Genomic DNA, 57,671 nt, shown 5'->3' on the forward strand with positions numbered 1-57,671 from the left:
ACTGTTACTTTTTATGGTAAATACTCCATATTAATTAACTGTCTCCGAGGTGGCTGAACGAAAAAATTCAACTCTTTTCATAACTTTTAAAATTTATTTTTATACGGATAATCAAACACTTACTCCGCATTTGCTGTAAATCCATACACACTGCGGGCCTATAAGCCAGGCGAGATATGATCTATATCAATTTCTCTTCTATAATGCTTTGTTAGTATCTCGTCGCCGACTTAATAAAGAGAGAGTTAGTGTGAAAGCTGACAACCCTTTTGATCTTTTACTCCCTGCTGCGATGGCCAAAGTTGCCGAAGAAGCGGGTGTCTATAAAGCAACGAAACACCCGATGAAGACGTTCTATCTGGCGATCACGGCTGGTGTGTTCATCTCTATCGCTTTCGTCTTCTACATCACCGCCACCACCGGTACTGCCGGAATGCCTTTCGGTATGGCCAAACTGATTGGCGGCATTTGTTTCTCACTGGGTCTGATTCTCTGCGTCATCTGCGGCGCCGACCTCTTCACCTCAACGGTGCTGATTGTCGTGGCAAAGGCCAGCGGAAGAATTACCTGGGGTCAGCTGGCACGTAACTGGCTTAATGTTTACGTGGGTAACCTGGTTGGCTGTCTGCTCTTTGTTTTGTTGATGTGGCTTTCTGGCGAGTACATGACCGCCAACGGTGGCTGGGGCCTTAACGTCCTGCAAACCGCCGACCACAAAATGCACCACACATTTATCGAAGCCGTTGCTCTCGGCATCCTCGCTAACCTGATGGTCTGCCTGGCTGTATGGATGAGCTACTCGGGTCGTAGCCTGATGGACAAAGCCTTAATTATGGTTCTGCCGGTTGCGATGTTTGTTGCCAGCGGCTTTGAGCACAGTATCGCGAATATGTTCATGATCCCAATGGGCATTGTCATCCGCGACTTTGCGAGCCCGGAGTTCTGGACCGCAGTTGGTTCATCCCCGGAAAGTTTCTCACACCTGACTATTATGAATTTCATTACTGATAACCTGATCCCTGTCACTATCGGGAACATTATCGGTGGGGGTCTGTTAGTTGGGTTGACATACTGGGTCATTTACCTGCGTGGCGACGATCATCATTGATGGTTTTCTCAGGCAGTAAATAAAAAATCCACTTAAGAAGGTAGGTGTTACATGTCCGAGCTTAATGAAAAGTTAGCCACAGCCTGGGAAGGTTTTGCGAAAGGTGACTGGCAGAATGAAGTAAACGTACGTGACTTCATTCAGAAAAACTATACCCCGTATGAAGGTGACGAATCCTTCCTGGCTGGCGCAACTGACGCGACAACCAAGCTGTGGGACAGCGTAATGGAAGGCGTTAAACTGGAAAACCGCACTCACGCGCCAGTTGATTTTGACACCTCCGTTGCTTCCACCATCACTTCTCACGATGCTGGCTATATCAACAAAGCCCTTGAGAAAATCGTTGGTCTGCAGACTGAAGCACCACTGAAACGCGCAATCATCCCGTTTGGTGGTATTAAAATGGTTGAAGGTTCCTGCAAAGCGTATAACCGCGAGCTGGACCCAATGCTGAAAAAAATCTTCACCGAATACCGCAAAACCCACAACCAGGGCGTATTCGATGTTTACACCAAAGACATTCTGAACTGCCGTAAATCTGGCGTTCTGACTGGTCTGCCAGATGCGTATGGCCGTGGCCGTATCATCGGTGACTACCGTCGCGTTGCGCTGTACGGTATCGACTTCCTGATGAAAGACAAGTACGCGCAGTTTGTTTCCCTGCAGTCCGATCTGGAAAACGGCGTAAACCTGGAAGCGACTATCCGTCTGCGTGAAGAGATCGCTGAACAGCACCGCGCGCTGGGTCAGATCAAAGAGATGGCTGCTAAATACGGCTGCGATATCTCTGGTCCTGCTACCAACGCTCAGGAAGCTATCCAGTGGACCTACTTCGGCTACCTGGCCGCAGTTAAGTCTCAGAACGGCGCAGCAATGTCCTTCGGTCGCGTATCCACCTTCCTGGATGCTTACATCGAACGTGACCTGAAAGCAGGCAAAATCACCGAGCAAGACGCTCAGGAAATGATTGACCACCTGGTCATGAAACTGCGTATGGTTCGCTTCCTGCGTACTCCTGAATATGATGAACTGTTCTCTGGTGACCCAATCTGGGCAACAGAATCTATCGGCGGTATGGGCGTTGACGGCCGTACTCTGGTGACTAAAAACAGCTTCCGCTTCCTGAACACCCTGTACACCATGGGTCCTTCTCCGGAGCCGAACATCACCGTTCTGTGGTCTGAAAAACTGCCTCTGAACTTCAAGAAATTCGCCGCTAAAGTGTCCATCGATACCTCTTCTCTGCAGTACGAGAACGATGACCTGATGCGTCCGGACTTCAACAACGACGATTACGCTATCGCTTGCTGCGTAAGCCCAATGGTTGTTGGTAAACAAATGCAGTTCTTCGGTGCGCGTGCAAACCTGGCGAAAACCATGCTGTACGCTATCAACGGCGGCGTTGATGAAAAACTGAAAATGCAGGTTGGTCCTAAATCTGAGCCGATCAAAGGCGACGTTCTGAACTTCGACGAAGTCATGGACCGCATGGATCACTTCATGGACTGGCTGGCTAAGCAGTACGTCACTGCACTGAACGTTATCCACTACATGCACGACAAGTACAGCTACGAAGCCTCTCTGATGGCGCTGCACGACCGTGACGTTATCCGCACCATGGCGTGTGGTATCGCTGGTCTGTCCGTTGCTGCTGACTCCCTGTCTGCAATCAAATATGCGAAAGTTAAACCAATTCGTGACGAAGACGGTCTGGCTATCGACTTCGAAATCGAAGGCGAATATCCTCAGTTTGGTAACAACGACTCTCGCGTTGATGACATGGCGGTTGACCTGGTAGAACGTTTCATGAAGAAAATTCAGAAACTGACTACCTACCGTAACGCTATCCCGACTCAGTCTGTTCTGACCATCACCTCTAACGTTGTGTATGGTAAGAAAACCGGTAACACCCCAGACGGTCGTCGTGCTGGCGCGCCGTTCGGCCCAGGTGCTAACCCAATGCACGGTCGTGACCAGAAAGGTGCTGTTGCCTCTCTGACTTCCGTAGCTAAACTGCCGTTTGCCTACGCGAAAGATGGTATCTCTTACACCTTCTCTATCGTGCCAAACGCGCTGGGTAAAGACGACGAAGTGCGTAAAACCAACCTCGCGGGTCTGATGGATGGTTACTTCCACCACGAAGCGTCCATCGAAGGTGGTCAGCACCTGAACGTGAACGTAATGAACCGTGAAATGCTGCTCGACGCGATGGAACACCCTGAGAAATATCCTCAGCTGACCATCCGCGTATCTGGCTACGCAGTACGTTTTAACTCCCTGACTAAAGAACAGCAGCAGGACGTTATCACCCGTACTTTCACTCAGTCCATGTAAGTGGAATTGACTGAAATCACGCGTTAACAAGCGTACAATAAAGGCTCCACGTCAGTGGGGCCTTTTTAGCACCCTCTCCACCTCAGTCTCTTTTGCCCGCTATCTATACTTAATGGATAACAGCCAAAACAGACTTAACACAGCCGGCTTTGAGCTGTGCATACACAGGCCCGGGACGGGCCGATGATGGAGATATCACCGCAATGTCAACTATTGGTCGTATTCACTCCTTTGAATCCTGTGGCACCGTTGATGGCCCGGGCATCCGCTTTATCACCTTTTTCCAGGGCTGCCTGATGCGCTGCCTGTACTGCCATAACCGCGATACCTGGGACACGCACGGCGGCAAAGAAGTGACCGTTGAAGACTTGATGAAAGAGGTGGTGACCTACCGCCACTTTATGAACGCGTCCGGTGGCGGCGTCACCGCATCCGGCGGTGAAGCCATTCTTCAGGCTGAATTTGTCCGTGACTGGTTCCGCGCCTGCCACAAAGAAGGCATACATACCTGCCTGGATACCAATGGCTTTGTACGTCGCTACGATCCGGTGATTGATGAACTGCTTGAAGTGACCGATCTGGTGATGCTCGATCTCAAACAGATGAACGATGAGATCCACCAGAACCTCGTTGGTGTCTCAAACCACCGCACGCTGGAGTTTGCCAAATACATAGCCGACAAAGGCATCAAAACCTGGATCCGCTACGTGGTTGTTCCTGGCTGGTCAGACGACGACGACTCCGCGCACCGCCTGGGGGAATTCACCCGTGACATGGGCAACGTCGAGAAAATCGAGCTTCTGCCCTATCACGAGCTGGGTAAACATAAATGGGTGGCCATGGGCGAAGAGTACAAACTCGATGGCGTGAAGCCGCCGAAAAAAGAGACGATGGAACGCGTGAAAGGTATTCTCGAGCAGTATGGCCACAAGGTCATGTATTAAAGAAAAGGCCCGGTAAACCGGGCCTTTTTTATATTCTATTTAAATACACCGTTAATAACGGACGTCACAATGGCTGTGCTCAACGCAATTAAGACCAGGTCGTCCCCGACCACGCGCCATTCATAGCCTGGGTAGGAAGGAAGCTGGTCCAGCATAGAGGCTGGCACGGTTTTCTTCGCAATGCCCGGAGGAAGCGGCTTACCGCGCGCCAGGTTTTTCGCGATGCCCGGAGGCAGAGAGTCATAACCCGTTAAGCCATAATTCAGCGCCAGGTGACGCGCATGATCGAAGCTCACGCGAGCATCAACATCATTACCGACATCTTTGCTATTTTTGAAGCTCTTATTCGATTTTCCAGGGTTATCCTGTCCGCTATTTTGCTTATTTCCATGGTTGCCGGAGTTACCAGAATTCCCGTTACCATGATTACCGCCATTACCTTGTCCGCCACCGTTTCCGTGACCACCGCCGTTCCCGTTTCCAGGATTAGCCATGACCGGAGCAGTTGCAAACGTTAAAGACAACACTACGGCAAGTGCGGTAGTGGAAAAACGACGAATAGACATGATTGCTGCCTTATAGTGTTAGGACTCACATGAATTATCGCCTGGCGCAATAAACAAACAATAAGTAAAACTCTTAGTTGTGATGGGGACAAAAAAGCCTGTCATCGACAGGCTTTAATTTAATCAGGCATGTGCCACAGGCGTTGGATGCTCACCTGCTTTACGCAGCAGCATTAAGAGATATATAAACGACACGCTGGCAATCATGATAAACAGTAAATTGTCGGAGTAATTCTGCATCAGCATCGCGGTAAACGTCGGCCCTAATAAGCTGCCGATGGTATAGCTCAGTAACAGCGCCTGGTTCATTGCCACCAGCTGGTGATGCTCAACTTTTTCGCAGGCCCAGGCCATTGCCACCGGATAGAGCGTAAAGCCGGCGGCCCCGAGAATGAACAGCGCAGGCGCCATCGCGGCATTGCTGAGCATGGCAAGACATCCCATGATGACCACGAAGACCTGAACGCGCAGCACCAGCAAACGACCAAAGCGGTCCGCCAGACGGCCAATCGGCCACTGCCCGACGATCCCCGCACTCACCATGACCGCCATCCAGAATCCAATTCCGGAATCGCTGACGCCCTGATGATTCAGATAGAGCGGCATCAGACCATAGAGCGAGCCCAGTACAATCCCCGATATAATGCAGCCGTTAACGCCCAGACGCGCATGACGCAGTCTGAGCATTGGCCAGACGTGGGTTGCTTCCTGGTGTTCGCTGTTCTGGTTCACGATGCGCGTGAAGAGCAAAGGCAAGATCGCGGCCAGCACCATACCCGTTACCCACGGCAGAACGCTCATGAGGTCGGTTGGCAGCTTGCTGACCATCAGTTGCCCCAGTACGGTGCCGACGTAATAAACCATCATATAGGCTGCCAGCAGGCGTCCACGATTACGGGAGGTGCCGCTGCACATCAGCGCACTTTCAACGACTACCCAAATCATCGCGCAGCCTACACCGGCGATAAAGCGCCATGCCATCCAGCTCCAAAAGCCGACCATCAGGCCCAGCCCCGCACACCCGGCAGCGAAAATCAGCGAAGCCAGATAATAGCTGCGGTTAAAGCCAAAGCGCTTAATCAGGCTCCCGGTCACCAGGGTTCCAAGAAGGTTGCCGGTAAAAAAGGACGAGCTAACCATACCCACCTGCCAGGTCGGTAAGTTTTCATGGGCAAGCCACAGCGGGACGAGCGTATTTAACACTGCGATCGCCAGGGTCAACAGAAGCAAGCCACAGAGCAACAGCAGCACTGGCCGGGTATAGGTGGTCATGGATTAAAAAGCCGTGAGGAAGTTCAGATTTCGTGCGCATCATGCCACTGGCAAAAACAAAGTCAATCCACTGATTTAGCCGCCTCGCACAATATGTTCCCTGTCGATTTAAAAAACTTATCCTGCTAATGCCACGCCTGCTATAGATATTAATTATGTCTCTGTTTTCATTTATTAATGGGCAAAATTAAAACAAAACGACAGTCGAAAAATTTCATGATCGAAAAAAGAAAAAGCCGGGCACTCAGGCCCGGCTTGATATAACCAAATACAACGTTAACTGGCGATAGCCATACCTACAGTCATATGCAACCCGTAGAACACGCCGCGACCAATCAGTTCACCCGCCAGTACCAGCACAAAAGCCAGTGACAGCAGCGGCAGCGCGGGCTGATAACCTTTGAGCTGAGGAGCAATCCAGAATACCAACGCGGCGACCAGCAGAACGATGCGCCAGGCCATCAGAGCACCGTAGTCCGGTACCAGGGCAGAAGCCTGCTGGATAGAGCTGTGAATGGTTGCCAGTTCTGCACCCTGCATCAGGGCGACTATCGAACTCACTACCAGCGCCAGCAGAGAAACTGCGGGCAGCAAACGCATTGCCCACCCGTCTACGCCCGCCACGCGCAGCAGCAGGTAGCCCAGCAGCGGTCCGCCGATCAACATCGTCAGGAAGAAGCTCATTGGCGTCCAGACGCTGTACCATGTTGGAACGGTATCGATGGTGTTATAGACGCGCACCATCATCCACACGAACACCACGCCTAACACCATGGTCACGATTAGCCACAGGCTGCGCAGACCCGCAGGCAATTTTTTCATGGCGGCCAGCAGCCAGCCCAGCCCACCGACGGCAAAGAAAATTGCTCCGCTGGCAATCTCATTACTGAGGGATGAGGCACCCACGCGGTTCAGGGAGTTAAACGCGCGCATAGGCGACCCCAGGTGAAGCGTAGAGGCGATAAACCCAATCCCCATCAGCACCCACAGGCCAAACATGCTCAACACTAAACGCTGCTGCTGTTCAGCATTAAGGCGACCTTTCAACAGCGCCAGCGCGAGCACAATGAAACCACCCGCCACGCACTGACCAAAGACCGTGAAGATCATCAGCGGCCATTCATGCCATCCACTTCCCATCTCACACCTCCTTCGGATTTGCCAGGTAGCCGGTGGTGTCCCCTGTAGGACGGCTGTTGGCGTTAGGTTTAATTACAATGCTCGGCTTCGTGAAGTGCGCAGACGGCAGCGGCGCCACGGCAGCGAGCTGCCCGTGTTTTTGACGCAGCTCTTCAATCGGACCGAAGTCCAGCGCGCGCAGCGGGCAGGACTCGACGCAAATCGGCTTTTTGCCGTCCGCTACGCGGGTGTGGCAGCCATCGCATTTGGTCATATGACCTTTGGCGGCATTGTACTGCGGCGCGCCGTACGGGCACGCCATATGGCAGTACCGACAGCCGATGCAGACATCTTCGTCCACCACCACAAAACCGTCTTCACGCTTGTGCATCGCCCCGCTCGGGCAGACCTTAGTACAGGCCGGATCTTCACAGTGGTTACAGGCAATTGACAGGTAATAGGCAAAAACGTTCTGATGCCAGACGCCGTTATCTTCCTGCCAGTCCCCCCCGGCGTATTCATAAATACGGCGGAAGCTGACGTCAGGGGTCAGGTCTTTGTAATCTTTACAGGCCAGCTCGCAGGTTTTGCACCCGGTGCAACGGCTGGAATCAATAAAAAATCCATACTGGGTTGTCATCGGTTACTCCTTAAACCTTTTCAACCTGGACAAGGTTTGTGTGGGATGGGTTGCCTTTCGCCAGCGGCGACGGACGCTGCGTGGTCAGTACGTTAATACTGCCAGCCTGGTCGATGCGGTTTGCATCAGGGCTATACCAGGCACCTTCACCCAGCGCCACTACGCCTGGCATCATGCGCGGCGTCACTTTGGCTTCAATGTGAACCTCGCCGCGACCGTTGAAGATCCGCACGCGATCGCCATTGCTGATGCCTCGCGCTTTGGCATCCATCGGGTTGATCCACATCTCCTGTCGGCAGGCGGCTTTCAGCACGTCGACGTTACCGTAGGTAGAGTGAACACGCGCTTTGTAGTGGAAGCCGGTCAGCTGCAGCGGGAATTTCGCCGTCAGCGGATCGTTGTAGTTTTCAAAGCCCGGCGTGTAGATCGGCAGCGGATCGATAACGTCCCCTTCCGGCAGTTCCCAGGTTGACGCAATTTTTGCCAACTCTTCGGAATAGATTTCGATTTTGCCCGACGGCGTGGTCAGCGGGTTCGCCTGCGGATCTTCACGGAACGCTTTGTACGCCACGTGGTGCCCTTCCGGATCGCGCTGTTTGTACATCCCCTGCTTGCGGAAGGTGTCAAAGTCCGGCAGGTCAGGAATGGCCTTACGGGAGAGTTCATGCAGATGGCGCATCCACCCTTCCTGAGTCCGCCCCTCAGTAAACTGCTGCTCAACGCCAAGACGTTTCGCCAGCTCGGAGGTCATCTCATAAATGGTTTTGCACTCAAAGCGCGGTTTAATCGCCTGGTCGGTAAAAATCACGTAGGACATGTTGCCGCAGGATGCATCCAGCGCGAAATCCATCTGCTCAGAGGCGGTGCAGTCCGGCAGCAGGATATCGGCATATTTCGCCGAAGAGGTCATGTGGCAGTCGATCACCACAATCATCTCGCACTTCTTGTCGTCCTGCAGGATTTCATGGGTACGGTTGATTTCTGAATGCTGGTTGATGAGGCAGTTACCGGCATAGTTCCAGATCATCTTGATCGGCACGTCCAGCTTGTCCTTGCCGCGCACGCCGTCGCGCAGGGCGGTCATTTCCGGGCCGCGTTCAATCGCATCGGTCCACATAAACATGGAGATGCTGGTCTGAACCGGGTTATCCAGCGTCGGCATACGTTCGAACGGCACTTCATATGAACCTTCACGCGCGCCGGTGTTACCGCCGTGAATGCCGACGTTGCCGGTCAGAATGGAGAGCATGGAGATGGCACGGGTCGCGATTTCGCCGTTCGCATGACGCTGCGGACCCCAGCCCTGGCTGATATAGGCCGGTTTGGCTGAACCAATTTCACGCGCCAGCTGAACGATACGATCAGCCGGGATGCCGGTGATGGTGGACGCCCACTCCGGCGTTTTCGCCACGCCGTCGCTGCCCTGTCCGAGAATATACGCCTTGTAGTGACCGTTTGCCGGCGCGCTGGCTGGCAGAGTTTTCTCGTCATAGCCGACGCAGTATTTATCCAGGAAAGGCTGATCGACAAGATTCTCAGTGATCATCACCCACGCCAGGGCGGAGACCAGCGCCGCGTCGGTCCCCGGACGAATGGGGATCCACTCGTCTTCACGTCCGGCGCCGGTGTCGGTGTAGCGTGGGTCGATGATGATCATGCGGGCATTGGATTTGGCGCGGGCCTGTTCGAGGTAGTAGGTTACCCCACCGCCGCTCATGCGGGTTTCACCCGGGTTATTGCCGAACAGCACCACCAGCTTACTATTTTCGATATCAGACGGGCTGTTTCCGTCCGCCCAGCCGCCATAGGTGTAGTTCAGGCCAGCAGCAATCTGCGCCGATGAGTAGTCACCATAGTGATTGAGATAACCGCCGCAGCAGTTCATCAGGCGCGCCACCAGCGTTTTACCCGGTGGCCAGGAACGGGTCAGCGTGCCGCCAAGCGTCCCGGTACCGTAGTTCAGGTAGATGGATTCGTTGCCGTACTCTTTAATCAAACGCTGCATGTTAGTGGCAATGATATCGTAGGCTTCATCCCAGCTAATCCGCTCGAACTTCCCTTCCCCACGCTTACCGACGCGCTTCATCGGGTATTTCAGGCGGTCAGGATTATAGACACGACGACGCATGGAGCGACCGCGCAGGCAGGCACGGACCTGATGTAACCCTTCGTAGTTATCGTCCCCGGTATTGTCGGTTTCGATATATTTAATTTCACCATCCACCACATGCATACGCAGCGGACAACGGCTACCGCAGTTGACGGTACAGGCACTCCACACCACTTTTTCCGGGGAAGTGGCCGGAGACAGAGCATCAGCCGCCGACGCCAGTCGGGTAAAGGGGAGCGTGAAGGCACTGCTGGCTACGGCCAGGCCGCCTATAGCCGTGGTTTTCATCAAACCACGGCGAGTGACCTCGGCAGCCATTAATGCTTCAGGCGCGTTGATTTTCATAGAGACTCACTTTGGTTGCTCACAAAGAAAAGAGAGGCGGCGCAAACCGCTATGTAGTTTTATATATAACGAATATTTTCGTTATCAGCGTTTTATGCTGACTTTCATTCGGAGGAGTATTACTACTTTAGAGGGAGGGGGTATTGCGTCGTATCAATTCATAAGCATAAAAAAAGCGCCCTGAGGCGCTTTTTTGTTTTAAGACAAATATTAACCGATGTACTGCTGGCCTTTCATGTATGGACGCAGCACTTCAGGGATCTCGATACGACCGTCTGCCTGCTGATAGTTTTCCAGCACGGCAACCAGGGTACGACCCACAGCCAGACCAGAACCGTTCAGGGTATGTACCAGACGGGTTTTCTTGTCAGATTTGCTGCGGCAGCGTGCCTGCATGCGGCGCGCCTGGAAATCCCAGACGTTAGAGCAGGAGGAGATTTCACGGTAGGTGTTCTGCGCAGGCACCCACACTTCCAGATCGAAGGTTTTGCAGGCGCCAAAGCCCATATCACCGGTACACAGAGCCATACGACGGTACGGCAGACCCAGCAGCTCCAGAACCTTCTCCGCGTGGCCGGTCATCTCTTCCAGCGCGTCCATAGATTCTTCTGGACGAACGATCTGCACCATCTCAACTTTGTCGAACTGGTGCATACGGATCAGACCGCGCGTGTCGCGACCGTAAGAACCGGCTTCAGAACGGAAGCACGGTGAATGTGCCGTCAGTTTGATCGGCAGATCGTCTTCGTCGATGATCTCATCACGCACGAGGTTAGTCAGCGGCACTTCCGCGGTTGGGATCAGCGCGTAGTTGCTACTGTCTGCTTCTTCGTCCAGCGGGCGGGTATGGAACAGGTCGCCGGCAAATTTCGGCAACTGGCCCGTACCGTACAGCGTATCGTGGTTGACCAGATACGGCACGTAGGTTTCGCTGTAGCCATGCTGCTCGGTGTGCAGATCCAGCATGAACTGCGCCAGCGCGCGGTGCAGATGGGCAATCTGGCCTTTCATCACCACGAAGCGAGAACCTGTCAGCTTAACCGCTGCCGCAAAGTCCAGGCCCGCGTGCATTTCGCCCAGCGTCACGTGATCGCGTACTTCGAAGTCAAACTCACGAGGCGTACCCCAGCGCTTCACTTCAACGTTGTCGTTTTCATCTTTGCCGACAGGCACGCTGTCGTCAGGAATATTCGGGATAGCCAGGGCAATATCACGAATCTCGGCCTGAAGAACGTCCAGCTCAGCTTTCGCCTGATCCAGTTCTTCACCCAGCTTGTTCACTTCCAGGCGTAATGGCTCAATATCTTCCCCGCGCGCTTTCGCCTGGCCGATGGATTTCGATCGAGAGTTACGCTCTGCCTGCAGATTTTCAGTTTGTACCTGCAGTACTTTACGACGCTCTTCAAGAGCGCGTAGCTTATCTACATCCAGCTTAAAGCCCCGGCGTGCCAGTTTTTCAGCGACTGCGTCTGGCTCATTACGCAGCAGATTGGGATCGAGCATGCTTATCCTGTGCTTATCGAATTAAAATAGGGAAATGTGACCACAGCCTGCGGCCACAAGGATACTACGCCAACATTACCGCAACGATTGAACTAACGGTAGCGTTTTATAGGGCTATTTTGATCCTGTCCGGCGAGCCAGGTGAGCTTTTCACCAATCTTGCCTTCAAGACCTCTGTTTGTGGGGCGATAATAGCGCGTTTGTGCCATCTCCTGCGGGAAATATTCCTCCCCTGCGGCGTAGGCATTGGGTTCATCATGAGCGTAGCGGTACTCCTGCCCATACCCCATCTCTTTCATCAGTTTGGTCGGTGCATTACGCAGATGAACCGGCACATCGTAGTCCGGGCGTTCACGCGCATCCGACATTGCCGCTTTAAACGCGGTATAAACCGCATTGCTTTTCGGCGCGCAGGCCAAATAAACAATCGCCTGCGCAATGGCACGTTCGCCCTCCGCGGGTCCAACGCGGGTGAAGCAGTCCCAGGCCGACAGCGCGACCTGCATAGCGCGTGGATCGGCATTGCCAACATCTTCAGACGCAATCGCCAGACAGCGGCGCGCGACATACAACGGATCGCCGCCCGCAGTGATAATGCGCGCGTACCAGTAAAGCGCCGCATCCGGCGCGCTGCCGCGTACCGACTTATGCAGCGCCGAGATCAGGTCGTAAAAACGGTCGCCTTTATTGTCGAAACGGGCGCTGCGTTCACCAGCAATTTCGGTGAGCAATTCCGGTTTAAGCACCCGCTTCCCGGCATCGTCGACTTCGGCCATATCGGCCATCATTTCCAGCGTATTCAGCGCCCGACGCGCATCGCCGTTGACCAGCTCCGCAATCGCACGACGCGTGTCGTCGGGCAGAACGATATCCTGCCCGCCGTAGCCGCGCGCTTTGTCGTCCATCGCCTGGGTGAGAACCTTTTCAATATCCTCGGTGGTCAGCGATTTGAGCAGATAAACGCGCGCGCGGGAGAGTAGCGCCGAGTTCAATTCAAACGACGGATTCTCGGTGGTCGCGCCGATGAAGAAGATCGTGCCGTCTTCAATATGCGGCAGGAAGGCATCCTGCTGGCTCTTGTTGAAGCGGTGGACTTCGTCCACGAAGAGGATGGTGCGCCGCCCGGCATTGCGGTTCTGCCGCGCACGCTCGATCGCCTCACGGATCTCCTTCACGCCGGAGGTCACCGCCGAGATGCGTTCAACGTCCGCGTTGGCATAGCGGGCGATCACTTCTGCAAGCGTGGTCTTGCCGGTGCCAGGGGGCCCCCAGAGGATCATGGAGTGAAGATGCCCGGCCTCAATGGCGCGTGGCAATGGCTTACCGGCAGCCAGCAGGTGCTGCTGGCCGATGTACTGCGCTAAATTTTCTGGCCGCATACGGGCGGCCAGAGGTTGAAACGCGTTATCTGAAAAATCGAGCGACAGATTGCCCACTCACGCCTCTTACTTATTGCGTTGGTCGTCCACCGTCACGCCCTTCGGCGGGGTAAAGGTGAATTTCGATGCATCAACGGCGCCGTTCTGCTGAGATTTAAGCTGGTAGCTGCTGCGCTGATCGTCCTGCTCAACCGCGCCGAACTGATTAATGGTACCGTTGGTGCTCACGTTAATGGTGAACTGCTTCAGGTTGCCGTTGCTGCCTTTCGGCGTCAGGACGAACTCGTCACCCGTCTGTTTAATATTGTACTGCTGCCAGTCGCTGGCCTGGTTTCGGGCAATCAGCATAAACGGCGTATTGCTGGTGGCATCTTTCAGCCAGGTCGCAGTAGCCTGCTCAACGAACGGGTTGTAGAACCATAAGGTTTTACCGTCAGACACCAGGATGCTCTCATCCGGCTGGGTCATGTGCCAGTTGAACAGATTTGGGCGTTTTACCCACAAATCTCCCTGGCCTTCCTGCACCGCGTTGCCGCTGCCGTCCGTCACTTTTTGCGTGAAGCTGGCGTGGAAGCTGCTTACTTTATCCAGTCGGCTTTTAAGGTCGCTGGCTGCATCAGCCCAGACGCTGCTGGCAACAAAACTGGTGAGTAATGCACAGGCGATGGCGATTTTTTTCATTGTTATTCCTTAAAATACGTCTTCCCGATATGGGATTTCCGTCTTCTATTCTGGACCTGCCCGAAGGCAGGCGACAGAAGAAAATGCTTAATTTTGGCTGATTTACCCTTCTTTGCAAACGCTGAAGGTTAATCAAACGGCGGCGGCGCCAGCACCTCGCGGTTACCGTTATGCCCCTGCTCGCTCACAATGCCCTGCGCTTCCATCTGCTCGATGATACGCGCTGCGCGGTTATAGCCGATGCGGAATTGACGCTGCACGCCTGAGATGGACGCTTTGCGTTTTTCGGTAACGAAGTTAACCGCCTGATCGAATAACGGATCCAGCTCTTCACCACCGTCGAAGCCACCGCCGCCGCCTTCGCTTTCCGTATCGCTGGTAATGCCGTCAATATATTGTGGACGACCGCGCGCTTTCCAGTCCTGCACGACAGCGTGAACTTCCTCGTCGCGGACAAACGCACCGTGAACACGCACCGGAGAAGTGGAGTTCGGGCCGGAATAGAGCATGTCCCCCATTCCCAGCAGCGACTCTGCGCCGCCCTGATCAAGAATGGTACGGGAGTCAATTTTGCTTGATACGGTAAAGGCGATACGCGTCGGAATGTTCGCTTTGATAAGACCAGTGATAACGTCCACGGAAGGACGCTGGGTCGCCAGCACAAGGTGAATACCAGCCGCACGCGCTTTCTGCGCCAGACGGGCAATCAACTCTTCCACTTTCTTACCAACGGTCATCATCAGGTCAGCGAATTCATCGACCAGCACGACGATATAAGGCAGTTTTTCCAGCACCGGATGCTGGGCATCCATGCTGTCACCTGGCTTCCAGTAAGGATCCGGGATCGGACGTCCCATACGCATAGCCTGGGCGATTTTCTCGTTATAACCGGCCAGATTACGTACGCCCAACGCAGACATCAGCTTGTAGCGGCGTTCCATCTCATTGACGCTCCAGCGCAGGGCGTTGGCGGCGTCTTTCATGTCGGTGACCACTTCGGTCAGCAGATGCGGGATGCCTTCGTAGACCGAAAGTTCGAGCATTTTCGGGTCGATCATGATGAAACGCACATCTTCCGGCTGCGCTTTATAGAGCATGCTGAGGATCATGGCGTTCACACCGACAGACTTACCGGAACCGGTAGTACCCGCGACCAGCAGGTGAGGCATTTTTGCGAGGTCTGCCACCACCGGATCGCCAGCGATATCTTTACCCAGCACCACTGTCAGCGGGGATGGGTTATCGCGGAATTTGGTGTTATCCAGCACTTCACGCAGGTAGACGGTCTGACGTTTCTTGTTCGGCAGCTCAAGACCAACGTAAGGTTTGCCCGGTATCACTTCCACCACACGTACCGCAACGGTCGACAAGGAACGCGCCAGGTCGCGGGACAGGTTAGAAATACGCGCGGCTTTAACGCCTGGCGCCAGGTTCAGTTCAAAACGGGTGATAACAGGGCCCGGCGAGTAGTTCACCACGTCAGCCTTGATACGGAAGTCGGCCAGACGGGCTTCCACCAGACGCGCCATCTGCTCCAGCGCGAAGGTATCGACGGGTTCCACTTCCGACGGCGGCGGCGTTAACAGATCAAGAGACGGCAGCGGCGTGCTTGGACGCTGCAGCGGACGGCTGTCACCGTTACGCATCAGCAGCGGGTGAATCAGGCTCTCTTGCTGCTGAGGCGCAGGCTGCTGGAACTGCGGCGGCTGCGGTTGCTGAACTGGTTGTTGCGGTTGCGCATATGGCTGCTGAACGGGCTGCTGCGGCTGCGCATACGGCTGATGAACAGGTTGTTGCGGCTGTGCATAGGCCTGTGGTGCTGGCTGCTGGCGCACAGGCTCAACTTCCGGCATCACGCTCGGGGTAAATAAAGGCTCGCTCGGGCCATCATCCACCAGATCCTTCATCGGCGAGAATTCAAAATCAGACAGTGAGAACGGATTTGCACCAGCCGGTTGTTCACCGGAATAACGCTGCTGCTGGGTGGCGGCGAACTGGCGCGCTAATTCCGCTTCTGCAGCGTCATCTTCGTCTTCAGGCACAGGTTCACCGTGCTGATATTCTTCACCGTAGCGTTGATTCTGCTGCGCGGCGAACTGGCGGGCCAGCTCGTCCTGTTGCATCTCATCGGCGTCATCTTCGTACTCTGGCTCGCGCGCTTTCTCTTCTGCCATGCGCTGGGAAGGCAGCTTGATACCATAAGAGGCAAGTTCACGACGGGTTGGTACGCGAACGCGGTTAGGACGAGGCAGTTGCGGACCAATCCCCTCCTTCACCTGAGGACGTGGCGCGCCCCCTGTTGCCAGGCTAAAGACAGGTGCAGCCACGGCAGCGGCCGCGGTAGCCTGCTTCACGCTTTCCGCTACGGGTGCAACTACAGGTGTCGAGTCGACCGGTGGAACTGGGACAGAAGGCGCTTTCGTCACCGGCTCCTGCACCGGTTCAGGCACAGGCTGATACCAGGCGGCCAGCTGTTCGCGTTCACGCGCGCGGCGCTCTTCGACTTCTTCAAAATAGTACAGCGGTGGACGGGCAGGCTTCACCTCTTCCACGATTTCAGGTTCAGGCTGCGGCGCTACATGAGGCTGCACAGGTTCAACCGGTTCTGGCACATACTCCTGATACGGCTGGGCCACAGGCTGTTCAAAGTGAGGGTAATCTTGCGGTTCATACGCAGGCTGCGGCGGCTGATATGGCTGCTGCCACTGCTCCTGCTGCACAGGGATATAGCTCTCTGGTTCAGGCGCGATAACGGGCTCCGGCGTGTGAACACCGGGAGCAGTCTGCCAGTCAACCTGAGGTTGCTGAATAACGGATTCCGGCGGCGAAACCGGCGCGGATGGCATCACGGCGTCGACAGGCGCGGCATACGCCTGCGCTGCGGTTGTCGCGGCTGCGGCTGCCGCAACCGGTTCAGTGACCGAGTGACCGTTTAACAGCGGGTCGTATTCGTCAAAGTCCCCGGGCGTGGCCCGGCTGCCAGAGAAGAGCACATCGTCAGGATCGACTGCGACACCCGCAGCGCGATACGCCACCTGCTCGTCTTCATCCATGCGTTTACCGGAGAAGAGCGCCTCATCGGTTTTACGACCTAGCGGGTTGGCAAATTTCTCAGCAACACGCTGACGACGCGCCAGCGCGCCGCGCAGAATACGCGCGCGACGAGATTCGCGACGCTGCACAGGCGCGTCATCTTCCTCTTCATCTTCGTACTCGTCTTCATCAACCCACGTATCGTCACGGCGGGTACGGTTGCTGGCGAAGGTCAGAATGGTGAGGATAAAACTACCAATTTTCTCGGCAATGCTCACCCAGGACCAGCCGGTAAATAGCGTTAGCCCGGCCGCCCAAATGCACAGCAGCGCCAGCGTGCCGCCGCTGCTGTGCAGCATCGGCTGTAGCGCAGAACTGAGTAAGCTGCCGATTACACCGCCAGAGGCGAAGTACCAGATATCATCCGCATTGATTGCCGCTAGCCCGCACGAAGTAAGGATCAGCGCCAGCGCGCCAATCAGGCGCAGCGACACGGCGAAATAGTCGATGTAATCATCGTTCTGACGATGACGCCACGCAAACCAGCAGCCGCCAATGATAATAACGGGGAGGGTGTAGGCCATCACACCGAAAATGAAAAACAGCGTATCCGCCAGCCAGGCACCAGGGACACCGCCTAAATTATGGATAGGCTCATGCCATGCAGTTTGTGACCAGCTGGGATCTGAAGGATTGAAACTGAATAAGGCTGCCATCAGCCAGACGGCAAAAAGGGCAATAACAATCAGCAAAGCCTCGAGGAGACGACGTCCGCTGCTTAGCTTCGATAGTGTGACTTCTTTGTCTTCAGTGTATTCCTGGCTCAAAAAAGGCTCTCCAGGTATCAGGCATATCCTGCCTTTTTGCTAAAACGGACAACAGCGCCGGGACTCCCCGGCACTGTTGCTGTATGGATTAACAGGAGTGTAATCAAACTACGCTGATTTTGCACCTGTTCCGTGTTAGCGCGTCTTAATAACCAGACGATTGCTCTGTTTGACCTCTTCCATCACCACATATGTACGGGTGTCGTTCACGCCTGGCAGACGCAGCAGGGTTTCCCCCAGCAGCTTACGGTAGGCGGACATATCAGGCACTCGGGTTTTCAACAGGTAGTCGAAATCACCGGACACCAGATGACACTCTTGAATTTCTTCAAGTTTTTGTACAGCGGCGTTGAATTGTTCAAACACATCCGGCGCACCACGATTCAGAGTAATCTCAACAAATACCAGAAGTGAGGCATCCAGATAATGCGGGTTCAACAGAGCAGTGTAGCCCTGAATGAAACCCTGTCTTTCCAGTCGGCGCACACGCTCAAGGCACGGCGTCGGGGAAAGTCCCACACGTTTTGAAAGCTCGACGTTGGAAATACGCCCATCCTTTTGCAATTCATTAAGAATGTTACGATCGATACGGTCGAGATCTTTGCCAGGGCGCTTCTTGCTATCTACCATTATTATTGTCTCTCTGTATTCCTTCCCTACTCCTGCCTGGACCCTGTGCACATCACTGTTCAGAGCCTGTACCCGTTAGTCATCACATCGCCTGATTATGTAATAGACGCGATGCGGATTCGGGTTCTGTTGGTAAGAAGACCGTTGCCCGAAGGCTGTCACCGACATCACGTATGGCGTCTGTCCACGCCATGCGTAGATTTCACTGACCCGGTAAAAATGGCATTTACGTGCATGCCTATGCGGCATACGGTTAACGCGGTTTTTTTTCTTCCTTGAATGTTTTCGCAAAAGCGCAGGGGATTGTCAAAGCAAAACATCGTTTTTTAGTACAACATGCCGGATATTCATTACGGCAGGGTATTAATCCTCATTTTATTGCCTTAGAAACGACCGCTTTTATCGAGAAAGCGTGAGGTTATCGCGCGCTATTCATCGTCCATGGCTATTACACAGATTGATATCAAAATTGCTGCGCTCTTTTTTTACGGCAACAAATTCCCTACAATCCAGCCAAATGTCTGCCAACAACAATGGGGATCTCATGGGCACGGCCAAACACAGTAAGCTGCTAATCCTTGGTTCTGGACCTGCGGGATATACCGCAGCGGTCTATGCTGCACGCGCTAACCTGCACCCGGTACTCATTACCGGTATGGAAAAAGGCGGTCAGCTGACCACCACCACCGAAGTGGAAAACTGGCCAGGGGACCCGAACGACCTGACCGGGCCGCTGCTGATGGAACGTATGCACGAGCATGCCGCTAAATTCGAAACCGAAATTTTGTTCGACCACATCAATAAGGTCGATCTTCAGAACCGTCCGTTCCGCCTGACGGGCGACAGCGGCGAATACACCTGCGACGCGCTGATCATCGCCACGGGTGCTTCTGCCCGTTACCTCGGTCTGCCATCCGAAGAAGCGTTCAAAGGCCGCGGCGTCTCTGCCTGCGCAACCTGCGACGGTTTCTTCTACCGTAATCAGAAAGTCGCGGTCATCGGCGGCGGCAACACCGCAGTGGAAGAAGCGCTCTATCTGGCAAACATTGCCTCTGAGGTGCACCTGATCCACCGTCGCGAAACCTTCCGCGCGGAGAAGATCCTGATCAAACGTCTGATGGATAAAGTAGCAAGTGGCAACATCGTGCTGCATACCAACCGTACCCTGGAAGAGGTGACGGGAGACCAGATGGGCGTTGCCGGTCTGCGTATCCGTGATACCCAGAACACTGATAACGTTGAAACGCTGGAAGTGGCGGGCCTGTTTGTGGCGATCGGTCACAGTCCGAACACCGCGATTTTCGACGGTCAGCTGGAGTTGGAAAACGGCTACATCAAAGTGCAGTCCGGCATTCACGGTAATGCGACCCAGACCAGCATCCCGGGTGTGTTCGCGGCCGGCGACGTGATGGACCATATTTATCGTCAGGCGATTACTTCTGCGGGCACCGGCTGTATGGCCGCGCTGGACGCTGAACGCTACCTCGATGGACTGGCTGAACAAGGTAAATAATCTTTACAAGTCAGTAACAAACGTAAATAAAGGCGGCGATAAGTCGCCTTTATTGTCTCCCCGTTGTAACATTGCGCTGCCCAACTTCTAATAACGTCACCTGCAAAGTACGCAATGGAAAAAACCCGTCAACAAGAGTTAACACGCTGGCTGAAACAGCAAAGCGTTATTTCCCGCCGCTGGCTTACGATTTCCCGCCTTTTGGGGTTCGTTAGCGGTCTGTTGATTGTTGCCCAGGCATGGCTGCTGGCCCGCATTCTAAATCACATGATCATGGAGAACATCCCGCGCGAAGCGCTCCTGCTGCCCTTTATTGTCCTGATCCTGATTTTTGTTCTGCGCGCCTGGGTGGTATGGCTGCGTGAGCGCGTCGGTTTTCACGCCGGACAGCACATCCGTTACGAGATCCGCCGTCAGGTGCTCGATCGTCTTCAGGAAGCCGGGCCCGCCTGGATCCAGGGTAAACCGGCCGGTAGCTGGGCGACGCTGATCCTTGAGCAGATTGACGATATGCACGACTATTACGCGCGCTATCTGCCGCAGATGGCCCTTGCCGTCTTCGTTCCGCTGCTGATCGTTATCGCTATCTTCCCGGTGAACTGGATGGCGGCGCTGATTCTGATGGGAACCGCCCCGCTGATCCCACTGTTTATGGCGCTGGTCGGGATGGGGGCAGCGGATGCCAACCGCCGTAACTTCCTGGCATTGGGTCGCCTGAGTGGCCATTTCCTCGATCGTCTTCGCGGCATGGAGACATTGCGCATTTTTGGCCGCGGTGAAGCGGAAACCGAAAATATTCGCAAGGCGTCACAGGACTTCCGTCAGCGCACCATGGAAGTCTTACGCCTCGCCTTCTTATCTTCCGGCGTACTGGAATTCTTTACCTCTCTGTCGATTGCCCTCGTGGCGGTCTACTTCGGCTTCTCCTACCTTGGCGCGCTGGATTTTGGCCATTACGGCACGGCGGTGACCCTTTCTGCCGGTTTCCTGGCGCTGATACTGGCGCCGGAATTTTTCCAGCCGCTTCGCGATCTGGGAACCTTCTATCACGCCAAAGCGCAGGCGGTTGGCGCCGCCGATAGCCTGAAAACGTTTCTGGAAACGCCGCTGGCCCACCCGGAGCGGGGTGACGTAACGCTGAATGCTAAAGATCCGGTGACGATTGAAGCGCAGGACTTTTCCATTCTGTCGCCCGAAGGCAAAGTCCTCGCCGGTCCGCTGAACTTTACCTTACCTGCCGGACAACGCGTGGTGCTCGTCGGCACCAGCGGTTCCGGGAAAAGCTCTCTACTGAACGCGCTATCCGGTTTTATGGCCTACACGGGTTCACTGCGGATCAACAAAACCGAACTGCGCAACCTCGAGCCTGACGCCTGGCGTAAACAGCTCAGTTGGGTAGGACAAAACCCGCAGCTCCCGGCTTCTACGCTGCGTGAAAACGTGCTTCTGGCGCGCCCGGACGCGCGTGAAGATGAGCTGCAATCGGTTCTCGACCGCGCCTGGGTCAGCGAATTTCTGCCGCTGCTGCCGAAAGGGGTGGATACCGTGGTCGGCGATCAGTCCGCCGGGCTGTCGGTCGGGCAGGCGCAGCGCGTGGCCGTTGCCCGAGCGCTGCTTAACCCATGCCAGCTGATGCTGCTGGACGAGCCCGCAGCAAGCCTGGATGCCCACAGCGAGCAGCGCGTAATGGAGGCCCTGAACGCTGCCTCCCGGCAGCAAACCACGCTGATGGTTACCCACCAGCTGGAAGGCATTGCCGACTGGGACCAGATCTGGGTCATGGAGAACGGTCGTATTGTTGAGCAAGGCGATTACGCCTCTCTCGTTGCAGCCCAGGGACCATTTGCCGCTCTGCTGGCGAACCGTCAGGAGGATATCTGATGCGCGCTCTGCTGCCTTATCTTGCGCTCTATAAACGCCATAAATGGATGCTGACGCTGGGGATTGTGCTGGCGATTGTCACGCTGCTCGCCAGCATTGGCCTGCTCACGCTTTCTGGCTGGTTTCTGTCGGCCTCGGCCGTCGCGGGGTTCGCCGGATTATACAGCTTCAACTATATGCTTCCGGCGGCCGGGGTTCGCGGTACCGCCATCACCCGTACTGCCGGACGCTATTTCGAACGCCTGGTGAGCCACGACGCCACCTTCCGCGTGCTGCAGCACCTGCGTATCTACACCTTCAGCAAACTGCTGCCCCTCTCCCCTGCCGGGCTGGCGCGTTTTCGTCAGGGCGAGTTGCTTAACCGCGTGGTGGCGGATGTCGACACGCTGGATCACCTTTATCTGCGCGTAATTTCCCCTATCGTGGGCGCGTTTGTGGTGATTCTGGTGGTCACGCTGGGGCTGTCTGTTCTGGATGTTCCCGTTGCGCTGACGCTGGGCGGGATAATGCTGTTAACGCTTATCGTTCTGCCGCCGCTGTTTTACCGCGCCGGGAAATCCACCGGGGAAAACCTGACTCGTCTGCGTGGGGACTATCGACAGCAGCTGACCTCCTGGCTTCAGGGCCAGGCAGAGCTGACCATTTTTGGTGCCAGCAAGTGCTACCGCGCCCGCATGGAAAGTACGGAGCTAAACTGGCATGAAGCCCAGCGCCGCCAGTCGGAACTGACGGCCTTTTCTCAGGCGCTAATGATGCTAATCGGCGGTGTGGCGGTGATTGCCATGCTGTGGCTGGCTTCCGGCGATATCGGGGGAAATACACAGCCGGGTCCTCTTATTGCCCTTTTCGTTTTCTGTGCGCTGGCCGCATTTGAAGCGCTGGCCCCGGTGACGGGCGCCTTCCAGCACCTGGGTCAGGTTATCGCCTCTGCCCTGCGCATCACCCAGATTGCCGAGCAGGAGCCTGAAGTCACGTTCAGTGCCGGACAGACCGCGGTACCAGAGCAGGTTGCGCTGACGCTTGACGATGTCACCTTCAGCTATGACAAACAGGCACAGAACGCGCTGGAGGGTATCACCCTTTCTGTTAATGCCGGACAGCGGATTGCGATCCTCGGCCGTACCGGCTGCGGTAAATCGACGCTGCTGCAGCTGCTGACCCGCGCCTGGGATCCGCAGCGCGGTCAGATTCGTTTTAATAACACGTCGCTGATCGATTTTAGCGAGCAAGCCCTGCGCAAAACCGTCAGCGTCGTTCCGCAGCGCGTGCATTTGTTTAGCGCCACACTGCGCGATAACCTGCTGCTGGCAGCCCCAGAGGCCACTGATGATACGCTTCGCGCCGTGCTGGAACAGGTCGGGCTGCATAAGCTACTTGAGGACGATGGATTGAACAGCTGGCTGGGTGAAGGCGGCCGTCAGCTTTCCGGCGGTGAGCTGCGCCGCCTGGCGATTGCGCGCGCGCTGCTGCACGATGCTCCGCTGATGCTGCTTGACGAGCCCACCGAAGGGCTGGACGCCACGACCGAGAGTCAAATCCTTGATTTGCTGGCCAATGTCATGACCGGTAAAACCGTCCTGATGGTCACGCACCGCCTGCGCGGACTGGCGAGTTTTGATCGGATAATTGTGATGGACAACGGACACATTATTGAGCAAGGTAGTCACGCAGAGCTGTTGGCGAAACAGGGTCGCTACTACCAGTTTAAACAGCGTCTGTAGACTATATTTGTAGCGTCCTCACTCGCGTACTGGAGTTTTGCTGTCATGCGCCTGGTCCAGCTTTCTCGTCATAACATCGCGTTCCCTTCTCCGGAAGGGGCGCTGCGTGAGCCCAATGGGCTGCTGGCCCTTGGCGGTGACCTCAGTCCTGCTCGACTATTGATGGCATACCAGCGCGGTATCTTCCCCTGGTTTTCTCCCGGCGATCCGATTTTATGGTGGTCTCCCGATCCGCGCGCCGTGCTGTGGCCAGATCAGTTTCACCTGAGCCGCAGCATGAAGCGTTTCCATGCAAAATCACCGTACCGCGTCACCCTTAATCACGCCTTTGGTCAGGTCATTGAAGGCTGTGCCGAAGACCGCTTTGAGGGAACATGGATAACCCGAGATATTATTACCGCCTACCACCAGCTTCATGAGCTTGGCTACGCCCACTCAATCGAGGTGTGGGACGGCGGAGCACTCGTCGGCGGCATGTATGGCGTGGCGCAGGGTACGCTGTTTTGCGGCGAGTCGATGTTCTCCCGCGCGGTTAACGCCTCGAAAACGGCGCTGCTGGTCTTCTGCCAGGCATTTGCCCAGCGCGGCGGACGCCTGATCGATTGTCAGGTGCTCAACGAGCACACGGCCTCTCTCGGTGCCGTTGAGATCCCGCGACGCCAGTACATTGAGCATCTGGATGCCAGCCGTCAGGAGAAGCTCCCCCGCGACTTCTGGATACCGAGAACGCTCTTTATGCCCAATGCCTAAATGTTTTCCGCATATTTTTTGTGAGGGTGTTATAATTATGCCGCAGAGTAGCTTCTGCCTGTTGCCCCGCCGCCGTTTGGGACCCTCGCTTCAGATAACGTTCTGACGTTTATCCTGTTGTCTCCCCTTTACGAATGCGTTTCCTGTTCGGTTGTACCGTGACGCTTGGGCAATGCGCCGAAACTGTTTTGCTGCGTTTTAATCGCGCAATTCTTTACTTAATTGATGAATTTCGGCATTATCTTGCCGGTTCAAAACTTGGTAGTGATACCCCAGAGGATTAGATGGCCAAAGAAGACAATATTGAAATGCAGGGTACCGTACTTGATACGTTGCCTAATACCATGTTTCGCGTAGAGCTGGAAAACGGTCACGTGGTAACTGCGCACATCTCCGGTAAAATGCGCAAAAACTACATCCGCATTTTGACGGGCGACAAAGTGACTGTTGAACTGACCCCGTACGACCTGAGCAAAGGCCGCATTGTCTTCCGTAGTCGCTAATTGTTTTCGCCTGTAATGGCAGATGAATATTAAATAAGGCCGGGATTTTCCCGGCCTTACTTTTTTGTGCTGCAGGCGATTATTTGAGCATTCGATTCTGCCTCAGGGCTGTCTGTTCGACAGCAATGCCAGCCACTGAAAGTGACCGACATTAGCAGCCGCAATGTCCTTTAATGGCTGTGTCTCGCTATGCTTTCAGCCGTTTGCCACCTGGTAACCTATATTTATCAAAGCATCAAGCTCGTCTTTCGCAAACAACCTTGCCCGATAGCACTCGCCTGGGAACTCGGGATAGCCATCCAGAGTACAAATCAGATCGTAGATTGTGGCAATAATATGGCCTGTCGCATCACTGATAAAGAAAGAGCGAGCGTGGTTGGTGTAGATACCATAGTAGTCACCATAATCGATTGCAGCCCCCATAAAATCAGTGATTTGAGGAACGCGAGAGGAAGGTAACTGGATAATGCTACCTGTCTGAGTTGCTGTTTTGGCAACCAGATCAACAGCATAGAACATGACCCTTGCAGGATCGGTTTTGTAAACATCAGCCGTTGGATCAAGAGTAATATCACGAGTAACCGCGTTTCCTTCATTATCAACGCAGGAGCGATTATCAAATAGCGAAAGAACGAATTTGCCTTCGGCCTCATTGTTTAACCCAGCAAAAGCGCTATTTTTAGTGACGAATACGGTATGAGCACCATTTTCAAAATTCGTAATACCGGAAGTTTCTATCTGCGTAACGCCCTGCCCCGCTGCGAAACCAGGGTTAAATCCACCGGTATTAATACTCCATAATATCGTACCATCGGCAGGAGAAATACCAAACGTCAGGCCTGCAGAGCGAGTATGGACAACAATCGCTTCAGAGTTTGCTTCACCCTCGGGGATCCAGGAAAGCGAGTTAAGGTGAGCATCGTTTGTAGGGCTATTATTCAGGATCTGCGTATTATCGAATGCACGCGTATAATTTTTTGCCCACAGCATCATGCCTGTCTTTTCATCAAATTTTAAAATTGATGCATCCTGCCTCATCGTATTGGTCGAACGATCCGGGTTATCATTACCAATCATGAAGAGATTACCGGCTGAATCCCAGATCAGATCGTGGGTATTAGCATAGCGGTTGCCATCGCGGTCACGTAAATCAAATTCCAGAATCTCATTGCCTAAAATATCAATTTTAAAAAAACGTCGGCCATACCAGTGTTCATCTTCATCACTGCCGATATAGAAATAACCATTATGCGTTTTTAGCATCTGATTACGATAGGGCTGAGCATAATAGCAACGAAGATCGCCATTTTGGTCGTAACCATCACAATTGGTGGTCATTAACCAACTGTTTCCCCATACGGCCGCAAACTTAGTGGGATCCGTTTGCTCAATATCGATATGGAATATTGTCGCATCGCGATAGACTTGTTCCTGTGTGCTTACCTGAATGGTTTGATTAAAAATTTCCACTCCGCTAAGGTTTTTAAAAACAACCTGCACTTGATTAAGATAGTTTGCGTACAGTCCAATAACCGGAATTTTTATCTCAGATAGAGAGATAATGTCATTTGATGAATACGTAAAATCTAAACTTGATGCGCTAGTTAATCTTCCAAGAACTGTATAGGAATATGTTACCGCTTCATCAATTATAAACTTCAGATATACTGCAAGCTGGTTATTTGCAGGCGCGAGATCCATTCCAAGATAGGTAATTGCCATGTTGTTCACCTGTTATTAAGTATTACTGTTCAACTTCTTTTACACGCATTTCTTTCACCTGTTGGGGAATGATCTTATTTCCTTTTACCAGATAATCAATAACCGCATCAGAAAGGTTATACCCACCTTTTACCTGTTTGTTCTGACCATCGATAAATGCGGTAAAACCATCGCCCCCAGGAGCAAGGAAACTATTTGTCGCTACGCGATAGGTATCAGTATCTACAATCGGCTTGCCATTAAGCGTAAATAGCACAACGCGGTGTCCAGCAGGTTTATGTTGGTCGTATCGCATTTCCAGTCCTTTCGACATCTGCAAAACACCATTTGTAAGTGACGCACCGTGTTCCATAAGATTGCGTAAGGATTTCCCTTTCAAATCCATGACAGTTAGCTCATTTGGAAACGGAAAAGCGCTGATAACATCGCCAAGGGTTATCGGACCGGCATTCAAGTCTGCGCGAAGACCACCTGAATTAGTGAGCGCCAGCTGCGCATCAGGCGCTGCAGCAAGCATTGCATCGGTAAATAAATTTCCAAGTGAAGATGACTCACCATAGGCGCGCGTAAGCGTAACAGGAGTCTCACCAACTTTTTGGCGAACCGTTTCGGACAGTTTTTTATTCCAGGTATCAATAACGCTCTGAGTTGCCGGATCGGGTTTCCATTCATCGGCATACAGGGTTTTAAGTTCGAAGCTTTTTATTTTATGGTGATGCGTTTTTAGATCCACATCGAGAACCAGCTTACCGATATCAATCCCCCCACTGTCAGTCGAAAGTACCAACGTGTTGCCTACTTTGAGCGGCTCCACTGTTCCAACATGCGCATGTCCGGTAATCAGAATATCCAAACCCTTCACCTGCTTCGCCGTCTGAATATCCTTATCAAGGGCGCGCTTCACGTCTGCATTGCCGATACTGGACTGGCGTGCAGGGAAACCTTCATGCATAAGTGCAACGGTAATATCCACTTTTCCACGGAGTTCATCCAGATAATGCTGGAGATATTTCACCTCGTCACGCGCTTCAATCCCCTGACGCATTGACGAAGAAACGGTATCATCGAATGCAAACACGCCGTGCAACCCAATAACCCCAATTTTAATGCCATCCTTTTCGATGATGGTATAAGGGTTATTCCAGAAGAGGACATTACTGTTTTTATAAAAGACGTTCCCTAACAGTATCGGGAATTTAGCCTGACTGAGCTGTATAAGGGTATTATCCCAACCATGATCGAACTCATGATTGCCGATAGACGCAGCATCAAATGACATTGTATTCATAATATCTATGATTGCCTTCCCTTTTGTCAGGCTACTGATATACGGGCCGGTAAAATAATCCCCAGCATCGAAATAAAAAGTAGCCTTATTGTTTTTCTTTTCTTGCTTAACGTATGTTGCAATATTTGCAAAGCCACCCACAGCTCTTTTTCCCTCTGCAACATAGGGGAGTTTATAAGGCTCAACATGGGCATGCAGATCATTAGTATAAATGACGGTAACGTCCTGCGCTGGACTTAGCGAAGCATATCCCGACAATAATAAAACTGCGATTACTGTTTTTTTCATATTTCAACTCTCTAATTAAAAGAAGAGTTTCATTATCGATTAGCAAAAAACAGATTTTGTGAACTTTCTCACGGCATATAAAAAAGAGAGGCGTGAAAATCATCGACTCACAGAATCAGTTGGTGATATGCATGGAATGCGCTCCAAAAATAGACCTGAATGTTTGTAAAAGCTGGTCATGCCCTAATCTTGGAATACCCGATGCGAGTGATTATGTTGTTCCTGTTTATCGTCTCGGCTACGCTGCTCTTGAATGTCAAAAATGTGGCAGCCTTCCGCCCTTGTTTAATAAAAAAGAATGTGACGAGTGGTTCAGACACTTCATGCAACAAAAATTGGGAAATACAGGACAAGGTTGTCCTCGCTGTTTTACAACTCGCATCATTCACTATGGATACACAAAAGCCAGAACCCCACGCCTTCAATGTTGTACCTGCCGCTATGTGTTTACTCCACACTATGACAATGCTCAATGCCAGGATAAAAATATCGCCCTTCTTTCCCGGCTCGAACAAGGGGTGCACTCTGGTGAAACGACAAATCAAAGGGTCCTTGCGCAAGCGGTTAACGGGTTCGAGCACGATCTGCATGTTTCATTCCCTGCGCTAACAAGGGTGTCAACGACCACAATAGTTCTACCGTTTCAGGGTCATTCTGCGAGGCAAAAACTGTATGTTGTGATCAGTGCCGATGCTGACTCCGGCAAAATTATTCAAATAACAACCAACTATTGCGACTGGAAGGCAGGCGATTCGTTGCTCTATAAAAGCTCACAGCCCAACCCTTCTGCGATATTACCGTCGAGCGATGTTGATCTTATTCGTGAGCAAGAGAAGCAATTTCTGACGCGGAGTCAGTTTGATGAAATTCAGTACGGTAGCGCCGAACTTAAGCGAAACGACCGGGGAAGCATAGTCCGTCCTGTCATAACCATACACAGTCATTTTCAGCGATTAAAACGACGATTCCCGGGTGTAACCGATCATTATCTCGCGCATGAGTGCGTCTTGCGTGGCGGTGCAATTACGGCCTGGTCAACAGAGGTTCGCCGCGGAAAAACCAATCTGTGGTTTGTGTCTGAAAAGCCTGAAAACGCCATGCTCTCTGAAAAGTCATTTTACCTGACTGGCAGCTGGAAAATGGGATGGTGGAAGAATGTATGGGAGCGCTGGGATAATGGCGAGAGATGCAAGATGATTGGCCTACTAACCGGACAGCAAAGTACAGCGGAACCTGCTTTGATTACGCTTGCACCCTGCACTGCATTTGGTGCCTGGCTGAAAGCCCATCCATGGTCATTACAGTGTCATAACTATGGGGCCCGGGTAGTAAGCCAGCATTTAGTGGGTCTTGGCTGTATTTATAACCAAAAATTGATTCTGTGAGCCCGTATTTTACGTCTTATAAACCGGCTCCAGGCAATAACACATGTTCAGGTGAGCACGTAAGATTGTCAATTCATACACTTACAGGATGCCAGTCCTGACACCTGATTTGCAGGTTCGCCTCCACTTTATTACTGTGGATTTATCCAGAATCCAACGTCGAACAAAAGTGGAAAGCGCCTCGCAAAATTCCTCTGCGGCCTGATGCCGTCATCCCGGCCCTCTCCCACTGTAAGAGGGAGAAAAGCAGGAACAAAAAAACCGGGCAAATGCCCGGTTTTTAACATTAGCCTTCAACTCACTCAGTGAGCCGCTTCCGGCTTGTGCTTCGCCGCACTCTGGAAATCGTACGTCAGTTCGTTCTTCGTCTGATCCAGCGCCACGGTCACCTGGCCGCCGTCCACCAACGAGCCAAACAGCAGCTCGTTCGCCAGCGGTTTCTTCAGGTTGTCCTGAATTACACGCGCCATTGGACGGGCGCCCATCGCACGGTCGTAGCCTTTCTCGGCCAGCCAGTTTCGGGCCTCCTGGCTCACTTCCAGCGACACGCCTTTCTGATCCAGCTGAACCTGCAGCTCGACGATGAACTTATCCACGACCTGATGGATCACCTCGGTAGACAGGTGATCGAACCAGATAATGTTGTCCAGACGGTTACGGAACTCCGGCGTGAAGATCTTCTTGATCTCCTCCATCGCATCGGTGCTGTTATCCTGGTGGATCAGGCCGATGGACTTACGCTCGGTTTCTCGCACCCCGGCGTTAGTGGTCATTACCAGCACCACGTTGCGGAAGTCAGCTTTGCGCCCGTTGTTGTCGGTCAGCGTCCCGTTGTCCATCACCTGCAGCAGGATGTTGAACACGTCCGGGTGCGCTTTCTCGATTTCATCGAGCAGCAGTACCGCGTGCGGGTGCTTGATCACCGCGTCGGTGAGCAGGCCGCCCTGGTCAAAGCCCACGTAGCCAGGAGGCGCACCAATCAAACGGCTGACGGTGTGACGCTCCATATACTCGGACATATCAAAGCGCAGCAGCTCAATGCCCAGCGCTTTGGAGAGCTGAACCGTTACCTCGGTTTTCCCCACGCCGGTCGGGCCGGCAAACAGGAAGGAACCAACAGGCTTGTGCTCATGCCCCAGCCCGGCACGGGCCATCTTGATCGCTTCGGTTAAGGCTTCAATGGCTTTATCCTGACCAAAGACCAGCATTTTCAGGCGATTACCGAGGGTGCGCAGCGTGTCGCGGTCGCTCTGAGAAACACTCTTCTCGGGGATACGCGCGATGCGGGCCACCACGGACTCAATATCCGCCACGTTAACGGTTTTCTTACGCTTGCTGGCCGGCATCAGGCGCGCACGCGCCCCGGCCTCATCAATCACATCAATCGCCTTATCCGGCAGATGACGGTCGTTGATGTATTTCACCGCCAGCTCCACCGCCGCACGTACCGCTTTCGCGGTGTAACGCACGTCGTGGTGCGCTTCGTACTTCGGCTTCAGGCCGTTGATGATCTGCACCGTTTCCTCGACGGACGGTTCGGTCACGTCGATTTTCTGGAAGCGGCGCGCCAGCGCACGGTCTTTCTCAAAGATGTTGCTGAACTCCTGGTAGGTCGTGGAGCCAATCACGCGGATCTTGCCGCTGGAGAGCAACGGTTTGATCAGGTTAGCCGCATCCACCTGGCCACCGGAGGCCGCACCTGCCCCGATGATGGTGTGAATTTCATCGATAAACAGGATGCTATTGGTGTCCTGCTCCAGCTGTTTCAACAGCGCCTTGAAGCGTTTTTCAAAATCACCGCGGTATTTCGTACCCGCCAGCAGCGAGCCGATATCCAGCGAGTAGATAGTGCAGTCGGCAATCACTTCCGGCACGTCGCCCTGGACAATGCGCCAGGCAAGCCCTTCGGCAATCGCGGTTTTACCCACGCCTGACTCCCCCACCAGCAGCGGGTTGTTCTTGCGGCGACGGCACAGCACCTGGATCGCGCGCTCCAGCTCTTTATCGCGACCAATCAGCGGGTCGATACCGCCAACGCGAGCAAGCTGGTTAAGGTTGGTGGTGAAGTTTTCCATACGATCCTCCCCGCCTGCTTGCTCTTCATTGTTATTGACCTGATTGCTGGAATCCGATGCCTGGTTAGGCTCGTCTTTGCGCGTTCCGTGAGAGATAAAGTTAACCACGTCGAGGCGGCTGACTTCGTGTTTGCGCAGCAGATAGGCAGCCTGTGACTCCTGCTCGCTGAAGATGGCGACCAAGACGTTTGCGCCAGTCACTTCGCTACGCCCGGAAGACTGGACGTGGAATACCGCGCGCTGCAGCACGCGCTGGAAGCTGAGCGTCGGCTGCGTGTCGCGCTCTTCTTCACTGGCTGGCAGCACCGGTGTGGTTTGTTCGATGAAGGCTTCGAGTTCCTGACGTAGCGCCACCAGATCCACGGAGCAGGCTTCCAGCGCTTCGCGGGCAGATGGGTTGCTAAGCAGTGCGAGCAGTAAATGCTCGACGGTCATAAACTCATGTCGGTGCTCACGCGCTCTGGCGAAAGCCATGTTTAAACTGAGTTCCAGTTCTTGATTGAGCATAGGCACCTCCCCCAATTTTATGCCTTATCAGGCCTTTTCCAGCGTACACAGCAACGGATGCTCGTTCTCCCTCGCATAGTCGTTCACCATCGCCACTTTGGTTTCCGCCACTTCGGCTGTGAAGATGCCGCAGATAGCTTTGCCACGATAATGAACGGTAAGCATCAGTTGCGTTGCACGTTCTACATCATAAGAAAAGAACTTTTGTAGCACGTCAATAACAAATTCCATCGGCGTGTAATCATCGTTCATTAACATAACTTTATACATAGATGGCGGTTTTAGCGCGTCGCGCACTTTGTCTTCCGCCAGCTGGTCAAAATCCAGCCAATCGTTGGTCTTACCCATTATGCATAACCACTTTGAATCTACCTCAGATGTTAGATAACAATCATCTATTACTGTCATCCGCGATGTCTGTCACAAACTGTTGCAATAGCGTTAACTGCTTCAAACTTTGGTTGATTATTGTCCCATCTCCAGCGCCAAACGCTTGACGACTTCTTTCGTTTCTCTAAATTGTACAAGCGTGAGATGGCGAGGTTTTGAACAGCCCCCACTCCACCACCGGTTCATTCCATCTTAACTTATAAGATTTACGAAGGATGTCGAAGCATGGAAATGGGTACTGTTAAGTGGTTCAACAACGCCAAAGGGTTTGGCTTCATCTGCCCCGAAGGCGGCGGCGAGGATATCTTCGCTCACTATTCCACCATTCAGATGGATGGTTACAGAACGCTCAAAGCCGGGCAGTCCGTCCGGTTCGATGTTCACCAGGGACCAAAAGGCAATCATGCCAGCCTTATCGTCCCCATTGAAGCTGAGACGGTTGCATAGCTCTCTGTTTTATTGTGTACATCCCGCAGTCAAAATGCCAGCCCGATCGGCTGGCATTTTTATTTTCGGGTTATTCCCGAGCCAGCGCGTCCACCGGATCCAGCCGCGCCGCGTTGCGGGCGGGCAACCAGCCAAACAAAATGCCGGTAAAGGTTGAACACAAGAATGCGGTAATAATGGCCACCGGCGAGAAGCCAATTTCCCAGCCGGGTAAAAAGAGCTGGAGCGCGAAGGCGATCATCATCGAGAGCGCAATCCCCATCGCACCGCCGACCAGACACACCAGCACGGCTTCAATCAAAAACTGCTGCAGCACGTCGCTGGCCCGGGCCCCGACCGCCATGCGGATGCCAATCTCCCGGGTACGTTCGGTTACCGACACCAGCATGATGTTCATCACCCCGATACCGCCGACGACCAGCGAAATCACCGCCACCAGCGTGAGGAACAGCTGAAGAGTACGTGTGGTCTTTTCCGCCGTTTTCAAGAGGCCGTCCATATTCCAGGTGAAGAAATCTTTCTTCCCGTGGCGCAGGGTTAACAGCCGCTCAAGCTGCTGTTCGGCCAGCGCGCTGTCGTAGCCCTCCTTCACGCGCACGGTGATGGAGTTGAGCCAGGACTGCCCCATAATCCGCCCGGAGATGGTGGTATAGGGCAGCCAGACGCGCAGGATCTTGCTGCTGCCAAACATCGACTGCTTCTCTTCCGCCACGCCGATAACCGTGGCAGGCATGTTGCCGACCAGGATCACTTCGCCCACCACGTTGGCTTTATTGGGGAAGAGCTGTCTGCGCGAATTCGCGTCCAGCACCACCACCTGCGCCCTGCCCGCCAGCTGCTCGGCGTTGAAGGTGGCGCCTTCGCTGAAGGTCATACCGTAGACGTTGAAGTAGTCTCCGCTCACGCCGTTCGCGCTGGCTGCCATGTCAACATTACCCACGCGCAGACGCAGGTTCTGCGACACCGCAGGCGTGGCGGAGTTGACCCATGGCTGCTTCTGAATGGCCGCCAGGTCGTCGTATTTCAGTGCCTGTTGATACTGCGGCTCGTCGTCGCCAAAGTCTTTGCCGGGATAGACGTCAATGGTATTGGTGCCAATAGCGCGGATATCTGCCAGCACCAGCTGCTTGGCCGCGTCGCCCACCACCACGATCGACACCACCGAGGCGATACCGATAATGATGCCGAGCATCGTCAGCAGGGTACGCATTTTGTTGGCCGCCATCGCCAGCCAGGCCATGGTCAGCGCTTCGCAAAAGCCGCTGGAGAACTGCCCCCAGCCGGTTGATGCCGGCAGCGCTTCTTTCGGCGCCGCAGCCCTGGGCTCACGCGGCGGCGGGTTGCTGACCAGCTCGCCGTCGCGGATCTCAATTATGCGCTCCGCCTGCGCCGCCACCTGCGGATCGTGGGTCACGATGATGACGGTGTGCCCCCGATCGCGAAGCTGGTGCAGGATCGCCATCACCTCTTCGCCGGAATGGCTGTCGAGCGCCCCGGTCGGCTCATCCGCGAGGATCACCTGCCCGCCGTTCATCAGGGCACGGGCAATACTCACGCGCTGCTGCTGGCCGCCGGACAGCTGCGAGGGCTGGTATTCCACCCGCTCCGCCAGCCCCAGACGCGTCAGCAGCATCTGCGCGCGTTCAAGTCGCTTTTTCCGCTCGACGCCCGCATACACCGCGGGCACTTCAACGTTCTGCGCCGCATTAAGATGAGAAAGCAGATGGTAACGCTGGAAGATAAAGCCGAAATGTTCCCGGCGCAGCTTCGCCAGCGCGTCGCCGTCCAGCGTGGAGACATCCGTTCCGGCCACGCGGTACGTGCCGCTGGTGGGTTTATCCAGACAGCCGAGAATGTTCATCAGCGTCGATTTACCGGAACCCGATGCCCCGACAATCGCCACCATCTCGCCCGCCTCCACGCGCAGGGAGATGCCCTTCAGCACCTCCACCGGGCCGTCGCCCGACGGATAGCTGCGACGAATGTCCTTCAGCTCAAGCAGCGCCGTCATTTGGCGGCTCCGGGCAGGCTTTCGCTGACAACAACCTCCTCGCCCTCTTCCAGTCCTTTCACCACCACCACGTCGGTGTCGTTGCGCGCGCCTATCACAACCTCACGCTCGCGCGTTTCGCCGTTGCGCAGCACTTTCACTTTATAACGGCTATCCCCGGCGGATTCGCCGAGCGCGGAGAGCGGAATGGTCAGCACGTTCTTCACGCCGGTCAGCTGGATATGCACCTGTGCGGTCATGTCCAGACGCAGCACGCCCTGCGGGTTTGGCACCTCAAAGCGGGCATAGTAAAAAATAGCGTCGTTAACTTTTTCCGGCGTCGGCAGAATGTCTTTCAGCACGCCTTCGTAGCGCGTCTGCGGATCGCCCAGCACCGTAAACCAGGCGTTCTGTCCCGGCTTAAGATGGATAACATCCGCCTCTGAAACCTGGGCTTTGACCAGCATAGTGCTCATGTCCGCCAGCGTCAGAATGTTTGGCGCCTGCTGCGCGGCAATCACCGTCTGGCCCTGCAGCGTAGTGATCTGGGTCACTTCACCCGCCATCGGCGCAACGATTTTGGTGTAGTCGAGGTTGGTTTTCGCCGTATCCAGCGAGGCCTGATTGCGCTTGATTTGCGCGTCAATCGTGCCAATCTGCGCCTGTTTCACCGCCAGTTCCGTGGTGGCCGTGTCTAAATCCTGCTTCGAAATCGCCTGGGTTTTGGCCAGCGCCTGCTGTCGGGTCAGCGTCACCTGCGCCAGGTTACGTTCTGCCAGCGCCTGCGCACGCTGCGCGCGCAGCTCCATCAGCGTGGCTTCCACCTCGCGGATCTGGTTCTCAGCCTGCTCAGGGTCGATAACGCCGAGCAGCTGGCCTTTTTTCACCTTATCGCCAATCTCAACCGACAGCGTTTTCAGCTGGCCGCTAACCTGCGCGCCGACGTCAACCTTGCGCAAAGCGTCAAGCTTGCCCGTCGCAAGGACGTTTTGCTGCAGTTCCCCCGGGCGAACAATCAGTGTCTGATACTGCGGCACCGGCGCATTCAGCACCTGCCATAGCCAGTACCCACCGGCTAAAACCACGACCGCCAGCAGCAGAAACAGCGTTCTGCGTTTTCCCTTGATATTCATAAATATTCCAAATAAATGTTCTGGCAATTATAAATGTTGATTCTATCTAAACGACTCCTCAACGAAACCCCTGTTCTCTGAAATCGCCCTAATTTGTTTACGAGACGTTGACATTTCTCCTGTTGAAATAGCGATATTCCAAAAGGATCAGGATCTACCATGTCTTCTATCGTCGACACATCACTTTCAAACCTGCCGCAGCCTAAATCCGGCTGGCAACTCTTCAAAAAACTGGCTTTCGGTGAGATCGCGCCCGGGCTGGCATGGGAAAAAACCGCCTACAGACGTAAGTTCATGCTGCGTTCACTGGCGACACCGCTCAGCACCGCTCGCCTGCTGTCTGACCTTGCAGAACATCCGCACCTGATGCAAATGCTCCAGGTTCAGCCGGGACTGCCCTGCCGCCTTCATCGTCCGTGGTTGACGGTCAATATGGATAGACAGCGTACGCTGGAATCGCTGTCATGGCACTATCAGATGATGTGTCGCCAGCTGCCGGCAAAGCTGACCAGTGGTTATCTTTCAAAGCAGGGCGTGACTCTGCTGACCTTAACCGGAAAAGATGAACAGCAATTTACCGTCCGTCTGTGTGCCGATGCGTTTATGGATAAAGAGGGAGAAGCTACCCTCGTTTTCTGTGACGGTCAAAATACGGCGCTGGCGGAGATGACCTTTACCCTCTGCCAGTTTGAGGGAAAATCGACGCTGTTCATTGGCGGTTTGCAGGGCGCAAAAGCGCATGTTCCGCATGAGCTGATCCAGGGTGCGACGAAAGCCTGCCATGGCCTGTTCCCGAAACGTCTGCTGGTCGAGGCCGCCATGACCCTCGGCGCCGCGTTCCCGGTAGAGCAAATTGTCGCCGTCAGTAACGATACGCACATTTATCGCAGCTGGCGCTACCGCAAGAAAAAAGAGGGGAAACTGTTGGCCGATTACGACAGTTTCTGGATCTCCATCGGCGGTGAAAAGCAGGACAGCGGTAACTTTATGCTGCCGCTCGTCATGCCGCGTAAACCGATGGAAGAGATCGCCAGCAAAAAGCGTTCCGAATATCGCCGCCGCTACGAGCTGCTGGATAGCCTGATTCAGCAGGTGAAACAGGCGACCCAACGTTAATCTGCTCTCCCGCGAGCCAGCCACAGCACGCGGGAGAACATCTTCCGCAACAGGGTCGGTACAGCCTCCACGCCCCGCCTCCCCGCCTCCGTCGCCACTTCAATGGCTAAATCCGGTTTTGAGGAACGATGAATAGCTTTGGCGATCACGCGCCGCATATTCATCGGGACATCGACCGGCACCATGGCAATTCGGTGGAATACGTCGTCAAACCCCTGACGATACATAAAGTGTTCCATGTCCATGGCGGGCAGCATAGTTAAATGGTCGCGCTCTTCCTCTCGCTCGTTACTCAGCAGGCTTCGCACGGTCGAGGCATATTTTTTGCCAGCCTCATCGCCGTCGACCAGAACGTGCCACTCGATCCCCATCCGGCGGGCAAATTTTATCAGTGGCTTTAATCCCGACTGGGCGAACTCGATAACCTTGATGCCTTCCGCATCAAAATGGTGGCCGCACTGGCGCGCCAGTTCGTTGATGACCCAGGTTTCCGTTTCCCCCTCAACCAGCAGCCAGCAGCGGGCAAAGAGCGACGACGCCCGGTTAAAGCGAATATGGAAAGCGATGCGCCGCCCGTCTTCCGCGTTCAAACCGCCCGGCCCAAGCCGGAAAGCGGAGACGCGGGAGGATTCACGCACCAGGCGACAGACGTGTTCTACCGGCGTCAGCGATAATAGCTCCCCGGAATTGGTGGTCGTGACACGCTGGAGCGGCAGCAGATTCAGCAGATGCCATGCCACGGAGAGCATGATGGGATGGAGGCGCGTTTCCGGGTCTTCCACCAGCAGCAGCGGCCGGGCGTCCCGGTCAAGACGAACGGTGCCTTTGGCCTGCAGAAGCGTTGAAAACAGCCCCAGCAGAATCACCCGATGGGTACGACCTCCGGGCCGGTCGATCATCCGGTTAATGATGTCGAGATAACGCCAGCTTCGCTGCTCATCATGAGAGCGGCGGCGCATCAGGCGATGGCGCGACTCAGACGTTCCCTGTTCGGAAAAATAGTGCTCCAGAAGCTGTACCATTGCGGACAACCCCTGACGAATTTGGCCATCAGTAAGATTCTGCGGACGCGACACCAGCTCTCTTGCCAGAAAATCCAGCTCGCGGGCGGTGACTTCCACTTCCGGCATATTGGGTACGGTACCGTTACGAATACGCCGCATAAAACGCGCATCGCGCAGGCGTAACACAGGCGTCAGACGGATCAGGTGACGGGCCAGATCGTCGATATTGTCCAGCGGGATGGGGTTAGCTTTCTCATCGAGAAAATCACGCAGGGTGAGTACCCCCTCGTTCTCCGCCATCTCACCTTCCAGCCGGTAGAAAATCCGTTGAAAACCGTCATCGCACGGCACCCAACAGGGTGACAGCGGGCGGAAGCGACGCACGCGGTGACGTCCGGGCTCGGATTCGCGGAACGTCAGGATGATGTGCAGGTGCTTCTCGCGCCCCGTCACGTCGCCGGGTGGAAACCAGAAATCGTCGCGGACAAAGTGATACAGATCGTCCTCGGGCGAAAGCAGTAGCGTCAATGCATCCAGCAGGCTGGACTTGCCCCACGCGTTCTCGCCGATCAGGACGTTGTTTTGCTCCAGCTGCAGTGACAGGCGGTTAATACCGCGAAACCCGACAATTTCCACACGTTCGAGAAGCATAAATCCCCCGACAAATGATCACTTTTTCCTTCAAGTTATCAGCAGTATAGCGGGAGGTGCTCTGTCACGACAGCATAACATTCACCCTTACAAGAATTGGTCTATGCTCTATTTACCGCTGATTTGAACAAGGATTGACATCACATTGCCTTAAATCAAATTAATCGAATTTATTTAAGTGGCGAAGGGATGTTGTTGGTTTCTAAAATACGGGCTCTTCGAGTCGTCATCCCTTTATGGCGATATATCCCGCGCGCGGGAAAGCGTGCGGAAATTTTTGAGGTGGTTATGTTTAGAAAATTGGCAGCAGAATGCTTTGGTACATTCTGGCTGGTATTTGGTGGCTGCGGTAGTGCCGTTCTGGCAGCAGCATTCCCGGAATTAGGCATTGGTTTTGTCGGCGTCGCGCTGGCTTTTGGTTTAACCGTGTTAACCATGGCGTTTGCCGTCGGGCATATTTCCGGCGGTCATTTTAACCCGGCCGTGACATTAGGTTTATGGGCCGGCGGTCGTTTTCCGGCGAAAGAGGTAATTGGTTATATTGTGGCGCAGGTGGTTGGCGGTATTATTGCGGCTGGCGTTCTGTACGTAATTGCCAGCGGTAAAGCCGGGTTCGACGCGGCGGCCAGCGGCTTTGCCTCTAACGGCTTCGGCGAGCATTCTCCGGGCGGCTACTCCATGTTGTCTGCCATCGTGATTGAAATTGTGCTGACCGCCGGCTTCCTGCTGGTGATCCACGGCGCAACCGACAAACATGCGCCAGCTGGTTTTGCCCCGATTGCCATTGGTCTGGCGCTGACGCTTATCCACCTGATTTCTATTCCGGTCACCAACACCTCCGTTAACCCGGCACGCAGTACCGCCGTCGCCATCTTCCAGGGCGGCTGGGCGCTTGAGCAGCTGTGGCTGTTCTGGGTGATGCCAATTATCGGTGGTATCCTGGGCGGCGTGCTGTACCGCACCCTGCTGGAAAAACGCGATTAATTGCTCGCGGTGTCGGGTGGCGCTAACGCTTACCCGACCTACGTGAGAATGCACTTGTAGGCCGGGTAAGGCGCAGCCGCTACCCGGCTCTCTTTTGCCGCTTTACTGAACAGCCTTTATTGGGTAGTGTCACTGGCGCTTAACCGATACTCAAAAAGGACCGGCTGTTCATGTTTTCAGGACTCCTCATCATTTTGTTGCCCTTGATCGTGGGCTATCTTATTCCGCTCCATCGTGAATCCGCATTAAGGCTCATTAATCGATTCCTCAGCTGGATTGTCTACGTGATACTTTTCTTTATGGGGATTAGCCTGGCATTTCTGGACAACCTGTCAGCGAATTTACTCTCAATTCTCCATTATTCTGTCGTCACCGTAGTCGTTATTTTGCTGTGCAATATTGCCGCGCTGCTGTGGCTGGAACGCACTATTCCATGGAAAAATCACCATCATCAGGAAAAGCTTCCTTCTCGAATTGCAATGGCGCTTGAATCGTTAAAATTATGCGGCGTGGTGGTGCTCGGTTTTCTTCTTGGGCTGACCGGTTGGGCTTTTTTGCAGCACGCAACTGAGGCCAGCGAATATACGCTGATCTTCCTGCTGTTCCTTATTGGTATTCAGCTGCGAAATAATGGCATGACCCTGAGGCAAATTGTCCTGAACCGTCGGGGAATGATGGTTGCCGTCATTGTTGTCGCCAGTTCAATGGTGGCGGGCGTCATTAATGCCTTTGTGCTCGATCTGCCGCTGAAAACCGGCCTGGCGATGGCATCAGGTTTTGGCTGGTACTCCCTCTCCGGTATTCTGCTTACTGAATCATTCGGCCCGGTGATCGGCAGCGCTGCCTTCTTTAACGATCTGGCGCGAGAGCTGATCGCCATCATGCTGATCCCGAGCCTGGTTCGCCGCAGTCGTTCTACCGCGCTGGGCCTGTGCGGTGCGACGTCGATGGACTTTACCCTGCCGGTATTACAACGCTCCGGCGGGCTGGAGATGGTGCCCGCGGCTATCGTTCACGGCTTCATTTTAAGCCTCCTGGTTCCGGTTCTGATGGCCTTTTTCTCAGCCTGATACTTCTTTGGCGGTAGGTTTCCTGCCGCCAAAATTGCGCTAAATCAATCTCCCTCTATTTTGTAGCAGAAAGCCCTTTTCACCGTTCCGGCACGAGCATAACCTTAAACATGTATATCAAATATAACTTTAACAGGTGTGATTATGTTTTGTGTGCAATGTGAACAAACCATCCGTACCCCGGCAGGCAACGGCTGCTCCTACGCACAGGGTATGTGCGGCAAAACCGCAGAAACATCTGACCTGCAGGACCTGCTGATTGCGGCTCTGCAAGGCCTTTCCGCCTGGGCGTTCAAAGCCCGCGAATACGGCATAGTCGACCACTACGTCGACAGCTTCGCCCCGCGCGCGTTTTTCTCCACGCTGACCAACGTTAACTTCGACTCTCCGCGCATTGTCGGCTACGCCCGCGAAGCGATTGCCCTGCGTGAAGCGCTGAAGGCACAGTGTCTGAAGGCGGATGCCAGCGCCCGCGTGGAAAACCCGATGTCAGAACTTCAGCTGGTCAGCGACGATCTCGGCGACCTCCAGCGCCAGGCGGCAGAATTCACCCCGAACAAAGACAAAGCGGCGATTGGGGAGAACATTCTCGGCCTGCGCCTGCTGTGCCTGTACGGCCTGAAAGGCGCTGCGGCGTATATGGAGCACGCGCACGTTCTGGGTCAGTACGACAATGAGATTTATGCGCAGTACCACAAAATCATGGCGTGGCTGGGCACCTGGCCTGCCGATATGAATGCCCTGCTTGAGTGCTCAATGGAAATCGGCCAGATGAACTTCAGGGTGATGAGCATTCTGGACGCCGGTGAAACCAGCACCTACGGCCACCCGACGCCAACGCAGGTCAACGTCAAGGCTACCGAAGGCAAGTGCATCCTGATCTCCGGTCACGACCTGAAAGATCTCTACAACCTGCTGAAGCAAACCGAAGGCACCGGCGTTAACGTTTATACCCACGGTGAAATGCTGCCCGCGCACGGCTACCCGGAGCTGCGTAAATTTAAGCATCTGATCGGTAACTACGGCAGCGGCTGGCAGAATCAGCAGGTTGAGTTCGCCCGCTTCCCGGGCCCTATCGTGATGACATCTAACTGCATCATCGACCCTACCGTCGGCGCGTACGATGACCGCATCTGGACCCGCAGCATCGTCGGCTGGCCGGGCGTGAGCCATCTTGAAGGTGATGATTTCGGTCCGGTTATCGCCCAGGCGCAGCAGATGGCGGGCTTCCCGTACAGCGAGATCCCGCACCTGATCACCGTCGGCTTCGGTCGCGAGACGCTTCTCGGCGCCGCCGATTCACTGATCGATCTCGTCAGCCGTGAAAAGCTGCGCCACATCTTCCTCGTCGGCGGCTGCGACGGCGCGCGCGGCGAGCGTAACTACTTCACCGATTTCGCCACCAGCGTGCCGGAAGACTGCCTGATCCTGACCCTGGCGTGCGGTAAATACCGATTCAACAAGCTGGACTTCGGCGATATCGAAGGCCTGCCGCGCCTGATTGATGCGGGCCAGTGTAACGATGCTTACTCGGCCATCATTCTGGCGGTCACCCTGGCGGAGAAACTGGGCTGCGGCGTGAACGATCTGCCTCTGTCCCTGGTGCTGTCATGGTTTGAGCAGAAAGCGATTGTCATCCTGCTGACCCTGCTCTCTCTTGGCGTCACCAACATCGTGACCGGACCGACCGCGCCAGGCTTCCTGACGCCGGACCTGCTGGCCGTGCTGAACGAGAAATTCGGTCTGCGTTCCGTGACCAACGTTGAAGACGATATGAAGCAGCTGCTGAGCGCGTAAGGAGGGATTCATGACCATGCCAACCTCACTATGCCCGTGGCGGATGCAGGTTCATCACATCCATCAGGAGACGCCGGATGTGTGGACTCTGTCGCTGTTGTGCCATGACTACTATCCATATCGTGCAGGCCAGTATGCGCTGGTCAGCATTCGCAATTCGGCGGACACCCTGCGCGCCTACACGATCTCCTCGACGCCGGGCGTGAGCGAATACATTACGCTCACCGTCCGCCGCATTGACGACGGCGCGGGCTCCCAGTGGCTGACGCAGGACGTGAAACGCGGGGATTACATCTGGCTGTCCGACGCGCAGGGGGAATTCACCTGTGACGACAAAGCTGACGATAAATTCCTGCTGCTGGCGGCGGGCTGTGGCGTAACGCCGATTATGTCAATGCGCCGCTGGCTGGCGAAGAACCGCCCCCAGGCCGACGTGCAGACGATCTTCAGCGTCCGTTCCCCGGAAGATGTGATTTTTGCCGAGGAGTGGCGTGAATACCCGGTGACGCTGGTGGCTGAGCACAACGCGACCCACGGTTTTGTGCCTGGTCGCCTGAGCCGCGAGCTGCTGCAAAGCGTGCCGGATGTTGCGAACCGAACGGTGATGACCTGCGGCCCGGCGCCGTACATGGCTATCGTGGAAGAAGAAGTGAAAGCGCTTGGCGTAACCCGTTTCTTCAAAGAGCAGTTCTTCACGCCGGTGGCGGAAGCGGCAAGCAGCGGCGTTAGGTTCACCAAACTGCAGCCTGCCCAGACCTTCTTTGGCCGCGTGGGGACCACGCTGCTGGAGGCGCTGGAAAGCAACAAGGTGCCGGTAGCGGCTGCCTGTCGTGCTGGCGTGTGTGGCTGCTGTAAAACCAAAGTGGTTTCCGGTGAGTACACCGTCACCAGCACCATGACGCTGTCCGACGCGGAAATTGCCGAGGGTTACGTGCTGGCGTGCTCGTGCCATCCGCAGGGGGATTTGATCCTCGCATAAACGATAAACGTTCGTTCGTAGGCCCGGTAAGCGTCAGCGCCACCGGGCTTTTTTGCCGGGCGGTACTGCGTTTACCCGACCAACAATTTTACCGCCACGCGGGCGCTTTACCCAGCGCAAACCGCCCTGCCCCTAAAAACGCGACAGCCAGCGAGCCGATAAAGAAGTACACCAGGCTTTCAATCGCCCATGCCCCAACCTTATCAAGGGCGAACGTTTCACCCATTCCCACCATCAGCCACGCCACAATCATCGTAAACGCCAGTACCAGCGCGGCCGGCCGCGTAAACAACCCGACAATAATCAGGATCGGCGCCACGACTTCGCCAACCAACACGCCGTAGGCGATAAATCCCGGCAGCCCTTTTTCCACCAGCATGCCGCTGATAAACCCCACGCCGCCAAAAAGCTTGTGCAAACCGTGAAAAAGCATCAGCCCGCCGACGGCAAGTCGTAACAAGAGTTTGCCAAGATCGTCGCAAGATAGCTTTTCATTAACAGCAATTAACAATGATTTAAACATTTGAAATTATTCCTGTTTTAACTGAGACACTGCCAGATTATGCCGAATAATTGCGCGTGAAAAGCACCTTTTAATTGTGGGGATACGACGGGCAATACGGAGACTTTCTTCTAAGCTTGTAAGCGTTATCACAAAAAGGAGACGGACAACCATGAAACAAACCGTGGCTGCATATATAGCGAAAACGCTCGAACAGGCTGGCGTAAAACGTATCTGGGGCGTCACCGGCGACTCCCTGAACGGACTCAGCGACAGCCTTAACAAGATGAAGACCATCGAATGGATGCCGACCCGCCATGAAGAGGTTGCCGCCTTCGCCGCAGGCGCTGAAGCGCAGCTTACGGGTGAACTGGCCGTGTGTGCGGGCTCGTGCGGACCGGGTAACCTTCATCTGATCAACGGTCTCTTCGACTGTCACCGCAATCACGTGCCGGTGCTGGCGATTGCCGCCCACATCCCCTCGTCCGAAATCGGCAGCGGCTATTTTCAGGAGACGCATCCGCAGGAGCTGTTCCGTGAATGCAGCCACTATTGCGAACTGGTTTCATCCCCGGAGCAGATCCCTCAGGTGCTGGCGATCGCCATGCGTAAAGCCGTGCTGAATCGCGGCGTTTCTGTGGTCGTTATTCCGGGCGATGTGGCCCTCAAGGCTGCGCCGGAAGGGGCCAGCACTCACTGGTATCACGCCCCGCAGCCCGTCGTCACACCAGCAGAAGAGGAGCTGAAAAAGCTGGCGCAGCTGCTGCGTTACTCCAGCAATATCGCCCTGATGTGCGGCAGCGGCTGCGCTGGCGCGCACAAGGAGCTGCTGGAATTTGCCGGAAAGCTGAAAGCCCCGATTGTCCACGCCCTGCGCGGCAAAGAGCACGTCGAGTACGACAACCCCTACGATGTTGGCATGACCGGACTGATCGGTTTTTCCAGCGGCTTCCATACCATGATGAACGCCGACACGCTGATCCTGCTTGGTACCCAGTTCCCGTATCGCGCGTTCTACCCGACGGATGCCAAAATCATTCAGATTGATATCAACCCTGCCAGTATCGGCGCGCACAGCAAGGTCGATATGGCGCTGGTGGGCGATATCAAATCTACCCTTGCAGCCCTGCTGCCGCTGCTGGAAGAGAAAACCGACCGCAAGTTCCTTGATAAGGCGCTAAGCGACTATCGCGATGCCCGCAAGGGGCTGGACGACCTCGCAAAACCAAGCGACAAAGCCATTCACCCGCAGTACCTGGCGCAGCAAATCAGCCATTTCGCGGACGACGACGCCATTTTTACCTGCGACGTGGGCACGCCAACCGTCTGGGCGGCACGCTATCTGAAGATGAACGGCAAGCGTCGCCTGCTCGGCTCGTTCAACCACGGCTCGATGGCCAACGCCATGCCGCAGGCGCTGGGCGCAAAAGCCACGGCGCCGGAGCGTCAGGTGGTGGCGATGTGCGGCGACGGCGGGTTCAGCATGCTGATGGGGGATTTCCTGTCGGTGGTACAGATGAAGCTCCCGCTAAAAATCGTGGTATTTAACAACAGCGTGCTGGGCTTCGTAGCGATGGAGATGAAGGCCGGAGGCTATCTCACGGACGGTACCGAGCTGCACGACACCAACTTCGCGCGCATCGCCGAGGCATGCGGCATCACCGGTATTCGCGTGGAGAAAGCCTCCGAGGTGGATGAAGCCCTGCAGCGCGCCTTCTCCATCGACGGCCCGGTGCTGGTGGATGTCGTCGTCGCCAAAGAAGAGCTGGCGATCCCGCCGCAGATCAAGCTTGAGCAGGCCAAAGGCTTTAGCCTGTACATGCTGCGCGCGATCATCAGCGGCCGAGGCGACGAGGTGATCGAACTGGCAAAAACCAACTGGCTCAGGTAAAACATTTCGCATGACCTCTTAAATTAAAGGGATGTGAAATGATTGATTTACGCAGTGATACCGTTACCCGCCCGAGTCGGGCCATGCTCGAAGAGATGATGGCCGCTCCGGTCGGGGACGACGTCTACGGTGACGATCCGACGGTAAACGAACTGCAGCGCTATGCGGCAGAACTGAGCGGCAAGGAGGCCGCCCTGTTTATGCCGACAGGCACACAGGCGAACCTGGTCGCGCTACTCAGCCACTGCGAGCGAGGTGAAGAGTATATCGTCGGCCAGGGCGCGCATAACTATCTCTACGAAGCCGGCGGTGCGGCCGTGCTCGGCAGCATTCAGCCGCAGCCGATTGACGCCGCGCCGGACGGCTCCCTGCCGCTCGATAAAGTCGCGGCGAAAATCAAAGCCGACGATATTCACTTCGCCCGCACTAAACTGCTCAGCCTCGAAAACACCCACAACGGCAAAGTGCTGCCGCGCGAGTACCTGAAGGCGGCGTGGGAATTTACCCGCGAGCGTAAACTCGGCCTGCACGTGGACGGCGCGCGTATCTTTAACGCCGTAGTGGAGTATGGCTGCGAGCTGAAAGAGATTACGCAATACTGCGACTCGTTCACTATCTGCCTGTCAAAAGGACTGGGCACGCCTGTAGGTTCACTGCTGGTTGGCAATACGGACTACATCAAGCGCGCCAACCGCTGGCGCAAAATGACCGGCGGCGGGATGCGTCAGGCGGGTATTCTGGCGGCTGCTGGGCTGTATGCCCTGAAAAACAACGTGGCGCGTCTGAAGGACGATCACGACAACGCCGCGTGGATGGCGGCGCAGCTGCGCGAGATTGGCGCCGACGTGATGCGCCACGACACCAACATGCTGTTCGTCCGCGTGGGCGAGGATCGCGCCGCTGCGCTTGGCGAATTTATGAAAACACGTGGCGTGCTGATCAACGCCTCGCCTGTCGTGCGCCTGGTCATGCATCTCGACGTGAGCCGCGAACAGCTGGCGGACGTGGTGAAACACTGGCAGGCGTTTTTACAGCGATAAGGAGCATCACGTGCCGCAACGCATTCTGGTGCTCGGCGCCAGCGGGTATATCGGTCAGCATCTCACCGCGGCGTTAAGCCAGCAGGGACATCAGGTGCTGGCTGCGGCACGCAACACCGAACGCCTGCAAAAACTCGGTTTGCCTGGCGTTACCTGCCACAGCGTTGACCTCAACTGGCCGAAGGAACTTCCCGCCCTGCTGGAAGGGGTCGACACGCTTTACTACCTGGTGCACAGCATGGGCGAAGGCGGGGATTTCATCGCCCATGAGCGACAGGTGGCGATGAACGTCCGCGATGCACTGCTGCAAACCCCGGTTAAGCAGGTGATTTTTTTAAGCTCGCTTCAGGCTCCCGAGCATGAGCAATCCGATCATCTGCGTGCCCGCCATCTGACGGCCGAGACCCTGCGCGGCGCCAATATTCCCGTCACCGAACTGCGCGCCGGGATCATCGTTGGCGCAGGCTCCGCCGCCTTCGAAGTGATGCGCGATATGGTCTACAACCTGCCGGTACTCACGCCGCCGCGCTGGGTGCGTTCGCGCACCACGCCGATTGCGCTGGAGAACCTGCTGCATTATCTGGTAGCCCTGCTGGATCGCCCGGCGGAGCAGCACCGCGTGCTGGAGGCGGCAGGCCCGGAAGTGCTGAGCTATCAGGAGCAGTTCGAACACTTCATGCGCGTCAGCGGCCGCCGCCGCTGGCTGATCCCCATTCCCTTCCCGACCCGCTGGATTTCGGTGTGGTTTTTGAATGTGATCACCTCCGTGCCGCCGACGACCGCCAAAGCGCTGATCCAGGGGCTGAAGCACGATTTACTGGCGGACGATCGCGAACTGCGGGCACTCATTCCCCAGGAGCTGATCCGCTTTGACGATGCCGTGCGCAAAACGCTCAAGGAAGAAGAACAGCTGGTGAACTCCAGCGACTGGGGTTACGACGCTCAGGCGTTTGCCCGCTGGCGCCCGGAATACGGCTATTACCCGAAACAGGCGGGCTGCACGGTGAAAACCAATGCCAGCCTGGCCGCGCTGTGGGAAGTGGTGAACCAGATTGGCGGCAAAGATCGGTATTTCTTCGGTAATATCCTCTGGCAAACGCGCGGGGCGATGGACCTGCTGGTGGGCCACAGGCTGGCAAAAGGCCGCCCGGCAAACCCGTATCTTGCGGTGGGCGACACGGTAGACAGCTGGAAGGTGATCATCGTCGAGCCGGAAAAACAGCTGGCGCTGCTGTTCGGCATGAAAGCCCCGGGGCTGGGTCGACTCTGCTTTACCCTGAAAGACAAAGGGGATTATCGTGAACTGGACGTGCGCGCCTGGTGGCATCCGCACGGAATGCCGGGTCTGTTCTACTGGCTGTTGATGATCCCTGCCCACCTGTTTATCTTCCGTGGGATGGCGAAACGCATTGCGCAACTGGCAGAACAAAAGACGGAAAAGATCTAAATAAAACTCTCTTTCTTTCACCTTTCCCATTGCATAGCGCCGTAATTCACGAAAGAATGCGCACGAAATTCTTTTCAACACAGTGGATTGATATGAAGGTACTGGTTACCGGGGCGACCAGCGGCTTAGGCCGAAATGCGGTCGAATTTCTGCGCAACAAGGGCATCAGCGTCAGGGCTACCGGTCGCAACGAAGCGATGGGAAAACTGCTGCAAAAAATGGGCGCAGAGTTCGTCCATGCCGACCTGACGGAGCTGGTCTCCTCGCAGGCGAAAGTGATGCTCGCCGGTATCGACACGCTGTGGCACTGCTCCAGTTTTACCTCCCCGTGGGGAACCCAGGAAGCCTTCGATCTCGCCAACGTGCGGGCTACCCGCCGTCTGGGTGAATGGGCCGTTGCCTGGGGCGTGCGTAACTTTATTCATATCTCGTCACCGTCACTCTATTTCGACTATCACCACCATCGTGACGTGCAGGAAGATTTCCGCCCTGCTCGCTTTGCCTGCGAGTTTGCCCGCAGCAAGGCGGCCAGCGAAGAGGTCATCGACCTGCTGGCGCAGTCAAACCCGCATACCCGCTTTACGGTCCTGCGTCCGCAGAGCCTGTTCGGGCCGCACGATAAGGTGTTTATTCCGCGTCTGGCGCAGATGATGCACCACTACGGCAGCGTGCTGCTGCCGCGCGGCGGCGATGCGCTGGTCGATATGACCTATTACGAAAATGCCGTTCACGCCATGTGGCTGGCAAGCCAGCCGGACTGCGATAAGCTTACCTCCGGTCGCGCCTACAACATCACTAACGGCGAACCCTGCACGCTGCGCAGCATTGTGCAGCGCTTAATTGACGAGCTGCAGATCGACTGCCGTATCCGTTCTGTTCCCTATCCAATGCTGGATATGATTGCCCGCAGCATGGAGCGCTTTGGCAGTAAATCAGCCAAAGAGCCTGCGCTGACGCATTACGGCGTCTCTAAACTTAACTTTGACTTCACGCTGGATATTTCGCGTGCGGAGAATGAGCTAGGGTATAAACCGATTGTGACGCTGGATGAAGGGATTATGCGCACCGCGGCGTGGCTGCGGGATCACGGGAAACTTCCTCGGTAGATCGGGTCCGGCATTTTTACGATGAAAAAAGCGGCAACCCCAAGGTTGCCGTTTGTCATTTTGCTGATTACAGCGCAGTCCACGCGTCCTGCCATGCAATCCCTTTACCAGGCTCGTAGTAGGATGGCGCGTTATTGCACCAGCCGCTGTATGGGTAAGGTTTGCACTGGAACAGCTGGCCGCGGTTGTTAACGATATCGCCTGCTTTCCATTTGGTTTTGGACGTCCAGGTCGGGTAAGTCCCGGTCTGGCCGCCGCTGGCCTGTTTAGGCTGTACGTTCAGCATATAGCTGGTGGTGCTGCTCAGCTCGCCGTCACTGACGGTCAGGTTGATCTGGTACTGCGTCGCCGCTGCCACTTCTGGTGCATTGAAGGTAATAATGGCTTTATCTTCGCCGCTTACGGTCTGGCCGTTCGGAGCCGTCCAGGTATAAGTCAGGTGGTTACCGTCTTCGTCAGTCGAGCCAGACGCGTTCAGAGAAACTGATTTACCCGCTTCAACCGCTCCCACCGGGCCGGAGATTTTTGCTACTGGCGCATGGTTTACAGGCGCTGGCGTATTATCGTCTGGCACCGGCGTGGTGTTGCCTTCGTCCGTTGGGTCGACAGGGGTCGGGGTAGGTGTTGGCGCCGGGGTTGGCGTGACGTTACCGCCGTCGGAAGTCCCGTCTTCACCCACCACGTTCACATTGAAGTAATGCTTCACGCATTTGGTGTAGTCCCCCTCTTTAAAGGCGCAGAATGGCGTCTGGTAACCCACCAGCTGGCAAGAGTAGGTCTGGCCTGATGGAGTATCCGCACTCCATCCCCAGTCCTGTTCCCAGTAGATCTTCAGCGCGCCGGCACCGCCTTCGTCGAACTGTTTCATGTTGGCGCAGCCCAGCACTTCGTTAGAAGGAACTGGTACTTTCAGGTAGTTGGCGAACTCTTTGTAATATTTGATACGGTTTTGAGACTGGGCGATCTCAGTCGGGCCGCCACACTCCACGCCGCCGTTGATGATCTGCGTGGTCACGCCGAAGCCTGGTACCAGACCATTCGCCTTATCGTGATCGTTCGGCTGCCATGTGCCGTCGATAACCTGCAGCATGCTCGGTTTTGGCGGCTGCGGGTAGGCGAAGAAGAAGATCGCGGAAGCAAGGTTCAGCCAGGTGTCCGCCACCAGCTCAGGTTTGTCCAGCAGTACACGTACGTCGCCGTACATCGCTTCAGAGAACGGGCCGTAGTTGTAGTTATAGGAGAGCTGTTTCGCACCGCGACCAAAGTAGCTAACGAAATCGCCATCTTTGTCTTTACCGCACGGCCAGGTCTGACCCTGCCAGACATCCGGGTTACATTCACCGTTGTAGCCGCCCTTCTGACCTTCGCTCCAGCCCATCTCACGCACGTAGACCAGCGCCTGACGCCACTCGGGTTCCGGACGCCAGGACTCGTGGCCTCCGGTTTCCTGCGCGAAGTGCGCGAACATGGTTGCCAGAGACTTACGGCAGATGGCATCGCTGTTACGACCATCGGTATAGGTCTGGCACAGTGCAGGGAATTTACCGACCGCTTTCAGGAAGTTGCTGTAAGTATATTCCGGCGCACGCAGTGGGAAGAGGTAATCCCAGTCGCTGGCCTTGATAATCCCTTCCACGCGCTTGACGTTTTCCGGGTTTGTCGATTTCCCCGGCTCAATTTGTTCCACCAGGCTGTTGTCCAGCGTGCGGATGGTTGACTTCACTGAAGCCATAAGCGGGAAGTTGGTCAACTCCTGCTCTTTCTTCTGCAGATCGCTGGCCTTAACGGTGTAAGGTTCGCTGCTGGCCTGCAGCAGGGTTGCCTGAGCCATAAACGGTGCAACGCATGCGCCCGCGATAAGAACACTGAGTAATGTCCTTTTGTTCATGTCAATAGTCCTCTTAATTATATTAAGGGTCAATAAAAGTTAATTTTTTCGCGGTTTATTTATTAATCATTTAATAAATAAACCCGGGAGCAGTTTCGTTTTATGAAGAACACCAGTCGGTACTCTTCAAAAAACAAAAATCAATAATAATAACGGTTGCGGGTGCTACGTTTTAACTTCTGATATTTATTCCAGACCTTGCGGGCATAGACCATGCGCTGCGCGAAATTCTCTTTTTTCAGGCCCGCGTTATAGGCGCCGACCGCCTCCCAGTTATAGCCATAAATTTTAATCATTCCGGATAATATCGATGCGCCAACCATAATCGAGGTGCAGGGCTCGGTAATTAACCGGTACTCATTAATGCCTTTTCGCTCCAGATCGGAAAAATGTGAACTGTTAATCTGCATCAGGCCGACATCACGCGTGCCATCGTGATTCAATCCAATCGCATTCGGATTCATTCCCGATTCAACATTAGCAATGGCATATAACAGATAAGGATCCACATGATAATAACTGGCGGCTTTATCCCAGCAGTTGGCAAAGACGCTATGGCTTATTACCAGCAACAATAAAAATAACGTTTTCATTTTCAGTCCGGCTCTTTTTCATTGTCTCCTTACGCGGTTATTACTCTTTTCCTGATTTACGGCCCACGTCCGTCTCGGGACGTGGACCGTAATAGCGGGCAAGTTTCTTACCCGCATCGTGATGGCAGTGACTTACTGGCAGTCAGTCGCCGGGCCTTTTTTCACCCATACATCGCTGCTACCTGGTTTATCACCCTTCGTCCACCATTTGGCGGTGTAGGTGTAACCGTTGTAGGTAGTAGTGTCGCCGCCGTTATAAACCACGTCGGAGCGCCAGTTGAATTTCACCTGACTTACCAGCTCCCATGCATCCACACCGAAGCCCGGCTGGTTGCCCTGAGTCCAGTATTTTGCTTTCCAGACCAGGTTGTCGAAGCTGACGGTATTCCCCGCGTTGTAAACCTTGCTTGCGCTCCAGGCAGCATATTTACTGGCGTTAGCGTCAACAGGCTTATCGCAGCTATTGGTGGCAGAGCCTTCGTCAGACGGCGTGTTGCCTTCATCGGATGGGGTGTTACCTTCGTCAGATGGCGTGTTGCCTTCATCGGAAGGGGTGTTGCCTTCGTCAGACGGCGTGTTGCCTTCATCAGATGGGGTGTTGCCTTCGTCAGACGGCGTTTCCGCCGCTTTAGGCGTTACCGTCACCTGTACGTTAGTCTGTACGCTGGACTTGCCATCGCTTACCAGCACGCTCAGCGTGTAAGTTGATTCCGTGTCCACGTCCGGCGCGGTGATGTTCAGGTTCGCGGTATCTGCGCCTGTCGCCTGCATATTCGCAGGAACGCTCCAGGAGTAGGTCAGCGCGTCGCCATCAGGATCGTTAGCCTGAGCGTGCAGAGAGTAGCTCTGGCCCGCTTCCAGCGTCACGGCTTCCATCTGGTTCACAACCGGCGCCTGGTTTGCTTTCGGCGCTTTGTTCACGACCTGGACGTCAGCAGTGCTGCTCAACCCTTTCGCGTCAGTAACCGTCAGGCGGAACGCCAGAGTCTGATTACTGGTGACAGCAGCAACGTTGAAGGTCGCTTTCGCTTTGGTGCTGTTGGTGATAGTCACCGACGGGCCAGAGATCTGCGTCCACTTGTAGGTGATGGCATCGCCATCCGGATCGGTGGAAGCCGAGCCATCCAGGGTCACCGTCGCCGGACCGGTTACGCTCTGGTCAGCGGCAGTCGCCACAGGCGCATGGTTGGTCACTACCGGATCAACCGGCGCAGCGCCGCCGCCTGTCAGGCTTTCATTCATCGCGTTCAGAATGTCTCCGGTATCGGAGTCGATAGACCAGGCAAACAGACCGCCCAGATTTTTCGCCAGCACATACTGACCTTTCGCCGTTGCGGAACGGGCATCTTCATAGGTGATCAGATCGCCGGTGGTTTTGTTAAACAGATACGGCGCTTCAGCGGTAGTATCATAGTTATATTCCCAGCCCGCTTTGCCTTTGTACTCGTTAACGATCTGACGATAGTCAACCACGCCCGGTTCCCAGGTCCCTTTCACCATGCCCGTTGCCGTGCCGGTGAACGGGTTGTTATTGCTGTAACCGTGAACGCCGGTCCAGCCGCGACCATACATGGCCGTCCCCACGACAATTTTGCCAGGCTGTACACCCTGCGCGAGCAGCGCATTCACGCCGTTTTCGGTGGTGTAATTAGTATCCGGTTTGTTCGCCGGCGCACGCAGTGCCGCCTGGTGACCCAGATCGGTGTTGCTCCAGCCGCCGTAGAAGTCGTAGCTCATCAGGAAGATGTGATCCATGTACTGCTGTGCAGTGGTGTAATCAACGTCTTCAATTTTGTCGCTGCCTGAGCCGATTGCTGAGGTCAGTTCAAAGGTACGGCCGGTTTCGGCTGACAGTTCATTCATCATGGCGCGCAGTTCGCGCATCAGTGCGGTATAAGTCTCTTTATCCTGCTGCGGGTTGCCCAGCGTTTCGTTCTGACCGCCGCCGCCCGGGAATTCCCAGTCGATATCCACACCGTCGAAGAATTTCCAGGTTTTCAGGAAATCTTTAACGGAAGCCACGAAGCGATCGCGGATCGCTTTGTCATGCATTTTGAAGAACGGATCGGAAAGGGTCCAGCCACCGATCGACGGCAGCACTTTCAGGCCAGGGTTGGCTTTCTTCATTGCCATCAACTGGCCGAAGTTACCTTTGTAGGGATCGTCCCAGCCGCTTACGCCAGCCTGAGGCTTCTGCAGTGCGGCCCACGGGTCGTGGATCGCCACCTGGAAGTCCTGACGGCCAGCACAGGCGCGCTTAAGCGCTTCGAAGCTGTTACCGCCTTCGATGGTTTTCAGGCTGTCGTTGATGCCGTCGCCGCCGCAGATTGGAATGAAGCCATAAAGAATGTGGTTAAGGTTAGCCGCCGGGATTTTGTCTACAGGGAAGTTACGGTCGTAAACACCCCACTCAGGGAAATAAGCACCCACTACTTTATCGGTGTGCTTAGAGAGGGTTTTGTTATTTTCCTGCATGGTGGTGTTGAGTGGCAGCAGATGGCTACCGTCGGTATCCGCGACGATAATCAGTTTGCTGGCGCTGGTGCTGCAGCCGCTGGCATTGCAGAGCTCAACCGTTTCCTGATAACGACCACCTTTCTTCACTTTAAACGTAGCCGTGCCGGACATACTGCCTGCGCCGGTCCAGACGGTTTTGCCATCGAGCAGCACTTTCGCTGAAGTCGGCGCAGCGCCGCTCCAGACGTCCCACTGCACTTTAACATCGGCGCCATCATGGACTTTGACCAGGCTATTGTAAGCAGAAGCAGACTGATCAACTTCGACAATGGCAAATTTATCATTACCACTGGCGATAGTTGCTTTACCGGGCACTGCTGCGAACACCGGGCTTGCAGCCGCTGCAACGAAGAGTGCCAGATATTTAGGCTTCAGAAATTTCATTATTTGATCCTGATAATACGATTTGTGAAATTAAATACCCATGCTTTTCCATTAAACATGGACGAACGTTATTTACTGATAAATTAATCGTGAACGCTTCTGGTTCACCAAAGACCTGCTTATTATTACGCCGTACCTTCCTCCATTCATAAAACATTCAACAAATCTTTTATTGTGGAGAAGAGAATACAATGAGGAATTTATTTTCTCCTTTCCTTCCCTCAATGAAAAAACCTCAAAAAAAACTTGACTGCATTATTTAAAAAATGAGATAGGGGATTTGAGAAATAAATACAGCCAGCCCGGAAAACGCAATATATGGGCCAAAGGAAATAAGGTTATTTTTATTCTCAAAGGGTTTTAACAGGCAATGCATAATAATGCCCCCCAGCGCCGCGATCAGCAAAATAGAGGGTAACGCCTGCCATCCGCACCACGCGCCTAGCGCTGCCAGCAGCTTAAAATCACCATAGCCTAACCCTTCCCGACCGGTCAGCAGACGGAATGCCCAGTAAACCAGCCAGAGCGACAGATACCCTGCCACCGCGCCAAAGATAGCATCGGTCAGCGGTAGCGTCCGGAACAGGGCATGGAACATCAGCCCCGTCCACAGCAGCGGCTGGGTCAGGCAGTCCGGCAGCAGCATATGGTGCGCATCGATCACCGACAGCGGCAGCAGAAAACTCCACATCACCCACAGCGCGATTAGCGCCGAAAACGACGGTGCCAGCGCCGCGCTGGCGGCAAAGAAGACGGCGCTACAGACTTCCACCAGCAGCAACCGCAGCGGAATCTCGCTATGGCAGTGACGGCAGCGACCGCGCAGCGCACACCAGCTAATGATGGGAATATTTTCCCACGCGCTCAGGGTATGGTGGCATTCCGGGCAGTGAGAGGCGGGAAACAGCAGATTGCCTGCCCCCTCTTCTTCCATTACCAGCGGCGGAATACGCTCCCCGACTACGCCCAGGAAACTGCCGAGGATTGCCCCCAGCGCTCCGCTCATCACGCACAGTCCCGGCAGATTCGCTTGCTGCAACAGCATTAGCGGGTTCATGCGCTTTTCGCCCAGCTCAGCGTAACGCGTGCCTTCACGTCACTCTGACGATCCACCGGCGTTAACGCGAGTTTCTCCAGATGTATACCGGAAGAGACGTTCATCTCACGCAGCCAGTTTTGCAGGGCAGAAATGTTGACGCGCTCGACAACAAAGGTTAGCGACTGCTCTTCCTGACGCACGTCTGTCAACGCGACGTGCACGACTTTGGCACTTTCTTCCACCACGCTGCGCGGATTCGGGGTATTGACTATTCTGGACTGGAGATGGTTTTTATCAATTTCCTGGCGCATCCAGTTCAGCGTCTGCTTCTGCTTAAATAACACGGCCTCGTTATTTTTGATCAGAGTATCGAGCGGCATCATCGCGCCGTAATAAACCATCGCACAGCAGAGTGCCCCGCCGCAGAGTTTAAATAAATTACGCTCGCGTGGACTATAATTTTGCCAACGTTTTTTTAACTGGGCTATTTGCGTTTTCATTTATAGCTCCCGGTAATAATGGCGGTATAAGGCGCCTCGCCGGAAATCGGCTGCATCGCAAATTCAAAGGTATCGGCGCTGCGGGCGACAAAATCCTGCAGGGTCTGTTTATCCATGGATTTCACATTCAACGTCAGCTGATTTTGCGTTTCGTCATATTCCACGTTATTGATCTCCAGAGACGGCAGTGACTGCTTGATTTGATTCAGCGCTTCGAGCTGCAGGAAGACCCCTTTCTTAGCCTTGCTGATATTCTGCCCGACGTAGTATTTCAGGTTGCTGGTCTGGCGCAGGGTCGGGAAATAGTGCTGCGCTACGGTGGTCATCTCGCGGTGGATCTCGTTTTGCTGGTGAGTGAGCATCAACGCCATACCAACGCGGGGGCCGATCAGCAGGCCAACGCAAACCAGCGCCGCCGCAACGAGGGCCGTTTTCGCGTGGCGAAAACGCGGATCGCTGGCGCTGCGCCCGGAAAACTCCCCGTGCAGCATGTTGATACGACAGCCCTGCCACTGGGGCTGGATCAACACCAGCGGATGCTGCCACGCCAGCAGTTCATCCACCTGTACCTCCTGCGGCGCATCGCCATAGCAGCACACCTCACCCGTCGGGCATTTACTCAACAGCAGCGGCAGCAGGACCGCATCGGCTTCGCCAGCGCTGCTGGGAGAAAAACGCAGCCAGTAGCTCTCTTCCAGGCTCACCAGCGTAGTACCCCCTTCGCTCACCGGCAGCAGCCAGGCATCCGGCAGCGCCTGGATCACCGTGAGCCCCGCCTGAGCGAACAGCTCAAGCCAGTGGCGCAGACGTTCAGCGTCGATGGCCACGGCATCCACTTCTGGCCCCTTTTTGTTCAGCACCGTCCAGTGCAGCGTCTCCACCTCGCCGAGCAGCGTCTCTTCCGCCATCCACGAGAACTGCGCCGTCTGGGCTGAAAGTCCCTTTTTCGGCAGGGTAAAATGACGAAAAATCGTCTCGCTCGCCGGCAGCAAAAGGCACACCTGCTGAGAAAGCGGATGGCAGGAAAGTTCGCTCAGTGCGCTCCAGCCCGTCAGATATTCCACCCGATCGTTACCGGA

General features: G+C 54.9%; 43 protein-coding genes (1 of these 43 running past the window's edge). 19 read left to right on the top strand and 24 right to left on the bottom strand.

The genetic code is table 11. From position 1 onward, the window contains the following. Window positions 1–250 precede the first annotated feature (250 nt). The 3 genes from focA (at window position 251) to pflA (ending at window position 4,386) form a co-directional block, all read left to right on the top strand. A complete protein-coding gene (focA, locus tag USH94_RS06705; RefSeq protein ID WP_008499974.1) occupies window positions 251–1,108 on the top strand; it encodes a formate transporter FocA in 858 nt (285 codons plus the stop codon). Window positions 1,109–1,159: 51 nt separating this feature from the next. Further along, window positions 1,160–3,442, top strand: a complete 2,283-nt coding sequence (gene pflB, locus USH94_RS06710) for a formate C-acetyltransferase (protein ID WP_023310992.1) — start codon at window positions 1,160–1,162, stop codon at window positions 3,440–3,442. Window positions 3,443–3,645: 203 nt separating this feature from the next. After that, window positions 3,646–4,386, top strand: a complete 741-nt coding sequence (gene pflA / locus USH94_RS06715; protein ID WP_045630022.1) for a pyruvate formate lyase 1-activating protein — start codon at window positions 3,646–3,648, stop codon at window positions 4,384–4,386. Window positions 4,387–4,421: 35 nt separating this feature from the next. Here the strand turns inward: pflA and USH94_RS06720 are convergent, their stop codons facing one another. The 10 genes from USH94_RS06720 to lrp all read right to left on the bottom strand — a co-directional run bounded on the left by USH94_RS06720 (window position 4,422) and on the right by lrp (window position 18,491). Beyond that, window positions 4,422–4,952: an anti-virulence regulator CigR family protein gene (locus tag USH94_RS06720; RefSeq protein WP_111963925.1), complete on the bottom strand. Its 531-nt coding sequence runs from the start codon at window positions 4,950–4,952 to the stop codon at window positions 4,422–4,424. A 123-nt stretch (window positions 4,953–5,075) separates the two neighbouring features. Next, window positions 5,076–6,224: an MFS transporter gene (locus USH94_RS06725; protein ID WP_111963924.1), complete on the bottom strand. Its 1,149-nt coding sequence runs from the start codon at window positions 6,222–6,224 to the stop codon at window positions 5,076–5,078. A gap of 276 nt (window positions 6,225–6,500) precedes the next feature. After that, complete coding sequence (locus USH94_RS06730; protein ID WP_111963923.1) at window positions 6,501–7,364, bottom strand: dimethyl sulfoxide reductase anchor subunit family protein; 864 nt, start codon at window positions 7,362–7,364, stop codon at window positions 6,501–6,503. 1 nt (window position 7,365) lies between these two features. Further along, window positions 7,366–7,983 carry a DMSO/selenate family reductase complex B subunit gene (locus USH94_RS06735; protein WP_021240882.1) on the bottom strand — a complete coding sequence of 206 codons (618 nt, stop codon included), beginning with the start codon at window positions 7,981–7,983 and terminating at the stop codon, window positions 7,366–7,368. Window positions 7,984–7,993: 10 nt separating this feature from the next. After that, window positions 7,994–10,438: a dimethylsulfoxide reductase subunit A gene (gene dmsA, locus USH94_RS06740; RefSeq protein WP_111963922.1), complete on the bottom strand. Its 2,445-nt coding sequence runs from the start codon at window positions 10,436–10,438 to the stop codon at window positions 7,994–7,996. A gap of 210 nt (window positions 10,439–10,648) precedes the next feature. Continuing rightward, on the bottom strand, window positions 10,649–11,941 hold the full coding sequence (gene serS / locus USH94_RS06745) for a serine--tRNA ligase (RefSeq protein ID WP_008499983.1): 1,293 nt from the start codon (window positions 11,939–11,941) through the stop codon (window positions 10,649–10,651). A gap of 92 nt (window positions 11,942–12,033) precedes the next feature. Further along, entirely contained in the window at window positions 12,034–13,377 is a 1,344-nt protein-coding gene (rarA, locus tag USH94_RS06750) for a replication-associated recombination protein RarA (RefSeq protein WP_111963921.1), read from the bottom strand. Between the two features lie 9 nt (window positions 13,378–13,386). Next, window positions 13,387–14,001 carry an outer membrane lipoprotein chaperone LolA gene (gene lolA, locus USH94_RS06755; protein WP_021240884.1) on the bottom strand — a complete coding sequence of 205 codons (615 nt, stop codon included), beginning with the start codon at window positions 13,999–14,001 and terminating at the stop codon, window positions 13,387–13,389. Between the two features lie 128 nt (window positions 14,002–14,129). Continuing rightward, window positions 14,130–17,861: a DNA translocase FtsK gene (gene ftsK / locus USH94_RS06760; RefSeq protein ID WP_111963920.1), complete on the bottom strand. Its 3,732-nt coding sequence runs from the start codon at window positions 17,859–17,861 to the stop codon at window positions 14,130–14,132. A gap of 135 nt (window positions 17,862–17,996) precedes the next feature. Next, window positions 17,997–18,491, bottom strand: a complete 495-nt coding sequence (gene lrp / locus USH94_RS06765) for a leucine-responsive transcriptional regulator Lrp (protein ID WP_000228469.1) — start codon at window positions 18,489–18,491, stop codon at window positions 17,997–17,999. A gap of 544 nt (window positions 18,492–19,035) precedes the next feature. Between lrp and trxB the strand changes: the two genes are divergently transcribed. The 5 genes from trxB (at window position 19,036) to infA (ending at window position 24,859) form a co-directional block, all read left to right on the top strand. Beyond that, a complete protein-coding gene (gene trxB, locus USH94_RS06770; protein ID WP_032638969.1) occupies window positions 19,036–20,004 on the top strand; it encodes a thioredoxin-disulfide reductase in 969 nt (322 codons plus the stop codon). A gap of 114 nt (window positions 20,005–20,118) precedes the next feature. After that, complete coding sequence (cydD, locus tag USH94_RS06775) at window positions 20,119–21,885, top strand: heme ABC transporter permease/ATP-binding protein CydD (RefSeq protein ID WP_111963919.1); 1,767 nt, start codon at window positions 20,119–20,121, stop codon at window positions 21,883–21,885. Beyond that, window positions 21,885–23,606: a heme ABC transporter ATP-binding protein/permease CydC gene (gene cydC / locus USH94_RS06780; protein ID WP_111963918.1), complete on the top strand. Its 1,722-nt coding sequence runs from the start codon at window positions 21,885–21,887 to the stop codon at window positions 23,604–23,606. The genes cydD and cydC overlap by 1 nt, the downstream gene beginning before the upstream one ends. A 45-nt stretch (window positions 23,607–23,651) precedes the next feature. Then, window positions 23,652–24,356, top strand: a complete 705-nt coding sequence (gene aat / locus USH94_RS06785) for a leucyl/phenylalanyl-tRNA--protein transferase (protein ID WP_111963917.1) — start codon at window positions 23,652–23,654, stop codon at window positions 24,354–24,356. Window positions 24,357–24,640: 284 nt separating this feature from the next. Further along, window positions 24,641–24,859 carry a translation initiation factor IF-1 gene (gene infA / locus USH94_RS06790; RefSeq protein WP_002211347.1) on the top strand — a complete coding sequence of 73 codons (219 nt, stop codon included), beginning with the start codon at window positions 24,641–24,643 and terminating at the stop codon, window positions 24,857–24,859. A gap of 195 nt (window positions 24,860–25,054) precedes the next feature. On the opposite strand, the gene USH94_RS06795 is transcribed toward infA, so the two are convergent. Further along, window positions 25,055–26,581, bottom strand: a complete 1,527-nt coding sequence (locus USH94_RS06795) for an aryl-sulfate sulfotransferase (protein WP_111963916.1) — start codon at window positions 26,579–26,581, stop codon at window positions 25,055–25,057. A 22-nt stretch (window positions 26,582–26,603) separates the two neighbouring features. Next, window positions 26,604–28,157, bottom strand: a complete 1,554-nt coding sequence (locus USH94_RS06800) for a bifunctional metallophosphatase/5'-nucleotidase (protein ID WP_111963915.1) — start codon at window positions 28,155–28,157, stop codon at window positions 26,604–26,606. A 92-nt stretch (window positions 28,158–28,249) separates the two neighbouring features. Between USH94_RS06800 and USH94_RS06805 the strand changes: the two genes are divergently transcribed. Next, window positions 28,250–29,542, top strand: a complete 1,293-nt coding sequence (locus tag USH94_RS06805) for a hypothetical protein (protein WP_146749028.1) — start codon at window positions 28,250–28,252, stop codon at window positions 29,540–29,542. Between the two features lie 302 nt (window positions 29,543–29,844). Here the strand turns inward: USH94_RS06805 and clpA are convergent, their stop codons facing one another. Together clpA and clpS are read right to left on the bottom strand one after the other, a co-directional pair. Beyond that, window positions 29,845–32,124: an ATP-dependent Clp protease ATP-binding subunit ClpA gene (gene clpA / locus USH94_RS06810; RefSeq protein ID WP_111963912.1), complete on the bottom strand. Its 2,280-nt coding sequence runs from the start codon at window positions 32,122–32,124 to the stop codon at window positions 29,845–29,847. A 27-nt stretch (window positions 32,125–32,151) separates the two neighbouring features. Continuing rightward, entirely contained in the window at window positions 32,152–32,472 is a 321-nt protein-coding gene (gene clpS, locus USH94_RS06815; RefSeq protein ID WP_006174393.1) for an ATP-dependent Clp protease adapter ClpS, read from the bottom strand. A 267-nt stretch (window positions 32,473–32,739) separates the two neighbouring features. Between clpS and cspD the strand changes: the two genes are divergently transcribed. Then, window positions 32,740–32,961: a cold shock-like protein CspD gene (gene cspD, locus USH94_RS06820; RefSeq protein WP_008499993.1), complete on the top strand. Its 222-nt coding sequence runs from the start codon at window positions 32,740–32,742 to the stop codon at window positions 32,959–32,961. A 70-nt stretch (window positions 32,962–33,031) separates the two neighbouring features. On the opposite strand, the gene macB is transcribed toward cspD, so the two are convergent. Both macB and macA read right to left on the bottom strand, forming a co-directional pair. Continuing rightward, complete coding sequence (macB, locus tag USH94_RS06825; protein ID WP_111963911.1) at window positions 33,032–34,972, bottom strand: macrolide ABC transporter ATP-binding protein/permease MacB; 1,941 nt, start codon at window positions 34,970–34,972, stop codon at window positions 33,032–33,034. Continuing rightward, window positions 34,969–36,084: a macrolide transporter subunit MacA gene (gene macA, locus USH94_RS06830; RefSeq protein WP_111963910.1), complete on the bottom strand. Its 1,116-nt coding sequence runs from the start codon at window positions 36,082–36,084 to the stop codon at window positions 34,969–34,971. The genes macB and macA overlap by 4 nt, the downstream gene beginning before the upstream one ends. 159 nt (window positions 36,085–36,243) lie before the next feature. Here macA and USH94_RS06835 point away from each other — a divergent pair, with 159 nt between their 5' ends. After that, the gene (locus USH94_RS06835) at window positions 36,244–37,200 is read left to right on the top strand and encodes a VirK/YbjX family protein (RefSeq protein ID WP_111963909.1); all 957 of its coding nucleotides are present in this window, start codon (window positions 36,244–36,246) and stop codon (window positions 37,198–37,200) included. Here USH94_RS06835 and USH94_RS06840 read toward each other — a convergent pair. Further along, the gene (locus USH94_RS06840; protein WP_111963908.1) at window positions 37,197–38,855 is read right to left on the bottom strand and encodes an ATP-dependent endonuclease; all 1,659 of its coding nucleotides are present in this window, start codon (window positions 38,853–38,855) and stop codon (window positions 37,197–37,199) included. The two genes, USH94_RS06835 and USH94_RS06840, sit on opposite strands and share 4 nt — an antisense overlap. A 288-nt stretch (window positions 38,856–39,143) precedes the next feature. On the opposite strand from USH94_RS06840, the gene aqpZ reads away from it, so the two are divergent. The 4 genes from aqpZ (at window position 39,144) to hcr (ending at window position 43,685) form a co-directional block, all read left to right on the top strand. After that, window positions 39,144–39,839: an aquaporin Z gene (gene aqpZ / locus USH94_RS06845; RefSeq protein ID WP_008499998.1), complete on the top strand. Its 696-nt coding sequence runs from the start codon at window positions 39,144–39,146 to the stop codon at window positions 39,837–39,839. A gap of 170 nt (window positions 39,840–40,009) precedes the next feature. Next, window positions 40,010–40,909, top strand: coding sequence for a lysine exporter LysO family protein (locus tag USH94_RS06850; RefSeq protein ID WP_111963907.1), 900 nt, complete (start codon window positions 40,010–40,012; stop codon window positions 40,907–40,909). A gap of 144 nt (window positions 40,910–41,053) precedes the next feature. Next, a complete protein-coding gene (gene hcp / locus USH94_RS06855) occupies window positions 41,054–42,706 on the top strand; it encodes a hydroxylamine reductase (RefSeq protein WP_033145071.1) in 1,653 nt (550 codons plus the stop codon). 10 nt (window positions 42,707–42,716) lie between these two features. Then, window positions 42,717–43,685 carry an NADH oxidoreductase gene (gene hcr / locus USH94_RS06860; protein WP_111963906.1) on the top strand — a complete coding sequence of 323 codons (969 nt, stop codon included), beginning with the start codon at window positions 42,717–42,719 and terminating at the stop codon, window positions 43,683–43,685. An 88-nt stretch (window positions 43,686–43,773) separates the two neighbouring features. Here hcr and USH94_RS06865 read toward each other — a convergent pair whose 3' ends face one another. Beyond that, window positions 43,774–44,208 carry a DoxX family protein gene (locus USH94_RS06865; protein WP_111963905.1) on the bottom strand — a complete coding sequence of 145 codons (435 nt, stop codon included), beginning with the start codon at window positions 44,206–44,208 and terminating at the stop codon, window positions 43,774–43,776. 151 nt (window positions 44,209–44,359) lie between these two features. Between USH94_RS06865 and poxB the strand changes: the two genes are divergently transcribed. The 4 genes from poxB to USH94_RS06885 all read left to right on the top strand — a co-directional run bounded on the left by poxB (window position 44,360) and on the right by USH94_RS06885 (window position 49,671). Then, window positions 44,360–46,078, top strand: a complete 1,719-nt coding sequence (gene poxB / locus USH94_RS06870) for a ubiquinone-dependent pyruvate dehydrogenase (protein ID WP_041910648.1) — start codon at window positions 44,360–44,362, stop codon at window positions 46,076–46,078. A 38-nt stretch (window positions 46,079–46,116) separates the two neighbouring features. After that, window positions 46,117–47,118 (top strand): low-specificity L-threonine aldolase, encoded by a 1,002-nt coding sequence (ltaE, locus tag USH94_RS06875; RefSeq protein WP_111963904.1) that lies wholly within the window; start codon window positions 46,117–46,119, stop codon window positions 47,116–47,118. 10 nt (window positions 47,119–47,128) lie between these two features. Continuing rightward, on the top strand, window positions 47,129–48,565 hold the full coding sequence (locus USH94_RS06880; protein ID WP_111963903.1) for an SDR family oxidoreductase: 1,437 nt from the start codon (window positions 47,129–47,131) through the stop codon (window positions 48,563–48,565). Between the two features lie 92 nt (window positions 48,566–48,657). Next, window positions 48,658–49,671 (top strand): NAD-dependent epimerase/dehydratase family protein, encoded by a 1,014-nt coding sequence (locus USH94_RS06885; RefSeq protein WP_111963931.1) that lies wholly within the window; start codon window positions 48,658–48,660, stop codon window positions 49,669–49,671. A gap of 67 nt (window positions 49,672–49,738) precedes the next feature. On the opposite strand, the gene USH94_RS06890 is transcribed toward USH94_RS06885, so the two are convergent. The 6 genes from USH94_RS06890 to gspL all read right to left on the bottom strand — a co-directional run. Beyond that, window positions 49,739–51,559: a chitinase gene (locus USH94_RS06890; protein WP_111963902.1), complete on the bottom strand. Its 1,821-nt coding sequence runs from the start codon at window positions 51,557–51,559 to the stop codon at window positions 49,739–49,741. A gap of 140 nt (window positions 51,560–51,699) precedes the next feature. Next, window positions 51,700–52,152, bottom strand: coding sequence for a type III secretion system invasion protein IagB (iagB, locus tag USH94_RS06895; RefSeq protein ID WP_111963901.1), 453 nt, complete (start codon window positions 52,150–52,152; stop codon window positions 51,700–51,702). A gap of 132 nt (window positions 52,153–52,284) precedes the next feature. Further along, window positions 52,285–55,053: a glycosyl hydrolase family 18 protein gene (locus USH94_RS06900; protein WP_223581759.1), complete on the bottom strand. Its 2,769-nt coding sequence runs from the start codon at window positions 55,051–55,053 to the stop codon at window positions 52,285–52,287. 259 nt (window positions 55,054–55,312) lie between these two features. Continuing rightward, window positions 55,313–56,110 carry a prepilin peptidase gene (locus USH94_RS06905; RefSeq protein ID WP_111963899.1) on the bottom strand — a complete coding sequence of 266 codons (798 nt, stop codon included), beginning with the start codon at window positions 56,108–56,110 and terminating at the stop codon, window positions 55,313–55,315. After that, complete coding sequence (gspM, locus tag USH94_RS06910) at window positions 56,107–56,592, bottom strand: type II secretion system protein GspM (protein WP_111963898.1); 486 nt, start codon at window positions 56,590–56,592, stop codon at window positions 56,107–56,109. Before gspM ends, USH94_RS06905 begins: the two co-directional genes overlap by 4 nt. Further along, on the bottom strand, window positions 56,589–57,671 hold the 3' portion of the coding sequence (gspL, locus tag USH94_RS06915; protein ID WP_111963930.1) for a type II secretion system protein GspL. 63 nt of this gene lie beyond the right edge of the window; the window shows 1,083 of its 1,146 coding nt (coding positions 64–1,146); the start codon falls outside the window, past its right edge; the stop codon is at window positions 56,589–56,591. Before gspL ends, gspM begins: the two co-directional genes overlap by 4 nt.

It is taken from the genome of Enterobacter sp. 148H3, from assembly GCF_034107425.1.
GTDB classification, from domain to species: Bacteria; Pseudomonadota; Gammaproteobacteria; order Enterobacterales; family Enterobacteriaceae; genus Enterobacter; species Enterobacter vonholyi.

Excerpts from the sequence above, each read along its gene's own strand:
- aqpZ (WP_008499998.1), top strand. The coding sequence starts at position 39,144 with ATGTTTAGAAAATTGGCAGCAGAATGCTTTGGTACATTCTGGCTGGTA.
- iagB (WP_111963901.1), bottom strand. The coding sequence starts at position 52,152 with ATGAAAACGTTATTTTTATTGTTGCTGGTAATAAGCCATAGCGTCTTT.
- infA (WP_002211347.1), top strand. The coding sequence starts at position 24,641 with ATGGCCAAAGAAGACAATATTGAAATGCAGGGTACCGTACTTGATACG.
- USH94_RS06865 (WP_111963905.1), bottom strand. The coding sequence starts at position 44,208 with ATGTTTAAATCATTGTTAATTGCTGTTAATGAAAAGCTATCTTGCGAC.
- trxB (WP_032638969.1), top strand. The coding sequence starts at position 19,036 with ATGGGCACGGCCAAACACAGTAAGCTGCTAATCCTTGGTTCTGGACCT.
- lolA (WP_021240884.1), bottom strand. The coding sequence starts at position 14,001 with ATGAAAAAAATCGCCATCGCCTGTGCATTACTCACCAGTTTTGTTGCC.
- pflA (WP_045630022.1), top strand. The coding sequence starts at position 3,646 with ATGTCAACTATTGGTCGTATTCACTCCTTTGAATCCTGTGGCACCGTT.
- USH94_RS06795 (WP_111963916.1), bottom strand. The coding sequence starts at position 26,581 with ATGGCAATTACCTATCTTGGAATGGATCTCGCGCCTGCAAATAACCAG.
- clpS (WP_006174393.1), bottom strand. The coding sequence starts at position 32,472 with ATGGGTAAGACCAACGATTGGCTGGATTTTGACCAGCTGGCGGAAGAC.
- pflB (WP_023310992.1), top strand. The coding sequence starts at position 1,160 with ATGTCCGAGCTTAATGAAAAGTTAGCCACAGCCTGGGAAGGTTTTGCG.
- poxB (WP_041910648.1), top strand. The coding sequence starts at position 44,360 with ATGAAACAAACCGTGGCTGCATATATAGCGAAAACGCTCGAACAGGCT.
- USH94_RS06800 (WP_111963915.1), bottom strand. The coding sequence starts at position 28,157 with ATGAAAAAAACAGTAATCGCAGTTTTATTATTGTCGGGATATGCTTCG.
- USH94_RS06840 (WP_111963908.1), bottom strand. The coding sequence starts at position 38,855 with ATGCTTCTCGAACGTGTGGAAATTGTCGGGTTTCGCGGTATTAACCGC.
- dmsA (WP_111963922.1), bottom strand. The coding sequence starts at position 10,438 with ATGAAAATCAACGCGCCTGAAGCATTAATGGCTGCCGAGGTCACTCGC.
- USH94_RS06900 (WP_223581759.1), bottom strand. The coding sequence starts at position 55,053 with ATGAAATTTCTGAAGCCTAAATATCTGGCACTCTTCGTTGCAGCGGCT.
- USH94_RS06890 (WP_111963902.1), bottom strand. The coding sequence starts at position 51,559 with ATGAACAAAAGGACATTACTCAGTGTTCTTATCGCGGGCGCATGCGTT.
- macB (WP_111963911.1), bottom strand. The coding sequence starts at position 34,972 with ATGACGGCGCTGCTTGAGCTGAAGGACATTCGTCGCAGCTATCCGTCG.
- gspM (WP_111963898.1), bottom strand. The coding sequence starts at position 56,592 with ATGAAAACGCAAATAGCCCAGTTAAAAAAACGTTGGCAAAATTATAGT.
- cydC (WP_111963918.1), top strand. The coding sequence starts at position 21,885 with ATGCGCGCTCTGCTGCCTTATCTTGCGCTCTATAAACGCCATAAATGG.
- cspD (WP_008499993.1), top strand. The coding sequence starts at position 32,740 with ATGGAAATGGGTACTGTTAAGTGGTTCAACAACGCCAAAGGGTTTGGC.
- hcp (WP_033145071.1), top strand. The coding sequence starts at position 41,054 with ATGTTTTGTGTGCAATGTGAACAAACCATCCGTACCCCGGCAGGCAAC.
- aat (WP_111963917.1), top strand. The coding sequence starts at position 23,652 with ATGCGCCTGGTCCAGCTTTCTCGTCATAACATCGCGTTCCCTTCTCCG.
- USH94_RS06720 (WP_111963925.1), bottom strand. The coding sequence starts at position 4,952 with ATGTCTATTCGTCGTTTTTCCACTACCGCACTTGCCGTAGTGTTGTCT.
- USH94_RS06725 (WP_111963924.1), bottom strand. The coding sequence starts at position 6,224 with ATGACCACCTATACCCGGCCAGTGCTGCTGTTGCTCTGTGGCTTGCTT.
- ltaE (WP_111963904.1), top strand. The coding sequence starts at position 46,117 with ATGATTGATTTACGCAGTGATACCGTTACCCGCCCGAGTCGGGCCATG.
- USH94_RS06730 (WP_111963923.1), bottom strand. The coding sequence starts at position 7,364 with ATGGGAAGTGGATGGCATGAATGGCCGCTGATGATCTTCACGGTCTTT.
- macA (WP_111963910.1), bottom strand. The coding sequence starts at position 36,084 with ATGAATATCAAGGGAAAACGCAGAACGCTGTTTCTGCTGCTGGCGGTC.
- lrp (WP_000228469.1), bottom strand. The coding sequence starts at position 18,491 with ATGGTAGATAGCAAGAAGCGCCCTGGCAAAGATCTCGACCGTATCGAT.
- clpA (WP_111963912.1), bottom strand. The coding sequence starts at position 32,124 with ATGCTCAATCAAGAACTGGAACTCAGTTTAAACATGGCTTTCGCCAGA.
- USH94_RS06905 (WP_111963899.1), bottom strand. The coding sequence starts at position 56,110 with ATGAACCCGCTAATGCTGTTGCAGCAAGCGAATCTGCCGGGACTGTGC.
- USH94_RS06735 (WP_021240882.1), bottom strand. The coding sequence starts at position 7,983 with ATGACAACCCAGTATGGATTTTTTATTGATTCCAGCCGTTGCACCGGG.
- cydD (WP_111963919.1), top strand. The coding sequence starts at position 20,119 with ATGGAAAAAACCCGTCAACAAGAGTTAACACGCTGGCTGAAACAGCAA.
- serS (WP_008499983.1), bottom strand. The coding sequence starts at position 11,941 with ATGCTCGATCCCAATCTGCTGCGTAATGAGCCAGACGCAGTCGCTGAA.
- USH94_RS06835 (WP_111963909.1), top strand. The coding sequence starts at position 36,244 with ATGTCTTCTATCGTCGACACATCACTTTCAAACCTGCCGCAGCCTAAA.
- USH94_RS06885 (WP_111963931.1), top strand. The coding sequence starts at position 48,658 with ATGAAGGTACTGGTTACCGGGGCGACCAGCGGCTTAGGCCGAAATGCG.
- USH94_RS06850 (WP_111963907.1), top strand. The coding sequence starts at position 40,010 with ATGTTTTCAGGACTCCTCATCATTTTGTTGCCCTTGATCGTGGGCTAT.
- hcr (WP_111963906.1), top strand. The coding sequence starts at position 42,717 with ATGACCATGCCAACCTCACTATGCCCGTGGCGGATGCAGGTTCATCAC.